The sequence below is a fragment of the Pantoea sp. X-Soil-MYKO-1289 genome, from assembly GCF_059730625.1.
The window spans coordinates 3,612,615-3,669,784 of sequence record NZ_AP036004.1; the positions used below are offsets into that span (position 1 = coordinate 3,612,615).

Annotated in this window: 51 protein-coding genes (2 of these 51 cut by a window edge); 23 read left to right on the top strand and 28 right to left on the bottom strand. The window is 58.3% G+C overall.

What is annotated here, in order from left to right; translation table 11 throughout:
* The 10 genes from flgK to flgB form a co-directional block, all read right to left on the bottom strand.
* Nucleotides 1-904: the 5' portion of a flagellar hook-associated protein FlgK gene (flgK, locus tag AC6I7Z_RS17255; protein ID WP_497815091.1), read on the bottom strand. Its footprint begins 740 nt before the window's first position; 904 of the gene's 1,644 nt are visible here — the first part of the coding sequence; the start codon lies at nt 902-904; the stop codon falls past the left edge of the window.
* Between the two features lie 90 nt (nt 905-994).
* On the bottom strand, nt 995-1,960 hold the full coding sequence (gene flgJ, locus AC6I7Z_RS17260) for a flagellar assembly peptidoglycan hydrolase FlgJ (protein WP_497815092.1): 966 nt from the start codon (nt 1,958-1,960) through the stop codon (nt 995-997).
* Nucleotides 1,960-3,081, bottom strand: coding sequence for a flagellar basal body P-ring protein FlgI (locus AC6I7Z_RS17265; RefSeq protein ID WP_497815093.1), 1,122 nt, complete (start codon nt 3,079-3,081; stop codon nt 1,960-1,962). The genes flgJ and AC6I7Z_RS17265 overlap by 1 nt, the downstream gene beginning before the upstream one ends.
* 10 nt (nt 3,082-3,091) lie before the next feature.
* A complete protein-coding gene (locus AC6I7Z_RS17270) occupies nt 3,092-3,823 on the bottom strand; it encodes a flagellar basal body L-ring protein FlgH (protein WP_497815094.1) in 732 nt (243 codons plus the stop codon).
* A 55-nt stretch (nt 3,824-3,878) separates the two neighbouring features.
* On the bottom strand, nt 3,879-4,661 hold the full coding sequence (gene flgG / locus AC6I7Z_RS17275) for a flagellar basal-body rod protein FlgG (protein ID WP_497815095.1): 783 nt from the start codon (nt 4,659-4,661) through the stop codon (nt 3,879-3,881).
* 22 nt (nt 4,662-4,683) lie between these two features.
* Nucleotides 4,684-5,439 (bottom strand): flagellar basal body rod protein FlgF, encoded by a 756-nt coding sequence (locus AC6I7Z_RS17280; RefSeq protein WP_497815096.1) that lies wholly within the window; start codon nt 5,437-5,439, stop codon nt 4,684-4,686.
* 12 nt (nt 5,440-5,451) lie between these two features.
* Nucleotides 5,452-6,654, bottom strand: a complete 1,203-nt coding sequence (flgE, locus tag AC6I7Z_RS17285; RefSeq protein ID WP_497815097.1) for a flagellar hook protein FlgE — start codon at nt 6,652-6,654, stop codon at nt 5,452-5,454.
* Nucleotides 6,655-6,678: 24 nt separating this feature from the next.
* Nucleotides 6,679-7,377, bottom strand: a complete 699-nt coding sequence (locus AC6I7Z_RS17290) for a flagellar hook assembly protein FlgD (protein ID WP_497815098.1) — start codon at nt 7,375-7,377, stop codon at nt 6,679-6,681.
* A 12-nt stretch (nt 7,378-7,389) separates the two neighbouring features.
* A complete protein-coding gene (flgC, locus tag AC6I7Z_RS17295; protein WP_497815099.1) occupies nt 7,390-7,794 on the bottom strand; it encodes a flagellar basal body rod protein FlgC in 405 nt (134 codons plus the stop codon).
* 8 nt (nt 7,795-7,802) lie between these two features.
* Nucleotides 7,803-8,213: a flagellar basal body rod protein FlgB gene (gene flgB / locus AC6I7Z_RS17300; RefSeq protein ID WP_497815100.1), complete on the bottom strand. Its 411-nt coding sequence runs from the start codon at nt 8,211-8,213 to the stop codon at nt 7,803-7,805.
* A gap of 440 nt (nt 8,214-8,653) precedes the next feature.
* Between flgB and flgA the strand changes: the two genes are divergently transcribed.
* The 7 genes from flgA (at nt 8,654) to AC6I7Z_RS17335 (ending at nt 17,758) form a co-directional block, all read left to right on the top strand.
* Complete coding sequence (flgA, locus tag AC6I7Z_RS17305) at nt 8,654-9,199, top strand: flagellar basal body P-ring formation chaperone FlgA (RefSeq protein WP_497815101.1); 546 nt, start codon at nt 8,654-8,656, stop codon at nt 9,197-9,199.
* Between the two features lie 107 nt (nt 9,200-9,306).
* Nucleotides 9,307-9,603: a flagellar biosynthesis anti-sigma factor FlgM gene (gene flgM, locus AC6I7Z_RS17310; protein WP_497815102.1), complete on the top strand. Its 297-nt coding sequence runs from the start codon at nt 9,307-9,309 to the stop codon at nt 9,601-9,603.
* Between the two features lie 18 nt (nt 9,604-9,621).
* Nucleotides 9,622-10,065: a flagella synthesis protein FlgN gene (locus tag AC6I7Z_RS17315; RefSeq protein ID WP_497815103.1), complete on the top strand. Its 444-nt coding sequence runs from the start codon at nt 9,622-9,624 to the stop codon at nt 10,063-10,065.
* 248 nt (nt 10,066-10,313) lie between these two features.
* On the top strand, nt 10,314-11,582 hold the full coding sequence (locus AC6I7Z_RS17320) for an SrfA family protein (protein ID WP_497815104.1): 1,269 nt from the start codon (nt 10,314-10,316) through the stop codon (nt 11,580-11,582).
* Between the two features lie 4 nt (nt 11,583-11,586).
* Nucleotides 11,587-14,553, top strand: coding sequence for a virulence factor SrfB (locus tag AC6I7Z_RS17325; protein ID WP_497815105.1), 2,967 nt, complete (start codon nt 11,587-11,589; stop codon nt 14,551-14,553).
* Nucleotides 14,550-16,685: a virulence factor SrfC family protein gene (locus AC6I7Z_RS17330; protein WP_497815106.1), complete on the top strand. Its 2,136-nt coding sequence runs from the start codon at nt 14,550-14,552 to the stop codon at nt 16,683-16,685. The genes AC6I7Z_RS17325 and AC6I7Z_RS17330 overlap by 4 nt, the downstream gene beginning before the upstream one ends.
* Nucleotides 16,686-16,702: 17 nt before the next feature.
* Nucleotides 16,703-17,758: a methyl-accepting chemotaxis protein gene (locus AC6I7Z_RS17335; protein ID WP_497815107.1), complete on the top strand. Its 1,056-nt coding sequence runs from the start codon at nt 16,703-16,705 to the stop codon at nt 17,756-17,758.
* Nucleotides 17,759-17,798: 40 nt separating this feature from the next.
* On the opposite strand, the gene AC6I7Z_RS17340 is transcribed toward AC6I7Z_RS17335, so the two are convergent.
* The gene (locus tag AC6I7Z_RS17340) at nt 17,799-19,289 is read right to left on the bottom strand and encodes a methyl-accepting chemotaxis protein (protein WP_497815108.1); all 1,491 of its coding nucleotides are present in this window, start codon (nt 19,287-19,289) and stop codon (nt 17,799-17,801) included.
* Between the two features lie 470 nt (nt 19,290-19,759).
* Here AC6I7Z_RS17340 and flhD point away from each other — a divergent pair, with 470 nt between their 5' ends.
* From flhD to AC6I7Z_RS17365, 5 genes are all read left to right on the top strand, one after another.
* On the top strand, nt 19,760-20,107 hold the full coding sequence (gene flhD, locus AC6I7Z_RS17345; RefSeq protein ID WP_497815109.1) for a flagellar transcriptional regulator FlhD: 348 nt from the start codon (nt 19,760-19,762) through the stop codon (nt 20,105-20,107).
* A 10-nt stretch (nt 20,108-20,117) separates the two neighbouring features.
* Nucleotides 20,118-20,657 (top strand): flagellar transcriptional regulator FlhC, encoded by a 540-nt coding sequence (gene flhC / locus AC6I7Z_RS17350; protein ID WP_497815110.1) that lies wholly within the window; start codon nt 20,118-20,120, stop codon nt 20,655-20,657.
* A 174-nt stretch (nt 20,658-20,831) separates the two neighbouring features.
* Nucleotides 20,832-21,149, top strand: a complete 318-nt coding sequence (locus AC6I7Z_RS17355) for a hypothetical protein (protein WP_497815111.1) — start codon at nt 20,832-20,834, stop codon at nt 21,147-21,149.
* Nucleotides 21,121-23,253 carry a hypothetical protein gene (locus AC6I7Z_RS17360; RefSeq protein ID WP_497815112.1) on the top strand — a complete coding sequence of 711 codons (2,133 nt, stop codon included), beginning with the start codon at nt 21,121-21,123 and terminating at the stop codon, nt 23,251-23,253. Before AC6I7Z_RS17355 ends, AC6I7Z_RS17360 begins: the two co-directional genes overlap by 29 nt.
* The gene (locus AC6I7Z_RS17365) at nt 23,250-26,762 is read left to right on the top strand and encodes a glycosyltransferase (RefSeq protein ID WP_497815113.1); all 3,513 of its coding nucleotides are present in this window, start codon (nt 23,250-23,252) and stop codon (nt 26,760-26,762) included. Before AC6I7Z_RS17360 ends, AC6I7Z_RS17365 begins: the two co-directional genes overlap by 4 nt.
* A gap of 110 nt (nt 26,763-26,872) precedes the next feature.
* On the opposite strand, the gene AC6I7Z_RS17370 is transcribed toward AC6I7Z_RS17365, so the two are convergent.
* From AC6I7Z_RS17370 to AC6I7Z_RS17395, 6 genes are all read right to left on the bottom strand, one after another.
* Entirely contained in the window at nt 26,873-27,592 is a 720-nt protein-coding gene (locus AC6I7Z_RS17370) for a class I SAM-dependent methyltransferase (RefSeq protein ID WP_497815114.1), read from the bottom strand.
* Nucleotides 27,585-28,550, bottom strand: a complete 966-nt coding sequence (locus AC6I7Z_RS17375) for an ATP-grasp domain-containing protein (protein WP_497815115.1) — start codon at nt 28,548-28,550, stop codon at nt 27,585-27,587. The genes AC6I7Z_RS17370 and AC6I7Z_RS17375 overlap by 8 nt, the downstream gene beginning before the upstream one ends.
* Nucleotides 28,551-28,598: 48 nt before the next feature.
* A complete protein-coding gene (locus AC6I7Z_RS17380) occupies nt 28,599-29,711 on the bottom strand; it encodes a DegT/DnrJ/EryC1/StrS family aminotransferase (RefSeq protein ID WP_497815116.1) in 1,113 nt (370 codons plus the stop codon).
* A 293-nt stretch (nt 29,712-30,004) separates the two neighbouring features.
* Nucleotides 30,005-31,174 carry a Gfo/Idh/MocA family protein gene (locus AC6I7Z_RS17385; protein WP_497815117.1) on the bottom strand — a complete coding sequence of 390 codons (1,170 nt, stop codon included), beginning with the start codon at nt 31,172-31,174 and terminating at the stop codon, nt 30,005-30,007.
* Nucleotides 31,175-31,184: 10 nt separating this feature from the next.
* Nucleotides 31,185-32,108 (bottom strand): TIM barrel protein, encoded by a 924-nt coding sequence (locus tag AC6I7Z_RS17390; RefSeq protein ID WP_497815118.1) that lies wholly within the window; start codon nt 32,106-32,108, stop codon nt 31,185-31,187.
* Between the two features lie 151 nt (nt 32,109-32,259).
* A complete protein-coding gene (locus AC6I7Z_RS17395; RefSeq protein WP_497815119.1) occupies nt 32,260-33,285 on the bottom strand; it encodes a LacI family DNA-binding transcriptional regulator in 1,026 nt (341 codons plus the stop codon).
* 341 nt (nt 33,286-33,626) lie between these two features.
* On the opposite strand from AC6I7Z_RS17395, the gene AC6I7Z_RS17400 reads away from it, so the two are divergent.
* Nucleotides 33,627-34,658, top strand: a complete 1,032-nt coding sequence (locus AC6I7Z_RS17400) for a Gfo/Idh/MocA family protein (protein ID WP_497815120.1) — start codon at nt 33,627-33,629, stop codon at nt 34,656-34,658.
* A gap of 21 nt (nt 34,659-34,679) precedes the next feature.
* Nucleotides 34,680-35,564, top strand: coding sequence for a sugar phosphate isomerase/epimerase family protein (locus AC6I7Z_RS17405; RefSeq protein WP_497815121.1), 885 nt, complete (start codon nt 34,680-34,682; stop codon nt 35,562-35,564).
* 4 nt (nt 35,565-35,568) lie between these two features.
* Here AC6I7Z_RS17405 and AC6I7Z_RS17410 read toward each other — a convergent pair whose 3' ends face one another.
* Nucleotides 35,569-36,582 (bottom strand): Gfo/Idh/MocA family oxidoreductase, encoded by a 1,014-nt coding sequence (locus AC6I7Z_RS17410; protein ID WP_497815122.1) that lies wholly within the window; start codon nt 36,580-36,582, stop codon nt 35,569-35,571.
* A gap of 98 nt (nt 36,583-36,680) precedes the next feature.
* On the opposite strand from AC6I7Z_RS17410, the gene AC6I7Z_RS17415 reads away from it, so the two are divergent.
* The 3 genes from AC6I7Z_RS17415 (at nt 36,681) to AC6I7Z_RS17425 (ending at nt 38,961) form a co-directional block, all read left to right on the top strand.
* A complete protein-coding gene (locus AC6I7Z_RS17415; RefSeq protein WP_497815123.1) occupies nt 36,681-37,700 on the top strand; it encodes a LacI family DNA-binding transcriptional regulator in 1,020 nt (339 codons plus the stop codon).
* Nucleotides 37,701-37,789: 89 nt separating this feature from the next.
* Nucleotides 37,790-38,656 (top strand): glutathione-dependent disulfide-bond oxidoreductase, encoded by an 867-nt coding sequence (yghU, locus tag AC6I7Z_RS17420; protein ID WP_497815124.1) that lies wholly within the window; start codon nt 37,790-37,792, stop codon nt 38,654-38,656.
* Between the two features lie 11 nt (nt 38,657-38,667).
* The gene (locus tag AC6I7Z_RS17425) at nt 38,668-38,961 is read left to right on the top strand and encodes a DUF1330 domain-containing protein (protein ID WP_497815125.1); all 294 of its coding nucleotides are present in this window, start codon (nt 38,668-38,670) and stop codon (nt 38,959-38,961) included.
* A gap of 192 nt (nt 38,962-39,153) precedes the next feature.
* Here the strand turns inward: AC6I7Z_RS17425 and AC6I7Z_RS17430 are convergent, their stop codons facing one another.
* Both AC6I7Z_RS17430 and AC6I7Z_RS17435 read right to left on the bottom strand, forming a co-directional pair.
* Nucleotides 39,154-40,245 carry a YncE family protein gene (locus AC6I7Z_RS17430; RefSeq protein ID WP_497815126.1) on the bottom strand — a complete coding sequence of 364 codons (1,092 nt, stop codon included), beginning with the start codon at nt 40,243-40,245 and terminating at the stop codon, nt 39,154-39,156.
* Between the two features lie 126 nt (nt 40,246-40,371).
* A complete protein-coding gene (locus tag AC6I7Z_RS17435) occupies nt 40,372-41,289 on the bottom strand; it encodes a LysR family transcriptional regulator (RefSeq protein ID WP_497815127.1) in 918 nt (305 codons plus the stop codon).
* Nucleotides 41,290-41,375: 86 nt separating this feature from the next.
* Between AC6I7Z_RS17435 and AC6I7Z_RS17440 the strand changes: the two genes are divergently transcribed.
* Nucleotides 41,376-42,452: a tartrate dehydrogenase gene (locus tag AC6I7Z_RS17440; RefSeq protein WP_497815128.1), complete on the top strand. Its 1,077-nt coding sequence runs from the start codon at nt 41,376-41,378 to the stop codon at nt 42,450-42,452.
* On the opposite strand, the gene AC6I7Z_RS17445 is transcribed toward AC6I7Z_RS17440, so the two are convergent.
* The 3 genes from AC6I7Z_RS17445 to AC6I7Z_RS17455 all read right to left on the bottom strand — a co-directional run bounded on the left by AC6I7Z_RS17445 (nt 42,449) and on the right by AC6I7Z_RS17455 (nt 45,991).
* The gene (locus AC6I7Z_RS17445; protein WP_497815129.1) at nt 42,449-43,777 is read right to left on the bottom strand and encodes a glycoside hydrolase family 28 protein; all 1,329 of its coding nucleotides are present in this window, start codon (nt 43,775-43,777) and stop codon (nt 42,449-42,451) included. The two genes, AC6I7Z_RS17440 and AC6I7Z_RS17445, sit on opposite strands and share 4 nt — an antisense overlap.
* Before the next feature lie 103 nt (nt 43,778-43,880).
* The gene (locus AC6I7Z_RS17450; RefSeq protein WP_497815130.1) at nt 43,881-44,735 is read right to left on the bottom strand and encodes a glucosamine kinase nucleotide-binding domain-containing protein; all 855 of its coding nucleotides are present in this window, start codon (nt 44,733-44,735) and stop codon (nt 43,881-43,883) included.
* Entirely contained in the window at nt 44,732-45,991 is a 1,260-nt protein-coding gene (locus AC6I7Z_RS17455) for an MFS transporter (RefSeq protein WP_497815131.1), read from the bottom strand. Before AC6I7Z_RS17455 ends, AC6I7Z_RS17450 begins: the two co-directional genes overlap by 4 nt.
* 401 nt (nt 45,992-46,392) lie before the next feature.
* Here AC6I7Z_RS17455 and AC6I7Z_RS17460 point away from each other — a divergent pair, with 401 nt between their 5' ends.
* Nucleotides 46,393-46,971, top strand: coding sequence for a hypothetical protein (locus AC6I7Z_RS17460; RefSeq protein ID WP_497815132.1), 579 nt, complete (start codon nt 46,393-46,395; stop codon nt 46,969-46,971).
* 283 nt (nt 46,972-47,254) lie between these two features.
* Nucleotides 47,255-49,645, top strand: a complete 2,391-nt coding sequence (locus tag AC6I7Z_RS17465) for a glucose/quinate/shikimate family membrane-bound PQQ-dependent dehydrogenase (protein WP_497815133.1) — start codon at nt 47,255-47,257, stop codon at nt 49,643-49,645.
* 68 nt (nt 49,646-49,713) lie between these two features.
* On the opposite strand, the gene AC6I7Z_RS17470 is transcribed toward AC6I7Z_RS17465, so the two are convergent.
* The 5 genes from AC6I7Z_RS17470 to AC6I7Z_RS17490 form a co-directional block, all read right to left on the bottom strand.
* Nucleotides 49,714-50,232, bottom strand: a complete 519-nt coding sequence (locus tag AC6I7Z_RS17470; RefSeq protein ID WP_497815134.1) for a PIN domain-containing protein — start codon at nt 50,230-50,232, stop codon at nt 49,714-49,716.
* Nucleotides 50,201-51,364, bottom strand: a complete 1,164-nt coding sequence (locus AC6I7Z_RS17475) for an ImmA/IrrE family metallo-endopeptidase (RefSeq protein WP_497815135.1) — start codon at nt 51,362-51,364, stop codon at nt 50,201-50,203. Before AC6I7Z_RS17475 ends, AC6I7Z_RS17470 begins: the two co-directional genes overlap by 32 nt.
* 98 nt (nt 51,365-51,462) lie before the next feature.
* Entirely contained in the window at nt 51,463-52,659 is a 1,197-nt protein-coding gene (locus tag AC6I7Z_RS17480) for an MFS transporter (protein ID WP_497815136.1), read from the bottom strand.
* 107 nt (nt 52,660-52,766) lie between these two features.
* On the bottom strand, nt 52,767-53,657 hold the full coding sequence (locus tag AC6I7Z_RS17485) for a LysR family transcriptional regulator (protein ID WP_497815137.1): 891 nt from the start codon (nt 53,655-53,657) through the stop codon (nt 52,767-52,769).
* A gap of 68 nt (nt 53,658-53,725) precedes the next feature.
* Entirely contained in the window at nt 53,726-54,094 is a 369-nt protein-coding gene (locus tag AC6I7Z_RS17490; protein ID WP_033749207.1) for a helix-turn-helix domain-containing protein, read from the bottom strand.
* A gap of 186 nt (nt 54,095-54,280) precedes the next feature.
* Here AC6I7Z_RS17490 and AC6I7Z_RS17495 point away from each other — a divergent pair, with 186 nt between their 5' ends.
* The 3 genes from AC6I7Z_RS17495 to AC6I7Z_RS17505 form a co-directional block, all read left to right on the top strand.
* Nucleotides 54,281-54,940: a response regulator gene (locus AC6I7Z_RS17495; protein ID WP_033749206.1), complete on the top strand. Its 660-nt coding sequence runs from the start codon at nt 54,281-54,283 to the stop codon at nt 54,938-54,940.
* Nucleotides 54,937-56,292, top strand: coding sequence for a sensor histidine kinase (locus AC6I7Z_RS17500; RefSeq protein ID WP_497815138.1), 1,356 nt, complete (start codon nt 54,937-54,939; stop codon nt 56,290-56,292). Before AC6I7Z_RS17495 ends, AC6I7Z_RS17500 begins: the two co-directional genes overlap by 4 nt.
* A gap of 275 nt (nt 56,293-56,567) precedes the next feature.
* Nucleotides 56,568-57,170, top strand: partial view of a nucleoside-specific channel-forming protein Tsx gene (locus AC6I7Z_RS17505; RefSeq protein WP_033793233.1) — the 5' portion only. It continues 264 nt past the right edge of the window; only the first 603 of its 867 coding nucleotides appear in the window; it begins with the start codon at nt 56,568-56,570; the stop codon falls past the right edge of the window.

Genomic DNA, 57,170 nt, shown 5'->3' on the forward strand with positions numbered 1-57,170 from the left:
GAGCGAGCTGGTTGAGCTGGTTGCGCGCGTCGGTGAGATCGCTGTTACGGAATTTAAACAGGCCGCCCAGCGTCCCGCCGCTCATCTTGTCTTCGTCGAGCAGCATGTCGTTGCCAGCGGCATCGATGTAAGAGACCACGGTTTTATTGGGATTATCTGCCGCGGCATGCGCTTTGAGTTCGCAGACGCTGTCGCCGTTGACCAGCGACAGGCCGTTAGCCAGGGTGACATCCACGCGTCCGGTGCTGCTGTTTTCATTCACCTTGATGCTGGTCAGGCCGCTAAGCTGGCTCAGGAGCTGATCGCGCTGATCGAGCAGGTCCGCAGGCAGGTTGCCGCTTCCTGCATTCACTTTAGCAATCTGATCGTTCAGCGAGGCGAGCTGTTTGGCGTAGGCGTTAATGTCGTCAACGGTCTGGCTAATTTTGGTGTTGGTGCTTTTTTCCAGCCCGTTCAGGGTGCTGCTGTTGCTCTGATACTGGTTCGCAATCGCCTTGAACTGCGACAACACTTCCTGTCGCGCGGCCGGGCTGACGGGATCGCTGCTCATTTTCTCCATGGCGCCGAAAATATTGCCCATCGTAACGGAAAGATTATTGGTATCGTCGCCGAGCATATCGTCAACCTGGCTAAGCTGCTCGTAGCGGCCGTCCAGCGCCTGAAACTGCGACGTCGCGCTACGGACCTGATTATTTAAAAAGCTGTCATAGCAGCGTTTAACATCGTCGGTCTGTACGCCGTAACCAAAAAAACCGTATTGCGTTGTTCTACCGCCTGCTTCACCTAGCATAATTTCCTGACGGCTATAGCCGGTCGTCATCGCGTTGCTTAAGTTATTACCCACGACATTGAGAGCCGACTGAGCGGCGCTCAAACCGCTTTGGGCGATATTAAATAAATTCATTGTCCTACCAACCTCGTTAATATTCGGCAAGGCGCACGCTGGCCGGAAAGTTTCATCTCCTTTTCATCTATCGTGAGTTTAGAGAAAAACTCAAATGCCAGAGGCTAAAAATAGCGAGTCGAATGACTTTTTATATTTCCCCGCGCCTTTGGCGATATTATTCTCAACATGCCTTACAATATTTATTAACTTGTTAGCATAATCAGGATCGGATGCATAACCGCTGGCCTGTAAAGCCTGTGCGGCTTTTTCCACTGATTCACTTTTTATAACATGCTGGTATCGCGGATTACGGCTAATAAAGCGGGCGTAATCGGTCAGGGCCTCTGCATAACTTTTATAAACTCTGAATGCAGCTTTAACTTTTGTTGCCACGCCGTTGATATATTCTGTAGTAAGAATCGATGTCGTTTCCCCCTTCCAGTCGGGCGTAGCCTTAATCCCAAATAAGTTGTGACTCGGTTTACCCTGTTGGTTGAGAATTTCGCGGTTGCCCCAGCCCGATTCCAGCGCCGCCTGAGCAATAATCAGCTGATGCGGTATTCCGCTCTGCTGTGCCGCCTCTCTGGCGGGTAGCATCAGGCGAGAGATAAAGGCTTCGCTCTCTGGCGACGCCGCATCATGCGCCGCCGCCACGCCCGACTGCGCGTCACGCTGCCCTTGCGAAAGCCGCCCCGCCGCCGCGTGCTGCATCGCACTGGCGATAAGCGGCGAAATCAGCGGCTCCGCCTGATGCTGCGCGCTGGCCGGTTTCTCTGCGCCCTGCGCCTGCCGGGTGATCAGGTCAGCGAATCCCAGCTTGCCCTGCGCGGCAATATCCTGTGATATCTGCTGATCGTAAAGCGAGGTGAACATCTGCGACTGCTGATTATCAAACAGTCCGCCTTTAAACGAGGCGTCGCGCATACTTTTCAGCATCATCTGCACGAACAGCCCTTCCATCTGCTGCGCCGCCGCTTTTAGCCCCTGCTGCTGCGAGCGTTTCGCCGCCAGCTTCAGGGCGTCAAGGTTATGCAGGTCAAACGCCGCGCCGCCGGGTAGAACAGGCGCGCTCATTAATTGGTCTCCAGACGAGCGTGCAGGCAACCCGCGCTTTTCATCGACTCAAGGATCGACATGAGATCGTTAGGGGTCGCCCCCAGATTGTTGAGCGCGCGCACCACATTATTCAGATCGGCGCTGGTATTCACCCGCTGTAGCGAACCGCCTCCTGCGCGCACGGCAACCTGGGTACTGGACGTCACCACCGTTTGCCCGCCCGCCAGCGGCGTGTCTGGCTGACTCACCTGATTATTACGTGACACCTCCACCGTCAGGTCGCCCTGGGCTACCGCGCAGGCGTCGAGCTTAACGTGGCGGTTCATCACCACGGAGCCGGTGCGCGAGTTAATGATCACTCTGGCATCCCCTGCGCCCGCATTGACCTGAAGATTCTGCACCGTCGCCAGGAAGCGTACCCGCGCAGCACTATCCTGCGGCGCATAGAGACGGATAACGCGCGCATCTTCCGCAACGGCGGTGGTAGCCCCAAAGCGGCGATTGATCTCATCGCTGATCTGCTGCGCGACCGAGAAATCTTCATCGTTCAGCTGCAGTCTCAGCACATTTTCGCCCGCAAAGTTCATCGCCACTTCCCGCTCGACCGTCGCGCCGCCGCTGATGCGCGCGCCGTTGAGCTGATTGACCTGCACGCGGCTGCCGCCCGCCTGCGCGCCTGCGCCGGTAACCAGCAGATTGCCCTGCGCCAGCGCGTAAATCTGGTTGTCGACGCCTTTCAGCGGCGTCATAAGCAGCGTGCCGCCGCGCAGACTCTTCGCATTGCCCATTGACGAGACCACCACGTCAATTCTGTCGCCGACGCGGGAAAAGGCGGGCAGATCGGCCGTCACCATGACCGCCGCCACGTTCTTCAGCTGCATATTGGTGCCGCTCGGCACCGTAATGCCAAGCTGTGACAGCATATTGCTCAGACTTTGCGTGGTAAAAGGCGTCTGCATGGTCTGGTCGCCGGTGCCATCCAGCCCGACCACCAGACCGTAGCCAATCAGCGAGTTGCTGCGCACGCCCTGTACCGAGGTTAAATCGCGAATGCGCTCGGCGTGCGCCAGGAGCGGTGTGGTGAGCGTCAGGCCAAGGCAAAACAGACGCAAGAAACGTAACAAAAGTGCGGTTTTCATGATCGCCGTATTAAAAGGGAGAAAGATTAAGGAAAAGGCGCTGCAGCCAGCCCATCTGCTGCGCCTCGTTGATATATCCGTTGCCGACATACTCGATGCGCGCATCAGCCACCTGCGTTGACATAACGGTGTTGCTGCCGCTGATGGTGCGCGGGTTCACTACCCCGGAGAAGCGGATAAACTCGGTCCCTTGATTTATTTCGATCTGCTTCTCGCCGACGACCAGCAAGTTGCCGTTGACCAGGACTTTTTTCACCGTGACGGTGAGCGTGCCGCTAAAGGTATTTTTCGCGGCGGCGCCGCCTTTGCCGGAAAAATCATTTTTTCCAGAGATCGCGGTATTGGCGCGGTCGCCGCCAAAGAGTCCGGCCAGAAACCGCGGCGTGGCATCAAAGGCAAGAGAGCCTGATGCGCCGCGCGTGGCGTTTGCCGAAGAACTTTTGCTGGCGCTGACATTTTCCTGCAGCACGATGGTTAAAATATCGCCGACATTGCGCGGTCGCCGATCTTCAAACATCGGCTGATAGCCATAGTTCATCGCCTGGCCCGCCTGAAATATCGACCCGTTAAGCTCCGCCGGCATAACCGGCGTCGGCTCGGCCGTGGTTTCGCCGCTTACCAGCGGCTTATGCGGGATATACGCACAGCCGCCCAGCAGCAGCGCCAGCGTCAGCGTGCGGAGTGAATAGAGAATATGAACAGGCGCGAACGGAGTCTTCGCGCAGCCAGGCTTGTTGATCATGTGATAACCGATATGGAGAAAGCCGCGGCTGACGTCAGGCGCGCCGCGGTCAGGCTTAAAGATTCGATAACCGCTGTAGCATCTGATCGGATGTGGAAACGGCCTTACTGTTGATCTCATAGGCGCGCTGCGTCTGGATCATGCTCACCAGCTCTTCCGCTACGTTGACGTTGGAGGTCTCTACGTAGCCTTGCCTGAGCGTGCCGCCGCCGTTCAGGCCAGGCGTGGTCTCATTCGGCGCGCCGGAGGACTGGGTTTCGCGATAGAGGTTCTCACCAATGCTCTCCAGTCCCGACTCATTGATAAAGGTGGTGACCGTTAGCTGCCCTACCTGCTGCGGCGCCGTCTGGCCCGGCAGCGTGACGCTGACAATCCCGTCGTTGCCGATGGTGAGAGCCTGAGCATCCTGGGGAATAGTGATCGCCGGCTGAACCGGATAGCCGCTGGAGGTCACCAGCTGACCATTCTGATCGAACTGAAATGAGCCATCGCGCGTATAGGCGGTGGTGCCATCCGGCAGCTGGATCTGGAAAAAGCCGCCTCCCTGGATCGCAACGTCTTTACTATTGTTGGTTTGCGTCAGGCTGCCCTGGCTATGGATACGCTCGGTGGCAATAGGGCGCACGCCGGTACCAATCTGTAAACCAGAGGGAATGGTGGTCTGCTCGGATGACTGCGCGCCAGGCTGGCGTAGCGTTTGATAAAGCAGGTCTTCAAACACCGCCCGCTGGCGTTTATAGCCGTTGGTGCTGACGTTGGCCAGGTTGTTGGATATCACATCCATATTGGTCTGCTGCGCCTCCAGACCGGTTTTAGCAATCCATAAAGAGCGGATCATAGTAAGTTCTCCTCGCCGGGCCTTAGCCCAGCGTTAGCAGCTGGTTAGCACTTTTCTCGTTGTCATCAACGGTAGTGATGATCTTCATGTTCATGTCGAAGCTGCGTGCGGTCGCGATCATATCGACCATGGTTTTGACCGGGCTGACGTTGCTGCTCTCCAGCATGCCGGGCATCAGCCGCAGATTGGGGTCCAGCGGCAGCGGCGCGCCACCGCCCGCCTGACCGTTGTCATTGGCATGAAACAGCCCGTCATCCCCCATACGCAGCGTCTCTGCCGAAGCGTTAACCATTTTGACGCGGCCGACCTGCGCCAGCGATTTGGGCTCGTCGCCTGCGCCAAGCGCGGTCAGGGTGCCATCCGGGCCGATGGTGACTTTTGACTGGGGCGGCACGCTCAGCGGGCCGCCGTCGCCCAGCAGCGGCATTCCGCGCACGCGCAGCATTCCTTCGCTGTCGACTTCGATATTGCCGTCGCGCGTATAGCCTTCGCTGCCGTCAGGCAGCTGCACGGCTAGCCAGCCGTTTTTCGGCAGAGCGACGTCAAGATCGCGGTCGGTCTGATGCACCGCGCCCATGGTCGTATCGTTGTAGGGCGTAGACTCGGTGACCAGCGTGCGAGTGGCGACCGTGGGGCCGTTAACCGGCACCGCGCGGTAGGCCATCAGCTGGGCGCGGAAGCCATTGGTAGAGGCATTCGCCAGGTTGTTCGCCGTGATAGCCTGGCGATTGAGGGCGGCATTCGCCGCCCCCATCGCGGTATAAATCGCGCGATCCATAATGAGCCGCCGTTATCCCAGGTTAACCAGCGTCTGCAACAGCTCAGACTGGGTTTTGATGGTTTGTGAGCTGGACTGATAGTTACGCTGGTAAACGATCATGTTGACCATCTCTTTACTCAGATCGACGTTGGACGCTTCCAGCTTGTTACCGTAGAGCGTGCCCAGGTTGCCCGACCCGGAGATGCCGGTTACAGGCTGGCCTGACTCAGGCGTCTCGATCCAGCAGTTGTTGCCTTGCGAAGAGAGACCGCCGGGGTTGGTGAAGTTGCTCAGCACGACCTGGCCCAGCAGCTGTTTCTGCCCGTTGCTGTAAGAGGCGATCACCTGGCCGCTGTCGCCGACGGTGTAATTATTCATCAGCCCCGGCGCGTAGCCGGTCGTGGTTGGACTGTTCATCGCCGTGTCAGACGCCTGCTGCGTCATGCCGGTCAAATCGAAGTCGAAATTCAAGGGTTCGCCGCCGTTATAGGCCGCGCCCTGGACGTTGAGCTTCGCCGGATTGGTCGTCAGCTGGCCAGAGGTATCAAACTGCAGTGTGGTTTGCTGATAGCTGCCACCCGGCGCGGTGGTATCGCGCGAGTAAGCCGTCCACTGGTTATCCGCAGTTTTAGCAAAGTAGATGTTGATCGTGTGCTTATTGCCCAGGCTGTCGTAGGCATCTGCCTGCGTCACCGAGCTGTAGCTGGTGTTGTCGCTGGGGTCGAAAGTAGTATTGGTGACGACATCCGTGCCTGAATCGAGGTTGCCGTTTAGCGTGCCGCTGTCTGATGCGCGCGCGCCCATCTGCCCGGTTGGGATCTGAATCGGCCCTACCGCTGCGCCTGGCTGAATCGTCGGCGGCGTGCCGGTAGCCTGATAGCCGGTCAGAAACATGCCCTGGTTATTGACGATGTAGCCGTTAGCGTCGCTTTTAAACTGGCCGTTACGGCTATAGAACACGCGTCCCGCCTCGTTAACCATGCGGAAAAAACCATTGCCCTGAATACCCATATCCAGGCTGCTGGTGCCCGCACCTAACACGCCGTCGGTAAAGCTCTGATTAACGCCTGCTACCTGAACGCCCATACCGATCTGCGATCCGGCGAAGACATCGGCAAAAGCGATCGAGCCCGTTTTAAAACCCACCGTTTGAGAGTTAGCGATGTTGTTGCCAACCACATCCAGCGCCTGAGAGGCCGCATTCAGGCCGCTAAGACCTTGTGAAAAACTCATTGCTGTAATTCCTGAAAGATAAAGTTATTCGATTTCATAAACCTGACCGAGGGTGGCGGTGCCATCGATTCCCAGCTGTAGCACCGATCCCGACGGCGAGAAGGAGACGCTGTCGACCTTCGCCTGCTTCAGCGCCACGATATTGGGCGCGTCGCCGCTGCCGTTTGCCGCAGAAAAAGAGACGGTGCAGGAGGTATCTGCTGGCGGCTCAGAGGGCTGGAAATTGCTCATATCATCAAGGTTGTAGTGATGGATGCCGGCCTTAACGTTATGCAGCTCCGCGCGGTAAACATTGCCCTCTTTGTCGGTCAGGTTGACCTCCACCGTGTCAGCGTCGTTGTCCAGCGAGAAAGCGAAGGCTTTACTGGCGCCGTCTGCATCGCTGTTGTTCACCACCGGATTGCCCTCAACCAGCACGCTGCGTCCGACCCACTCTGCCGCATTCATCTGCTGCATGCTGGAGACCAGAGTGCCGACGCTGTTAAGCGTGGTGTTAAGCTGCTCAACGCCGGAAGCGGTATTGAACTGCGCCAGCTGCGACGTCATCTGGTTGTTATCCATCGGGTTGGTGGGGTCCTGGTTTTGCATCTGCGCCACCAGCAGCGTCATAAAGTTATTTAACAGCTCCGCTGCGCTGGTCCCGCTGCTGGCACCGCTATCGGACGCATTGGCCTTGAGCGCGGCACCGCTGTGCGCGCTACCCATTACTGGCGTGACTGCCATGATTTTTTTCCTTTATTGACCGAGCGTAAGGGTTTTGAGCATCAGGTTTTTCGCGGTGTTCATCACATCCACGTTGGCCTGATAGCTGCGCGATGCCGAGATGGTGTTGACCATTTCGCCCGCGACGTCGACGTTGGGCATATGCAGATAGCCTTTGCTGTCCGCCAGCGGATTACCGGGTGAGTAGACCAGCCTGTCGGGCGCGCTGCTCTCCACCACGTCGCTGACGCGCACGCCGCCGATCGCCTGATCTGGCGCGCCCTTGACCTGAAAGATCACCTCTTTCGCGCGATAGGGTTTACCGTCTGGCCCGGCGACGCTGTCGGCGTTAGCCATATTGCTGGCGCTGACGTTCAGCCTTTTTGACTGCGCCGTCATTGCCGATCCTGAAATATCGAAAACAGAAAACAGTGACATACTGATAATTAGCCCTGGTTAATGACACTCATCATATTTTTTATTTGCGTGCCGAGGATGGTCAGCCCTGACTGATAACGAACGCTATTATCGGCGAAATTAACGCGCTCCCGGTCCATATCGACCGTATTACCATCCGCAGCAGGCTGATCGGGCACGCGATATAATAGCGCCGCGTCATCCAGCACGGATGCGCTTGCGGCAATATGACGACCTGAGGTCAGCGTTAACGCCAGCGGGCCGCTGTTATTTTCACGCTCAATCGCCGACTTTAACTGCGCTGAGAAATCTATATCTCTGGCGAGATAACCCGGCGTATCCGCATTGGCGACGTTTGATGCCAGAATATCCTGGCGTTTATTAAGAAGAGTCAGCGCCTCCTGCTGAAAGCGTAACTCTCTGTCGAGTTTATCGAGCATAGAATGCGTTATTCTCATCTGTCGGGAAGGATAATTTCGTGCATCTTAGATGAGAGCAAATGAATGTTATAATTTAAAAAGTAGACAAAATCAGCTCTACTTGACTGCTTTACCTTAAATCAACAAAAAAGCAATAAATAATCACGTTAAAAGCGCGCAGGAATGCCGTTATTTCCCAGCCTGTAAAAACAATAAAGTCGCGTACAATTCTTCCGCATTTTTATAAACACATGAGAACACGGTTTATGCGCTTTACGGCTTTATTTGCTTTGCGCCGCTTTTGCCGGTACGGGCCAGCTCCTCTTTCCCCTTTCTCTTTATTTATTCTGCTCTGCGCGACGATTTTCGCGTTACCGGCGCAGGCAGATAATGCTGCACTGAAGGCGCGCATCGTCGCGCTCTTTACGCAGAGCGCTATCGTTCCGCCCGCGGCCAGTCCTGTGCTGAATCTCAGGCTGCTGACGCCGCCCGCTCAGCTGGCGACGCTGTGTGCCGCGCCCGCGCTCTCACTGAGCGGCGGTCTGAATCACGCGGCGGGGATGCACAGCGTGATTGCGCAGTGCGGCGCTCAGCGCCGGTTTATTCAGGTCTCGCTGGAGGTCACGGCAACCTGGTGGCAGGCCGCGCGCGCCATCTCGCCTGGGCAACTGGTCACGCGCGACGATATTCATGCGCAGCGCGGCTCCCTGACGCACGCGCCAGCCGGCCTGATTTTCGATCCCCTGCGTATTACCGGCCGCATCGCTCAGCGCAGGATTAATCCCGGCGAGCCGCTGGTGGAGAACCAGCTGCGCCAGAAGTGGACGATCCAGGTCGGCCAGAAAGTGGACATGATCTATGTCGGCAATGGGTTTAGCATTCGCGCCACGGGGAAAGCGCTGGATAATGCCGTTCTGAATGCGCGTTTCCGCCTTCAGTCCGCGTCCGGGCAGATTATCACCGCGACCGCTATCGCCCCAGGCGAGGCGAGAGTTGCGGCGGATTAACCCTCTGCCGAAAGATAATTCGATTCTGGCTTTAGTAATATCTTCCGTGCCCGATAAATTTATTACAAGGGAGAAAATCGCCACATACACTATTGTCGAGGAACATGATGAGCATAGACCGCACGCAGAAGATTTCGCCCGCGTCCCTGCCAGAAATTCATCAGGAAATGGCAAAACGCGCGAGTAAAAGCCCCGCCCAGCACAGCTCCCGCGCCAGCAGCGCGCATTCGGGTACCCGCGTCAGTCTGAGCAATCAGGTCGACGATTTAAAAGCGGACGATACCCAGGATATCAACTATGCGCGTCTGGAGAAGATAAAATCGGCACTGGCGGCGGGCACGCTGCCCATCGATACCGATAAAATTGCGCAGTCCCTGCTTCAGGATATGATTCAACCTTTTTAAGAAAAGCGTAACAGGCAGATGAATAACTTACGTAATACGCTGGGTAAAATGCAGCAGATGCTTGAGGAGCTTGAAACCGTTCTGGCCGAAGAGCTCAATCAGTTAAAACGCCCGCAGGTAAATCCCGTCTCACTGCAAATGCTGTCAGACAATAAAAGCCGACTGCTGGCGGCTATTAATTATTTCGATGAACAGCGCAAAGCGGAAGAGAAAGAGGCCAATATCGCGGCGCCCTATAAGCGCGACGCCGGCTTAAAACGCCAGTGGGATAAGATTACGGCGACGGTGCGCCTGACCAAACAGATGAATTCAGACGCCTACCCGTTGATTGAGCTACAGATGAAAAAGGCCGCGATGCTAAAGAGCATGGTGAGTAAAGTGGGATCGGCCGCTTCATTATATAGCGCGGATGGCAAAACTCAGGGTAACCCGAAAGGCAAAGCCTACAATATCAACATTTAATAAACGAAAACCTGTTGCCGCGCCTTTTCTCCAGCAAAGAGACGCACTGTTATTATAAAGTTAACGAGAGTTCTGACGCGCGGGAAAGTCATCATTTTTATTCACAGCATCCTGGCAATATCTACACAACCAGAAGAGAAGCCGTAATATACCCGCAATGATTCACGCTTATTGCGCGAATCATTCCAGCTCATCTGGATAAAAAGTCATTTAAAATAGTCGTTCTTTTTTATAGCGGAACAAAATAAGTGGCTAAACCTTTACTGCGCAGCGGCAGAATCGATGAGTTCTATGCGCTGGGTGAAAACGGTCAGAGCATATTTGAATTAGCGCAGCAAATACGCGAAACCTTACGCCTGCGTAAACAGCAGGATCTGTTTCTTTCTCTGGCTATTCCTCAAATTAATGAGACGAATAATCGCGTCAACTGGGTCGCGCCGGTAGAGGGAAAAGCGATCGCCTGGGCGGCGGCCGATGCAGAGCAGCAGCAGGCCGCGATGGCGCGTCTGGAGAGATGTGAAGCCGCGATAGCGGTACTGGTAGAGCAGTGCCGCCAGTCGCAGGATGCCGCCGCACAGCTGTTTGCGGCTCTGCTGCCCCATGTTCTCTGCTTCCCCGGCAGCCAGTTTGTCTATCTGGTGGGAGAGGTGCCGGTCATTACCTTCTGGGGATTCGCCAGCTGTGATCCTCTCTCCCGGCAAGAGCCGCTCGCCCCGCTGCGCGCCGCGTTACAAACAGCGCGCGCGCCCCTGCCCGAAACGCGCGCGCCAGTGCCTCAGCAGAAAGAGGAAGAGGAAGCCGTTGTGGTGTCGCTGAGCCATCAGCCGGCGGTAACCGAAGCGCAGCCGGTAAATACCTCGCCATCGCGCCGTTCCGCCTTCCGACCGGGGCGCTGGGCGTTAACCGCAGCGCTGCTTGCCGCCTGCGGCGCGCTTTTTTTCTGGCCGACCCTGCGCGCCTGGCATCAGCCGGGACTGCCCTTGCCGACGCGCCACGCGCCTGAGACGCCGCTGCCGGCATCGCTTCCCGACCGTCCGCTGCCCGATGTCAACAGCATCCACTTGCCGCTGGCAGCCGCCAGGCTCACGGCGCCGGCGATCGTCACTGCGCTCCATCCTGACGCGGCGTTATCCCCCAATGCTTTGCAGCTGCCTGCCAACGATTTGCGAACAGGATCGACCCGCTTTCTGGACGGCAAATGGCGTCTCTCCGCGCGCCAGCATGCCAGCGATCTGCGCGGCATTTCCGCTTTCCGCCTGACCCTCGCGCACGCTCAAGGCGTAGCGAGCCTGGTGGCCGCGCCCCACGTCAGCTGCAAGGCCAGCGTGAAGTATGGCCTGATGCAGTCGGGCAATTTGATTGTGAAAAGCGTCGGCAAGGCGAAATGCGCCGACGGCTCGCGACTGCCGGTGCCGGACATTATCTGTAACCGCAACGCGGAAGGCGCCACGCTCTGCAATGCCGATTATGGCGATAGCGCGCCGGTAGCGGTCATGCTGCGCAAGGTGAAGGAATAACATCATGATGGTTGATCTTACGGACGCCCAGAGAGGCGTCACGCTGATCCAGAACAGCGGCATACAGCTGCTGGATGCGGGCGTTGCGCTGGCCGCGTTCAATCCACACAGCGGACGCTTCGCTCGCCAGACGGCAAACGGGCCGCTTTTACGTCTCGACTATCAGGCTGCCTCAGACAAATATCAGCTGATCCATCCGCAGAGCGGCGCAGCGGAGATCGTCAAGCCGGAAAGCACGTTCACGGCAGAGGCGTCGCTGGCGCTGCTGCAGCGCTGCTGGCTGCCGCTGCCGCTGGTGCGCGCTCAGGCGCAGCACGCCTCGCTGGCTGGCCCGTTCAACTGGGCGCGCGTGCAGTTCAACCGCTTGCCCACGCCCAATGCGGCTCAGCATGACGTGCAGGTCACGCTGGCGTTCGACACCCAGACCGATCCGGGCGGGCAGGAAATGCCGGGCCTGGCCCCCACCTGCGCGGATGTGTGCAACGGCACCCGTTTTCGCCTGGCGTGGCGCAGCCATGAGCTGGCGGAATTTCTTGACCAGACCTGGATTGACGGCTGGCTGCGTGAAACCTTTATCCATCGGGCCGGTCTGCTGGACTACAGCGACGAAGCGAAGGCGCACGCGCTGAAATATTTCGACTACCAGGCGCACTATCTAAACCTGCTGGAAATCATGGGCGAGCAGTTGCCGGGCCTGGAAGTGCAGCTGGTGAGCGAAACGCCCGCGACATCCGCCATCGGCGTCGATCTGGTGCTTGATGTCGGCAACAGCCACACCGCCGGCATCCTGATTGAAGATCACGGTTTGAATAATGACGGGCTGCGACAGTGCGCAGGGCTTCAGATACGCGCGCTCAACGATCCGACGCTTCTTAATGAGCCGCTCTTCTCCAGCCGCATAGCGTTTAGCGAAGCGCATTTCGGCAAGCCGTGCTATTCGGCGGAAAGCGGGCATGACGAGGCGTTTGTCTGGCCCTCAGTGGTGCGCATCGGCGCAGAGGCACACCAGCTGGCGATGCAGCGCAGCGACATGCCGGGGCCGAGCGGCCTCTCCAGCGCGCGACGCTATCTCTGGGACACCGCCCCTTCCGCCGCGCCCTGGTATTTCAGCCTGCCAGAGGAGGCGCAGCAGCGTGAGAAGCCCGCCACGGCGATGCCGTTGATGCGCCTGATTAACAGCGAAGGCACGCTGCTCGCCAGCCTGCCTGAAGAGGCGCGCCTGCCCGTATTCTCTCCCCGCTACAGCCGCAGCGCGCTTATGACGCTGATGCTGACCGAGCTGCTGGCGCAGGCGCTGATGCAGATGAACAGCGTCGCCTCGCGGCAGCAAATGGGACAGTGCACTACCGGCCGCCAGCTGCGCAATATTATTCTGACGCTGCCTTCTGCTATGCCCGTACAGGAGCAGACGCTGTTTCGCCAGCGAATGGAAGAGGCGATTGCCATCGTCTGGAAGGCCCGCGGCTGGCATCCGCTGGATGCCGCTTTCGTTTATGCCGAGGCGAGCAGAGAGAGCGCGGTGCCGCTGCCGGCGATCCATATCGAGTGGGATGAAGCGACCTGCGGCCAGCTGGTCTGGCTCTATAACGAAACGCAACACCGCTTCGGCGGCCGAGCCGATCTGCTGCTGCGCACGCTGGCGCGCCCCGATCGTTCGCCTGACGCTGGCGCCGGCGAGGAGCAGCGGCTGCGCGTCGCCTCGCTGGACATTGGCGGCGGCACGTCGGATATGGCCATTGTGGAGTATGTCGGCGGCGACGCCGTGGCGAATCAGCAGGAGATCAAACCGACGCTGCTGTTCCGCGAAGGGTTTAAAATCGCCGGCGACGAGATACTGTACGATGTGATCCAGCAGCTGATCCTGCCCGCCATCGACGCTCAGCTGCATCGATGCGGTATTGCCTCCAGCCGTGCGCTGATGACGCAGCTGTTTGGCGACGCCTCTGGCGTGGACCGGCACGGCGCGATGCAACAGTTGATCACGCTCCAGCTGCTGATCCCCCTGGGCCAGGCGGTGCTGGAGCGGTGGCAAAAAAGCGCGGCTGCCGGACGTGACGACGTGCTGGAAACCCGCTTCGCCGCGCTGCTGCCCACCGCGCCCAGCACCGGCGTAATGGCGTGGATTCAGCAGCGCGTTGCCCGAGCCGCTCCACTGATCGGTGAGGGGTTCGACCTGCTGGCCACGCCGCTGCACGTCGACTTTGCCGCGCTGAACGCGGCAATCATGGCAGGAGATTTCTCCATTACCGCTCCCCTGCGCGCCCTGTGCGAAGCGGTCGCTTACTATCAGTGCGATCTGTTGCTGGTCGCCGGACGTCCCGCTTCTCTGCCGGGCGTACAGGCGTTGTTGCGCGCATTGCAGCCCGTGCCGGCCAGCCGCATCCTCTGCCTCAACGGCTATCGCGTGGAAATCGACTGTCCGCTGAGCGCTCAGGGCGCGCTGACCAATGCCAAATCCACAGCGGCTATTGGCGCCATGCTGTACCGGCTCGCCATGCAACTTCGGCTGCCCGGCTTTCAGTTTAACGCGGTGGATATCAAGCCCTATTCCACCCTTCGCTATATCGGCCCGCCAGGCGATGACCATCTGCTGAGCGACGCGCATGTCTGGTATGGCCCGGACGATCTTGATGAGCCAGACGCGCCGCTCAATACGACGCGCGCCTTTCCGCTGCGCGGCTCTGTGCGTCTTGGCTTCCGCCAGCTGGCCAATCCGGAGTGGCCCGTCTCGCCGCTTTATCAGCTGAGCATTAACGATGCTGAGCTGGCCCAGAAAGTAGCTGCCGGCAGCACGCTGCGCGTCAGGCTGCAGCGCGATCCGCAGAGCGGCGCATTCTCTGTGGCCGCCGCGCAGATGGCGGATGACCGCGATGTTTCGCCACAGAAACTGCGGCTTACGCTGAATACGCTGGGCGACTGGGGCAGCGCGAACGGCCACTACTGGATCGATAGCGGGAAACTTTATCAATGAATGGGTTATCAAATAAGCTTGCCGCCCTGACGCACTGGCTGCTGCATACGCGCCAGCACGCGCCGCGACTGGAGCATGAGGCGCCAGCGATTCAGGCCGCGCTTGCGACGCTCTCTGGGCGCGTCCGCCGTCTTGAGGCGCTTGCCCGTGAGCCGCTCGCGGTGGGGCTGTATGGCCACACCCCCGCCAGCAAAAAAGCGCTGTTGAAATCGCTGATCGCCCCTGCGGAAGGCGCGCTCTGGCTGCGCAGCGGCGAGCGGAAAATCGACTATTTTAGCCACGTTCATCCTGCCTGGCATCAGTGCGGCCTCGCTGTTCGCTTTAGCGCTCGGCCGCTGCCCGTGATCCAGGCTGCGCCGCTGCTGCTGACGCTTTATCGCGAAGGGGAATTTGCGCGTCGCCTGGCTGAACAGGCGTCGGCGCCCATGCTGCCCGCAGATATCTGCAACAGGCTAAACGCGTTACGGCCGCAGGCGATGCCACAGCCGCAGCCCGGCATGGATGCCGCTGAGGCGATGGAGATGCTTGTCGCCTGTCAGCGCAACGCGCCAGCCGCCCATCATCTCTGCGCAGAGATGCTGCTGGAGATCGCCGAGCTGCTGCCGCTGCTGCGTCGTGAGGCGCGCGCGCAGCTTCTTGCGTCGCTGTGGGGCGAAGATGCCGCGCTGACGGCGGCCTGGCTACGTCACGCCGAGCTGTTACAGCAGTTAGGCGGCGCAACCCAGGCGTTAGCCCCGGACAGCCTGTTAATGAACGATGCCATGTGCCTGGCGAGCGGCGCGCGGACTGGCGCGCCGCCTGATACCGCTGCCGCGACGCACCTGCTGCCGCTGCACAATGGCCAGCCGCTGGCTGCGCAGCGGGTTTCGCTTGTGGATCTGGCTCCTGCCTGCGCCGAAGTGGCCGTGCAATATGAGTGCTCAGCCACCACGCCGGTCGATATTATCGATATTCCCAATGGCCGCCTCAGCGACTACGCCGAACGTCAGCTGCCCGACGCGCTGCTGACAGTCCAGCCGGCGCGCAATCCTGAAGAAGCGCAGGCGGCGGCAGCGCAGCTGGCTGGCTGGCTTAATCACACCGAGGCCGTCGCCTGCGCGGCGCCGCGCCTGATCTGGGCGATGACGCCGGACGAGGCAGCCAGCCCTGAACGCCGCCGCATCAGCGACAGCGTTCAGCGCGCGCTGATCCGCGCCGATGCCGCCTGGGGCGTGCTGCAGCTCTTTGAAAACGAGCAGGCGCAGCAGGCCCGCGTCTGGCTGCATAAAGCCGTTAATGACGCGCACCGCCTGCAGCGGCGCAACGCGCTGCTGCAGGCCTGCGATCGAGATGCTGACGCGCTTTTCGCCTCTTACGCGCCCTTAACGGCAGCGCAGCGAGCGGCGCGCGAACAGCAGGTAAAAGAGGTGATCCAGCATCTGCAGCGGCATATCGACAGGCATGGCGATCTGCTGACGGCGCTGGATTTACCCCCCGATCTGCTCCAGCAGGCCCATACGCTTTTCAGGCAAAAAAGAGGCGCAGCCTCTGTCGCCAGCGCGCCGCTAATCGACCTCTTTGCAGAGACTCCGCTGCCCGAGCACCGCTTCGAAACGGGCCTGCCTGACCTGGCCGATTTTATTTATCGGGTCTGGCTGCAACACCTTCGTCAGCTCACGCCCGCGCATCCGCGCCTGAAATCGCTCGCCATCTCACGCGCAGCGCTGCGGCTGACTGGCGATCTGCTCATCGACATCAGCGAGCGCGTCAATCTGCGCGCGCGCCTGCGTCAGCGGCTGGCGGAATGCGCAGGCTGTCGCGAAGCCGAGCTCGCCTGCGCGGCGGCGACTATCAGCGAGTTTGTGACCTGGCTGGGCTATGCCGATACCGCGGCGGAGAGGCGCCCACGCAGCAAAGTGGTTGCTTCAGCCGCCATTTTTGCCGCTGTACAGGCCGCGCCTGCTGGCCGGTTGACGCAGCTCACCCCTCAGCCGCTGGGCCAGGGCGTTCGCTGGGCTTACGACTGGCTGGTCGCCCTGTATAGCCGGGTTCAGGAAGCGAGCAACGAGGATGGCGCGCTCAATCCTGAACAGTATCGATCGCTACAGGCGGCGTTGTTGATGTCGCACGATAGCCACACTCCCACCCAATAACGTTATAAGGCACCCACATGGAAGCACTGATAAAGAGAGTAAAAGATCTGGTGAAACCCTCAACGCCGCGCCCTCGGCGCGACGAGGTGGTTGAAGCGGTTGAGGAAACCGATCGTGTCGCGCTTGTTACCCCGCAGCCCGCCTATGAACGTATTATCTGTACGCAGCTACTTAAGGGTGTGGCGACGTTAGAAGTCGTCAGGGATGCGCTGCTGCGATCAAGCCAGGATCTGCGTCAGGAACAGCAGACCATTGACGAACTCAATACCCGCAACAGCAGTGCAAAAAACTCGCTGGAAAATCTGGTCACTCTGATTAGCCAGATAGATACCAGCGTCACCCAGAGCACCGAATCACTGGATAACTTTCGCCTCTCTTTTAAAGAGATCAATAAATACGTTAATGAAATCAACCAGCTGTCACGCCAGACGAACCTTATCGCGATTAACTCCGCGATTGAAGCCGCGCATGTCGGCAGCCAGGGCGCTGGTTTTAGCGTGATTGCTAAAGAGATAAAGTTTCTTTCCGATCAGGTGAACAGCAGCGCCAACAGCATTTCGATGCTGACCCAGGCGATTGAAAAGAGCGCCAGCAATGTCTGCGACGTGGTATCCAGCCAGCGGCCGGTGACTGAACATATCAACCGGGATATTAGCCACATCGTCGAGTCGATAAAGTTTGTGATTTCGCGTTCGGCCAGAATGCAGGCGATTATCGCCTTTATCTCTACGCTGCAGTTTTTAAATACCGTTAAGCTCGACCATGTGATCTGGAAGCTGCAGGTTTATAAGCTGCTGCTGGATAAAACAGCCGATTACAGCGTTAACGCCCATACCGACTGCCGCCTGGGTAAATGGTACTACACCGGTGAAGGGCGCTATTTTTCGCAGCTTGACGCTTACCGCCAGCTGGAAAAACCGCACGCCAGAGTACACGCCGCGGGAAAAATGGCGCTGGAGGCATTTTTTAATCAGGACATGAACGGCATGTCGGCGGCGCTGGAGGAGATGGAGTCAGCGAGTAACTGCGTGGTACGGCTGGTGGACGAGCTGGCGGCGAGTATCCAGTATTAACCGGCCGCCGCGACAGGCGGACGGCCTGTCGCGGAGGATCTTAATTGAGCAGGATGGCCGAGTCGGCTTCTTCTGACGCGGGCGCGGCCGTGACGCCATCAAAGGTGAAGACATCGACCACGTTAGCCAGCTTTTTAGCCTGAACGTGCATTTCGTCGGTGACGGACGAGGAGGCTTCGACCAGCACGGCATTTTGCTGCGTGGCGGTATCCATTTCGTTGAGCGCCGTGGCGACCTGATGAATACCCGTACTCTGCTCTTCCGAGGCTTCAGTGATCTCCTTCATAATGCCGCTCACCTGACCGATAGCGGTAACGATCTCCTCCATCGCTCTACCCGCCTGCGAAACCTGAACCGTCCCCTCACTGACGTTCACCACCGCGCCCTGAATCAGCGAGCCAATTTCATTTGCGGCCTCAGCGCTGCGCCTGGCCAGATTACGGACCTCGGAGGCAACCACGGCAAATCCCCGGCCCTGAGCGCCAGCACGCGCCGCTTCGACGGCGGCGTTAAGCGCCAGGATATTGGTCTGGCTGGCAATGCCGTTAATAACGCTATTGATTTCGGCGATCTGCTTCGCGCTGCGCTCAATCTTCCTCATACTGTCGATAACGCTGCTCATCACCTCCGCGCCGCTCAGCGCCACTTCGTTCGCTTTCGCCGCCAGTATGTTGCCTTCTCGGGCGTTGTCGCTGTTATGCGCCACCGTGATTTTAATCTGCTCCATGCTGGCAGCCGTTTGTTGCAGCGCGCTAGCCTGCTCTTCGGTACGGGCAGAGAGATTCTGGTTTCCCTGGGCGACGTCGCCCGCAATATGACCGATATGCAGCGAGGATTCCTTTATCGCCGAGGCGATATGGATAAGCGCATGTCGCATACCGTCAAGCTCGGCGTGAATACCGTTAATATCCTGCCCGCTGCCGTGGGATTGCGCGCGCAGGTCGCCTTTCGCAACGGCGCGGATATTGCCTTTAATACGGTTGGTTACGGCGAAAAATTCGTTGCGCAGCATGCAGTAAAACAGCAGCGTTCCAGCAATAAAGGCGACAAAAATGGCGATAATAATGGCCGCGGACTGATGATAAGCGCGGTCTACACTACTTTGCGTACCTTTAACGTCGTACTCCAGAATCAGATTGCGAAAATCGGAGGCCAGCTTATCGAAAGCAGCAATGTTCTGCGCATTCGGGCTGCGCCTGATATTTTCCATTGCCGCTTTGAGCTCGTTGGTTTTCTTCACGCCGCTGGCGGTTTTCACCGGCGCAACCGTCAAAAAACCATCAAACGCCTGGAAAGCGCTTTTCAGCGACGCGGCAACCTCGTCCGACTCGCTACCGCCGCGATGTAAAAAACCGCTGGTTCTCGCCAGATAGTCATTTTGATAAAAACCCAGCGTAAAGCCCTGCACGCTTTCATCTATCAGGGAGATGGAATAGAGAGAACAGACGGAGATTAAGGAAAAACAGACAAACACCATACTAAAGGCGGCAATGAGCATTACCTTTAGCTTGTTATTTTTAAAAATTTTCATGACATTAGCTTATTGGTCTTTATTGTAATTAACAGCCATTATCAAATGGCAATATTTTTCTGAAAACGCATTAGCGATCGCTAGAAAAGACGTTACTGACCACAATATAAGCTTTATCCGCCTCATACTAATAGCCCAAATACAGGGATAAGTTGGCATTAATTCCCCACCCTACCACGCGAACTTAACACAATGATAATAAACAGAAAAAAGAACGCCCCGTCGGAAGAAAGAGAATTGTTTTCTTTGACGATTGCCGTCAACCGGAGTAATAAGGCAACATTTCTCCGGGTATTTGCTATTTACCCTCCTGCTCATTGAATGTTCATTAAGTTTTTAAGTGTTACTTTCTTTGCTTAATTTCCGGGAGCATTCTCCGCCTTTGTTGCTCGCCGCAGATTTCATGCCGTGACAAAGCGCGCAATGTCTCTCTAACAAAAAAAACAGAAGTTCTTAATCAGGACAAGCATATGCAATTTAATAGCGCACAGCTCGATCAGGTACAGAACATCAATGACCTTAATCTCTCCTATCTTTTGCTCGCGCAATCGCTGATTAAAGAGGATAAAGACGCTGCCAGCTTCCGCCTGGGATTGACCGATCCCTTAATGAATATTTTAAAAGGCCTTTCCGTATCGCAGCTGATTAAACTGGCTTCAACCAACCAGCTTATTTGCCAGCTGCGTATTAATAGCGAAGCGGTCATTGACTTTCTGACAAAGGATTCGCGTATTGATGCGCTACAGCGCGTGCATACCGGAATTATTCTGTCAACGGACTTGCTCCAGACCCTCTCAGGCTCCGACGCGGCTAAATGATGACAATGCCATGAACGATCAAAGCATTCTTGACGAAGTTAACGATATCCATATCGCTATGGCGCTGATTTCAGCAGGTGCGCGCATGCAGGTTTTAGAAAGCGAAACCTCGTTAAGCCGGAGAAAATTACTGCGCCTGTATAAAGAGATTAACGGCTGCTCGCCGGCTAAAGGCATGCTTCCGTTTTCTCCTGACTGGTTTATGTCGTGGGAGCAAAATATCCACTCTTCGCTGTTTTATAATATCTATCTTTATTTACAGAAAATAGAGAAGAAGCGCCCTGTCGAAACGTTGCTGAAAGCCTATCGTCTTTATAGCGAGCAGTGCCCGTGTGAACCGGGAGAAAAGCCGGTGCTCGAATTCACGCGCGCCTGGACGCTGCTGCGCTTCGTCGACTGTAATATGCTTGAACAGGTCGCCTGTTCCGTTTGTGGGGGAAGCTTTATATCTACGTCGCGTTATACCAGCGCCCAGTTTACCTGTAGCTTGTGTCATCCGCCCTCTCGCGCCAGTAAAAAAAGCGCCTCGACTGGCGAGTTGATGCAATAATTCCTTATTGAAATAATAGTGGCATCACAAGAAATAGAATGAGTGAACAGAGGTTAACAATAAAAATAGCGTCACTTATTTCATTTTTTTACGACATAGCCTCAATGCAATATCGGATAGACTAAAAGGGACTTCAACCTCTATAACCCCTGCAGTCAGTTCCGGTAATCATCAATGAATAAAAACTCATTCTCATTTGCTGAAATTGAACAACAATTTTTAGCAAGCAATGCAAAAATATTATCCCTGGACTGCTTTGATACGCTCTACTGGCGCAATGTCTCTCGTCCCCGTGACATTTTCACCCGCCTCCAGCATGGGTTATGCCCGTTTGCACGTATGCGAGCCGAAGCTAACGCCAGAGCAAAAAACCAGCTTACGACCGGCAAAGAAGAGGTCACTCTCGCTAACATTTATGCTGAATTAGCCAGTCACTTCACATCTGATGAACAGACTCAGCTGATTGAGCACGAAACTCGCGCTGGAAATTGAACACGGCTTTATTTTTTCTCCCGCGCTGTCGTTGCTCAGGCACGCTAAAGCGCGCGGTATCCGTACCATCATCGTCAGCGATACTTATTTAAATGCCGAACAGCTGCGCCGGCTCCTTTCTGCCCACTGTAGCGAGATCTCCCAGCTGATTGACCATATTTATTGTTCAGCGGAGTATGGCCATGGCAAAACAACCCAGCTTTGGCCCAGAATAATTCAGCAGGAAAGCGTCACACCTGAAGATATCTTTCATGTCGGGGATAACTATATCGCTGACTTTACTAAACCTGCGGCGCAGGGCATTAGTGCAGTACATTTCAAACAAAATGAGAAGATTATTACTGAGGTGCTGGAGCAGCGCATTATTGCTGCCAATATCCTTTTTCCTGAAACGCAATATACGGCCGTCATTCCCTCTCTTTTTCACGCCTGCTACTCCGTGGCGTTACGTAACGAGATAACCGCCGAAAAGCTAACAGGCTGGACACTGCTCGGCCCGCTACTCTACGCCTTTGCGCGCTTTATCAGACAGCAGCAAGAAAACACGCCTAATGCCAAACTGGGTTTTCTGATGCGCGACGGCTTTATGCCGTATAACGCCTATCAAGCGCTTTATCCTGACAGCCAGAGCGCAAAACTGCGTATTTCACGCTTCACATCCATACGAAGCTCTTTTCATGACAAGGCGAGTATTGAAAAGCATCTGATCGTCACGTTATCCAGCTCAACAGGCATACTTCCAGAAAAAGTGACATTACGCGGGTTTGAAATGCTTGCTAAACACCTGATGTTAAGCAAAGCAAATAAAGATAAAATTCAGACCGAGCTAGAAAAGCGTCATTATTCCTCTCAATATCTCTTTAAAGCCTTAACGGCGCCTCAGGTTATAAAAGAAACCCTCAGCCGCTCGGCTGCTATTCGCGCCCGTCTTATCGCCCATATCCAAAATGAACTGCAGCTTCAGCCTGGCGACACCTTGATTATGGTTGACGTGGGCTACTCAGGTACGGCGCAAAACATGCTGGGTTCGCTACTGGAAAAAGAGTTATCAATTACGGTATCAGGCTGTTATCTGATCGCGGCCTGGGTCGCTGGCTGGAATAAAAATCGCACTGGCATGATCAACCCCGGCACTTCCGATTTCCGTTTTATTCGCGCACTGACGCAATATATTATGCCTTTTGAAATATTTTGCTCATCAAACGATTTTTCCGTGACGGATTACACGGAGAACGGCACACCTGTTGCGGAAAAGGAATGCGCGCCGCTGCCTGGGCTCTCAAATATTCAGGCCGTACAAAATGAAGCGCTTAAATGCGTAAAAGCGGCGGCGGAAATGGGAATTCCCGCCTCGCAGACGCTCTGGGATGCGGCGGCTATTGACCTGGCACGCTATAACTTCTTTCCCCTGACGGAAGAGACGGCTTTTCTGGCCAACCTGAGAGGCGACGTCAATATGGGAACCGACGTCACAAAACGATTTGTAGATATTCCTGAAGCAATCAATTTTATGCGCCGTTACGGAACCTCTCGTGTTTCACTGGATGAAAGCGATAACATGCGCACCAATTCGCCTGCCGAACTCCGAGCCTGTGGCATTGAGCACGCCGTATCTCTGATGGCCAGTACCAGATTTGCGTTAAAGTGGTCATTGAACAACACAACCCAGCGCTCTCGAGCGATGGAAATCCTCTTTGTGCAAAACGCCCAGCAGGCTGAATCGAAAAGCATTAATGCTATCAGCACCTTTGATGGCTACTTCTCGCTCTATATTCCCTTCATTACGCCGGAGATAGCGGTGCTGACCGGTAAGATATTGAGCGATATGGAGATATATAGCATTAGCCTTATTCCGCAGTCTGCGCTCTATAAGGAGAATGAACCGCAGCTGGCGCAGCCGCTCGCCCTTAATCAGGACTTTTTTATTGATGGCGCAACGGTAATCAATAATCTGGCGCTGGAGATGCATGATGACGCGTTTATTTATTTGCGTCCTCGTCATAAGCCCGACACCGCCTCTCTGCTCCAGCTGGTTTATCGCCCGATTAAAGAAAAGCGCCTACAGGTGGATTGCGAAAGCGCAGTTAGCAAGGAAATCCTGTGAGCAAGCCCGATCTCGTCAGCATTATTATTCCCGCCTGGAAGGCGACCTGGTTTGACGCAGCCTTAGAAAGCGCGCTTCAGCAGGACTACCCCGCTTGTGAAATCATTATTGGCGATGACAGTCAGAGTGACGATATCGCGCAGATTGTAGAACGGCTCAGGCCCACTGCGCGCTGGCCGGTCTATTACCAGCGCAATACGCCTTCGCTGGGTGAGATGCGAAACTGCGCCGAAAGCCTGGCAAAAGCGCAAGGCGAATATATCAAGTTCTTGCATGATGATGACCTGTTAAAACCAGACTGCATCAGTCTGCTGGTTCAGGCCATTCAGCAGCACCCAGATATAGTGATGGCGACATCCCACCGGGAATTTATTGATGTCCAGGGCAACCCGCTGCCGGCAAATGAGTGCAATACGCCGCTGTTTAACGATGACAGCGTGCTGTACGGCCCGGATGTCATTAATTTTCAGGCAGAAACCCCGCTTAACTTTATTGGCGAGCCGAGCATGGTGCTTATTCGCGCCGATGCGCTTCGCGCCTCGCTCGATGCCGGAGAGCGGCTGGATACCCTGGCCGGGGAACCGATGCCTTTTCTGGCCGATTTGGCCATGTACCTTAAAGTGCTGCGCGCCGGCCACCTGGCTTTCGTTTGTCAGACGCTCTCTCAGTACCGCCTCTCTTGCAGCCAGACGCTCGCAGCGGCCAGACATCATCGGGAGACAGTGAGCAATACGCACAAAAGCGTTCCCCTGATGATAAAAAAACTCGGCTGGTATGACGCCGACAGGCCAAAGGGTTCTCTGCGCGTCGCGCCGCTCTCTGATCCAGAATCTTTTAGAGAACACAATCTTTACGGCGAAATTGCCGCCTCGCTATATCAAAGTCAGTGTCGCCTGTGGCTGAGTCACCGCCAGCCCCAGGCTCACCAGCAGCCGTTAGCTCAGCTATTTTTTGCCGGGCAAGGTCGCGAAACGGTATGTACTTTATACATCGATGTTCGCCAGCGTCCGCAGCAGGCCTGGGAACGCACCTGCAACAGTTTAGAGGTGACGACTCCCGGCCTGCGCTGGCAAATCGTGGCGCTGGTCGATCGCTCTGTGGATTTTCTTCCCGCAACAGTTGAACAGATACGGCTGGATAAGGGCGACGGCTTTGACGCGATCAATGGCCACTGCCGCAGAGCCAAAAGTGACTGGCTGCTTTTTCTCGATGCAGGATGCGAGTTACTGCCTTCTGGATTAAGCGCCCTTGCCTTTGCTCTGAACGACGCCGAGGGTTGCGAGGCCATCTATACCGATCTTATCTACCCCATCCGGAATAAAGCAGCTGGCTTACTGTTCCGTCCGGATTTCAATCTGGACTTCTATCTTAGCTCACCGAGTCAAATGGCCAGATACTGGCTCTATCGACGTGAATGGGTCGTGCTATCAGGAGGATTAGATGCCGACTGGCCAACATGCGTTGAGCTGGCGCTGGGACTACGTCTGATTGAATCGGCAGGTATCAATGCCATCGGGCATTTGCCTGAGCCGCTGGCGCAGAACGCGGCGCTGCTTCCGCCGCATCCTGATGAGCAGCGCTTACTGCTGTTGCATTTGCATTGGCGCGGATATGCCAACGCAGAGGTGGCGCCCGGCCAGCACGGCCTGTGGCGACTTCGCTATCATCATAACGCGCGGCCGTTAGTCACTATCGTTGTGCTCGCTAAAGGCTTTGATAGCCTGAGCCGCTGCGTTCTGGCGCTGCTGGAGAACACAGCCTATGCGCATTTTGAATTAATTATCGTGGCAGACAGGCGTGATGATACCGAAAGGGAGCGCTGGCTAGAGGAGATCGCGCGCCTGGCGCCAGATCAGATCCGGATTCTGCACTATCCCCACCGCTGGCATCGCGCCGCGATGGCAAATGCGGCGATCCTTCAGGCGCGTGGGGAATACCTGCTGTTTATGCACGGTGACATTCAGGTAAGCGAACGCGACTGGCTCGAAAACATGCTTAACCATGCCCAGCGGCCTGAAGTGGCCATCGTAGGCGGCAAACAGCTCTACGCCAACAGCGCCGTTCGTCACGCCGGTTATTTGCTGGGTATGCAAGGAGAGATAGCCGGCGAGCCTTTCTATGGCAAAGATGACAGCCGCGCCGGCTATATGAACCGGCTGCATGCCGATCAGAATTACAGTGCAGTCTCCGGTGACTTTATGCTGGTGAACAAAGAGGTTTGCATCGCCGCAAACGGCTTCGACGCGGATCTGCGGCGCTACGACGATGTTGACTTCTGTTTGCGCGTCGCTGAACTGGGAGGCCTGACGGTATGGACCCCTTATGCCCGCTGCTATCGCCATCCCGACAGCGAAGAGCCAGCCTTAACCGCCGCCTGCCGCGAAGCAGAGACCGACACCCTCTTCGTCCGCTGGCTCGCCTCTCTTGGCCAGGATCGCGCCTATAACCGCAATTTTTCTCTGGCAGCCTACTTTGCGCTACCCGCCGATGCGCAACAAAGCAGGCTGCCGCTCGCGTGGCGACCGCTGCCGGTCGTCATGCAGGTGATGAGTGAGCCAAGCCGAGAGAGCGACTGGCGCGCCGTTATGCCTTTCAACAGGCTGCGTCGCGAGGGGATGATTGACGGTATAAGGAGCTATGCTTTGCCCAGCTTGCCTGAGATTACCCGCTATCATCCTGACGTTATTGTTACTGAACCGCGCATAAGCGCTGACTACACCCGCTGGTTGCGTCAGCTGAAGCAGTTTAGCCCGGCCGTAACGATCGCGACGGTAGCCGCGCCTCTGATTGATGAGGCGCTCTCTTCCAGCGCCGCTCTGACCCGTTGTGACGATTTCGTCAATGGCATTCGGCAGCAGCTCGCGGCCTTCGACAGAGTCGTTGTTGCGGATCAACAGATGGCCGATTTATTTGCCGATGCGCATGCGGATATTGTCATCCTGCCGACCTGCCTGCCTGACCATTTATGGATTAGCCAAAACGGCCAGCGTATTTGCCATCCTAAACCGCGCATCGGCTTTGCTGCCGCCGCGCTCTGCCGCGGCGCGACGGCAAAACTCATCGAAGCGCTGGCTGGCGCCTTCTCAGACAGGGTTGAATGGGTGGTTTACGGCAAGTGCCCGTCTGCTCTTCTTCCTCACGTCAGTCAGATCTGTCAGGAAACAGATACGGGAATTTATCACCGGGAGCTGGCTTTGCAGCATCTGGATTTGGCGCTGGTGCCGCACGATGGTCATCCGCTGACACATTCTCTGGCCTGCATGCACCTGCTTGAGTACGGCGCGACGGGCATTCCGGTGATCCACAGCAGCACGCTCGGTTTTGAGCACCAGATGTCGGCGACCTCCGTGGCGAATCAGTTCTCTTTATGGCGCGACGCGATAGCGATGCATCTTGCCGATCCTGACGCCAGCGCGAAAGCCGGGCTTGCTCTTCAACGTGACGTTCGGCAGCACAGTGTGATGAGCCAGGAGAAACTTATGCGGGTAGCCGCAGCCTGGCTGAAATAAACCAGAGCGATTACGCTGACCTCGCCTGGCTGTCCTTTCATGCAAAATAAGCCAGGCGATTTGCTTTTTCAATCCGTTTGCAAGGCGTAGAGAGAAGCCAAATTCGGGGATTACAGCTCTCCAATACAGAGCAAGCGTTCACTTTTATCGAGCAGACGCTGACCGGAAAGGTTGAAACAAGCGCGCAGGAGCGCCGGATGGCCCAGCCCTTTTCGGATCAGCCAGTCTTCATGGCTTTTTTTGGCTTTGCCAACCGGTATAACGGTGACGCTGGAACAGACGCTTTCCATAAGCGCGCTAATTTCATCACGCTCAAAGAAGCGGATATTGAAAAGCGGATCCACCGCGGCCTGGCGCTCAAAATATTCCCTGAATGACTTATTGTGCGCATTATGGACCGTGGCAATCATTCGCCGCTGCGTCACGCGCGCCTGCTCTTTGGCGAGTGTGAGAATAGATTCATCATCAAACAACACCCAAAAGCCATTGTGATAGGTTAGATCAAAAAATTTATCTGGGTAGTCAAGGTTAAAGGCATCCATAGTTTTAAAATGTTCGGCTATACGGGGGTAATACTCTTTAGCCAGCGCGACCGCTTCAGCAGAAAAGTCTACTCCATATCCTTCCACGCCTGATTTATTCAGCCTGCTAATATCCCGGAAACTGCCGGCGGCGATTTCAAGAATACGTTTTTCTTTTCGGCAGCGTATGGCGTCGATGTAATAGGCATGGCGAGTATCTTTCTGGTAATGGTCGAATATTTGGCTCCATTTTTCGTCCCAGCTATCGGCCGTCGTCAGTTCCCTGACGGGCTTTTGCGTTTCATTCATACTTATCCTGAATATATTCTGATACTACATAATGTCGGGTGAAAATACGGTCGGAAACCTCGCGCATCGGCAACAATTTTTTATGACCAAAACAGCGCAAATGATTAAGAACCATGTCGTAGCCTGCCATCAGGGAAAATTCCACACCGGCAGAAAAGCGAGGATTAATATCCATAAGATGAAAGCCCTCGTCTGTTTTCAAAAATTCCAGATTAATGCATCCATTCAGATTAAGTCGCGCCGCCACCTTCAGCGCCTGTTTAATTAAGTCGGGTTCCTGGCAAAGCTGCACGGTAAGACCTGCCCCGTTAACGGTACGCAGCAGTTCCTTACGGGCAATACATACACTTTGACCAGATAAATGGTGCCGGACAATATCGACAACATAAACCTCACCGCTTAATAGCGGCTGAACAAGATACTCTTGTCCAGCAAGCATCTGCTGCAAGCAGGCTAACTCAGCTGTGGTATTAATTACCTGTATGCCCTGGCTGCTTCGTCCTTTACAGGGTTTTATAATCAGCGGGAATTTTTTGCTATTAGCGGCATACTCATCAAGGGCGAAGGTAGGTATCAGGCGAATGTCAGGTTCCGGCAAAAAATTCTGGTACCATAAAAGTTTATTACGTGCGAGAAGCACAGTATGGCTATCAGGGATAGCCAGCGTTACTCTGGACCTAAAGCGGTTACGCTGTGCTGATAACAGATCAACTTCAGGATCGGTCAGGGGAATAATCAGATCAAGCCGCTCTTCTTCACAGCATGTCGAAATAAAATCAATATAGGCTTCTTTATCATCTAACTGGGGCGCACGATAGCACCGGCTAACCAGCGCTGAATTCCAAATCCATGAGTGCGGATAAATATCACATCCAACCACGTTATGGCCCGCCTGCCTCAGACGATTAATCACGGCAGAAGCTGATAGCGAACCGATGGCTGTGACGAGTATATTCATACGGTTATTTTTTATATTAGCCTTATCACGGACAAAATGCGGGCTGCTTTATACCGACAAAATCACGTCAATTACCCGCTGCTGCTCCTGCTGCGTCAGGCCCGCATACATCGGCAAACAGAGCACCTTTTGCGCCATCGCTTGCGCGACCGGCAGATTTTCTGCTCTGGCGCTGTTAAACCCGGCATACACAGGGAAGTCGCTAATCAGCGGGTAAAAATAGCGGCGAACCATAATGCCCGCGTTCTTTAACCGCTGATAAAGCGCGTCCCGACTGCAAGGAAAATCAGCGCCGATAAACAACGGAAAGTAGGCATAATTCCAGCTGAGCTGCGGGTCCGGCGTCACCATCTCTAAACCGGCGACGGGTTGCAGCATCTGCCAATAGCGCTGATGAATTTCCCTGCGTTGCCCAAGCGCCCGATCGATATGCTGAAGCTGCAACAGGCCAAAAGCAGCCTGTATTTCACTCATTTTGCCGTTAATACCCACCGCATCTACGGTGACTTCATCGGAAAAACCAAAGTTTTTAATATGCTCAACGCGCCTTTTACTTTCCGCATCCGGGCAAACGATCGCGCCACCTTCAAAAGTATTAAATACTTTAGTGGCATGAAAGCTCAGGACAGAAAAATCCCCCTGATTCAAAACAGAAACACCCTTTTTTTGCACGCCGAAGGCGTGCGCTGCATCGTAAATTACCTTTAACCCGCGATTTTTCGCCAGCATATTAATACGATCAACGTCAGCGGGAATGCCGTAGCAGTGAACGGGCATGATTGCAGTGGTTTCAGTCGTAATGGCCTGTTCAATTTTGTCAGGATCGAGATTTCCCGTGCTGGGATCAATATCGACAAAAACAGGCGTCAATCCGTTCCACATCAGCGAGTGCGACGTAGCGACAAAAGAATAAGGAGTAGTAATAACTTCGCCGGTGAGTTCGAGTGCCCGAATAGCGCAGAGTAATGCCTGTGTTCCGCTGGAAAAAAGGGAAATATAGGGGCATCCTAAATAGTCTTGCAGCGCCTCTTCCAGCAGACGATGAAACGGGCCGTTATTGGTTAGCCATTTGTTCTGCCAGATGGCGTCAAGATAAGGAATGAAATCAGCTAATGGCGGTAGCAAAGGGCTGGTCACATAAACAGGATTTTTATTACTCATGCCTTTGCCATTATTAACGAAATAACTGTCAGCCAGTTTACTGCTTTAATTTTTCCTTTCGCTGCGGTTCAAACTATAACAAACAGTCGCGGCAATCAAAATGCCAAACAAATGACACTAATAAGCCTACTAAGATTAATAACCCACCGGGATAAGGTTTGCTGATTTAGGGTTAAAGCCCGTTCAGATCTGCCGCGCCTGGCGCCCCTTTCCTGTCTGCTCTCTCTCTACAGGCAGCGCAGCCTCGCCTGCGCTGCCTGTCGGGCGCGGTTGATAAATCTGTCAGGAGGTCGCTAACACTCGACCCAGACCGCGCCCGCCTCCGCCGATTTGACGCACTGTTCCACCCAGCGTACGCCCGCCAGCCCGGCATGGACGTCGGGATACCAGAAGCTTTGCAGGAAGTCGACGTCGCCGCGATCGCTGGCGGCGAACGCCTGCGCGAAGCGGCGATAGAGATTCGACCAGGCGTCGAACAGTCCTTCGGTATGGCCGCCGCCGATGCGGTCCTCTTCCAGCGCGCGCGGCGCCAGATAAGGCATGCCGCGCTCAAGAATGCGCACCGGTTCGCCCTGCACCTCGTAGCGCAGCTGGTTGGGCTGCTCATCCCACCACTCCAGGCTCGCCTTCGCGCCGACGATGCGGATTTTCTGGCCGTGCATCGACCCGCAGTTCACCGCCGAGGCCCAGAGCGTGCCGACCGCGCCGTTGTCATACTCCATCATCACAAACGCGTTATCCTCCAGCGGCGCGCGCGTGGCGACAAAACTCTGGCGGGCGCAGAGCAGCCGTTTGATCTTTAGCTGCGGCGCCATGGTCTCGGCAAGGAACAGCGGATGGGTCGCCAGATCGCCCAGCACATAGCTGGGGCCGACGAAGCGGGGATCGACGCGCCAGCGCGTGCTGGGATTTTGCAGCTCTACCGCCTCGTGGTGAAAGCCGTGGGCGAATTGCATGTTGACGATGCGGATCTCACCCAGCATTCCCTGCGCAATCATCTCCCGCGCCTGCTGGATCAGCTGATGGCCGGCATAGCCGTAGGTCACGCCGATCAGCCTGTTTTTCTCCGCGCAGAGCCGTTCCAGCTCGTCCGCCTGCTGGGTGGTAAAGCAGAGCGGCTTTTCACAGACCACGTGCAGCCCGGCGTTGAGCGCCGCGCGGCAGATGGCGAAGTGGGTATTATTGGGCGTGGCGACGGAAACCGCTTCGATGCCGTCCTCGCGCGCCGCTTCGGCGGCGAACAGCGTCTCATAGTCGGGATAGCAGCGTTCGGCCGCGACGCCCAGCGAGGTGCCGAAGGCGCGGGCGCGCTCGGCATCGATATCGAACGCGCCCGCCAGCAACTGAAAGTTGCCGTCGCGCAGCGCCGCCGAGCGGTGAATATAGCCGATCTGGCTGGTGCCGCCGCCGCCGACCATGCCCCAGCGCAGGGCGCGATCTACCGCTTTTGTACCGTTAATCATCGTCTTCTCCTTAAAAACCCACGGATTTGAGATAGCTCAGGCTGGCGCTGACGTCGCGCAGGCTGGTGTCGGCCTGGCGCGGATCGCGCTCCTGTTCCAGCGTGATCCAGCCCTGATAGCCCTGTTCGGCCAGAAAGGCGCGCACCGCCGGATAGTCGATCGCGCCCTGCCCGATAGGGCACATCACCCCTTCGGCGCAGGCGCTAAAGAAGTCGAGGCCGCGCGCCAGCACATCGCGCCAGACCGCATCGTTGACGTCTTTGAAGTGGAGATAGTCGATGCGGCGCCAGTAGTGGCGCAGCGCGGCGATGGGATCCATGCCCGCATAGTAAAGATGGCCCGTATCGAGGCAGAGCCCGGCGACCTCATGCGGAATATCCTGCGCCAGCTGCGCCAGTTCGTCGGCGAACTCGATGCAGCCGCCCGCGTGCGGATGGATCACCGGCCGTACGCCGTAGTCGCGCCAGGCGATCTCGCTGATTTGCGTGATATGCCGCATCAGGCGCTGCCAGTCAGCCGCACCGAGGCGCGGCGCGCGTTCGAACTGACCGGCCAGCCGGGCGCGCTCAGGGTTGCCGAAGTCGATGATCACCAGATAGGGCGCGGGCGCGTTGTCGCCATGAATTTTTTCAGCGGTGGGAATGCGGGACAGGGTACGGCACAGCTTGTGCGTCAGCTCGACCATCGATGGAAAATGGGCCTCGCTGACCAGATCGTCGAACAGCGTGGCGGCGACGATCGACAGGCCGTGCTGGTTCAGGGCGCGGCTGAGTTCGTCAGGGTCGCTGGGCAGATAGCGCCACGGGCCCAGCTCGATGCTGCGGTAGCCCGCCTGCGCCGCTTCGCGCAGCACGGTCTGCCACGGCGGCAGAAAGGGGTTGTCGGGATTATCGACGCCCCAGCTACAGGGCGCGTTGGCGATACGGATGGTCACGATAGCTCTCCAGGCGTGCATATTTGCCGCGAGTATCGAACATATTTTCCATACCAGACAACGGTGGAAGTTTTATTCTTTGATAGCGATCATGGTTATTTTTATCATGGAAATGATAGAAAATTATCATTTAAATCAGTAACTCACTGATTTACATATTTTCCCTGGTGATAATCTCGAAAGGCAGAATGACCTGCTCATAGCGCGCGTCGCGCTCGCTCTGGCGCTCGGTGCAAAGCCGCACCACGGCGGCGGCCATTGTCTCGATGTTATGACGCAGCATCAGGGTGATGCTGCCGTCGATAAGGGCCAGTTCGCCCTCCTGCACCGGCCCGTGACACACCAGCATGACCCTGCGCTGCGCCTGTTCGCGCAGCGCGCGCACCACGCCTTCAATGCCGCCGCACGGCGCATAGATCAGCTGCAAATCGGGGTGGCCGTCCAGCAGCGCCTGCGCGGCGCGATAGCCGCCTTCAACGCTTTCCCGGGTGTTGAGCGGCTCGAGCACGCGCTGCGTCGCCCCATATTCCCGCATCCCGGAGCGAAAGCTGATTTCGCAGCTCTCCTGGCAGGTAAAGCGGTGGTCGCCGAGCAGCACGCCGACGCTGCCGGGGCGACGCAGCAGATGCTGCGCCATCCAGGCGGCGGTGCGCCCCGCCTTCTGATTATCCACCCCGATATAGCCCGCCTGGCCGCAGGGCGAAAAGTCGGAGAAGAGCGCGTAGACCCGCACGCCCTGCTGCGATACCGCCTGAATGGCATGGCGGATCAGCGGATGGTCGAGCGCCACCACGCCAATCACATCGACGCGCGTCGCCAGCGCGCGCAGCGATTGCGCCGCCTGCTCAACCTCGTCGATGCCGTGGGTGACGAAAAGCGGCTCGACGCCGACGGGATGGTGCGGCATGGCTTGCTCACGCAGCGCCTCGCTCAGCTGCCGGTAGAGCGAATAGTCGGTGGAAAGCAGCAGAAATCCCATGCGCAGCGCCGCCGTCGGCGGCGCGCCGGGATGCAGCAGCCGGGATTGCGTATGGCGATAGCCTAACCGGCTGGCCGCCGCCAGCACCTTTTGTTCGGTTGCGCCGCGCACCGGGGCGCGCTGATTCAGCACGCGATCCACCGTCGCCACGCCGACCCCCGCTTCGCGCGCGATCGCGCTCATGGTCACTTTCGTCATTCTCTGTTGCCTCCTGTGGCGGTAACGCCTTTGCCCGACCGCGAGCGACCTCGCGCTGTCGCTATCCTAACCGCTCAAGCGCGCCTGCCAGAACTTTTTGATAAAACAGCGCGCGCATAAATTTGATCCTCTTCGCATAACGAAATATTTATTCCCAAATGATTTTCATTCGGAAAAAACATTTGCTAGAAATTTTCCTCAATCCGCCCGCGGAAAGGCTGATGGAATTCCATCAGCAAAAGGTTAGAGAGGGCAGCCTCAGGCTTTCTATAGTGAAAGCCTGACGGAGGCGGCGGCACGCCGCAGCTGGCCATTAACAAACTAATAAGCATGGAGTTGTTATGTTTATCTCTACCCTGCCTGCTCCGCGCCTGCCCGATGCGCGCCAGATCCCAGCGCTGCGCTGGGGCATTGTCGGCCCTGGCTGGATCGCCGATCGCTTCGCCAGCGCCTTATGTCATCACACCCATCAGCAGCTGACCGCGGTTTCATCGCGCAGCGTTGACAAGGCGCAGGCGTTCGCCGACAAATGGTCGATTCCCCATGCGTGCGGCGGCATTGACGCCCTGCTGGCGCGCGATGACGTCGACGCGATCTATATCGCTACGCCGCATAACCACCATTTCCCCGACGGCCTGCGCGCGCTGCAGGCGGGGAAACATGTGCTGATTGAAAAGCCGCTGGCGCTCAATGCGCAGCAGGGCGCGGCACTGCAGCAGGCGGCGCAGCAGGCGCAGCGGCTCTGCATGGAGGCGATGTGGTGCGACTTCGCGCCGAAGTATGACGTTATCCGCCAGCTGCTGGCGGACGGCGCGCTGGGCGAGGTGCACAGCCTGATCGCCGATCACGGCGAGTTTTTTACCCCGGATCACCGCATTTTCAATCCCGATCTTGCCGGCGGGCCGATGCTCGATCTCGGCAGCTATCTGGTCGCTTTCAGCATTCTGGTCGGCGGCGCGCCCGAGCGCATCCTTGCTCAGGGCGAGCCTGCGCCAGGCGGCGTCAACGGCCAGACCGCCATGCTTTTTACTCACAAAGGCGGCATGCAGTCGGTGCTGCACACCACGCTGTTCAGCAATACGCCGGGCGCGGCGGCGATCGCGGGACGCGACGCGACGCTCTACCTCGACGGCCAGTTCTATGCGCCGGGCAACTTTCGCCTGGTCTCCAGCGATAAGCGCCGCACGCTGCACTGGGAAGAGCCGGCGAATCGCTACCAGCAGCTCAGCCATGAGATTGACCACTTCGCCTGGTGCGTCGGCCAGAGTCTGACGGACTCGCCGATCCGCTCGCTGGCGACCTCGCTGCTGACGCTGCGCGCGATGGATGAAGTACGTCGGCAGATCGGCGTGGTATTCAACGAAGAACGCTAACTCAAGCCAGGAGTCGTAAAGATGAAAATCGCTTTTGACGTGGATGTAATCAGAGATATGGGCATTACCCGCATGGTGCATCAGGTGGCCGAATGGGGATACCACTATATCGAGCAGTCGCCCCATCCTCAGATCAACCCGTTCTACAAGCACCCCAAGGCCAGCCGCGAAATTATGCGCGAATATAAAAACGCGCTGAACGCCACCGGCGTAGAGATTTCGTCGTTTATAGTGGTCTATCGCTGGTCCGGCCCGGACGAGCTGCGTCGCCAGGCGGCGGTGAAAAACTGGAAGCGCATGATTGAGATTGCGGTAGAGATGGGCGTGCAGGTGATCAACACCGAACTCTCCGGCAACCCTAACGAGCCGGAGATCTGCGAAGAGATGTTCTACCGCTCAATGGAAGAGCTGCTGCCCCTGTTCGAACGCGAGAATATCCGCGTCGAAATTCAGTCGCATCCGTGGGATTTTTGCGAGAACAGCAACGAAACCGCCGATATGGTGAAGTCGTTTCGCAGCGACAACGTGAAATATGTTTACAGCGTGCCGCACACCTTTTTCTACGACAACGGCAAAGGCGACGTGCGGCCGATGCTGGAGTATGCCGGCGAAGATCTTTCCCACGTGCTGATCGCCGATACCATGAACCACACCAAACACTGCCGCTATATTGTTAACCCGCCGGGCGTGGACGCCACTATCCACCAGCACGTCGGCGTCGGCGAAGGCGAGGTCGATTTTGACACGCTGTTCCAGACGCTGCGCGAGATGGACTTCGCCAACCGCACCTATAAAGTGGGCGGCGAATCCATTATCGCCTCCGCCCTGTTCGGCTATCCGGAGAAGATGAAGACGCAGGCGGTCGAGACGCGCGAGCTGATCGAGCGTGAGCTGCTGAGCCGATAAGAGACTATGCCAGCCGCTCGACCTGAACGAAGCGTCCGCTGGTCAGCGACTCGCACGCCGCTTCGGCAATCGCCTGCGCCTGCAGGCCATCCATCAGGCCAGGCAGATCCGCCACCGCTTCGCCGCCGAGATGGCGCAGGAAGGCGTCCAGCTGAGCATAGTAAGTGTCGCGCACGCGGCTGAACCAGTCCGGGAACAGGCCGGGCTGAGTGATGCCGCTTTGCTGATAGAGCGTCGCGCCGCGCATCGCCTGCGGCTCCGACGCCAGCATGCCTTGCGATCCCACCACGCTGATGCGCTCGTCATAGCCGTATGCGGTACGGCGGGTGTTATCGAGCTGCGCCAGCGCGCCGCGCGTCAGCCGCATCATCAGCACCGAGGTGTCGACATCGCCGAAATCGCGCAGCGCAGGCTGCGCCAGCGCCGCACCCAGCGCGCCGACCGTTTCAACCTCGTCGCCGGTCAGAAAACGCAGCAGATCGAAAAAGTGGATCGCCTGATCGCGCATCTGTCCGCCCGACGCGCGCAGATAGTCGAGGGGCGGCATCTCAGAGGCGCGACACACCATCTGGATCAGCTCCGGCGCGCCGATGGCGCCCTGCTGAAGCTGCTGCTTCAGCTGCTGGTGGCTGCGGTCGAAGCGGCGGTTAAAGCCGACGGTGACCGGCACCTTCAGCGGCGCCAGGCTCTCTACCACCGCGCGCGCCTTCGCCAGCGACAGATCGATGGGCTTTTCGCAGTAGACCGCCTTGCCGGCGTTTGCCGCCTGCGCCAGAAAATCGGCGTGCGTCGGCGTCGAGCTGGCGATCAGCACCATATCGATATCGTCGCGATTCAGCGCCTCGCTGACGCGCCCTGCGCGCGCGCTATACCGCTGCGCCAGCGCCTCGGCGCGCGCCGCGTCGAGGTCGCACACCAGCGCCAGCTGAGCGCCTGGATGCGCCGCCAGATTTGCGGCGTGCACCTGGCCGATAAAACCGCTGCCGATCAGGGCAACGCGTTGAGTTACAGGGGGCATTTGCGATCTCCTCTTCACAGTTCGGGATAGCTGACCTTGTCAAAATAGCCCGTTCTGTCAGGCTGGCTGAACGCAGAAATTGATGGAATTCACTCAGCATGAAGCGAATAACGCTCAGTAAGCTGGCGCACGCCGCTGGCGTCGGCGTGGCGACCGTAGACCGGGTGCTTAACGATCGCGGCGGCGTGTCGCCAGCGATGACCAGAAAGGTGCTGGAGGCGGCGCGCGCGGCGGGGCTTAACCGCATTTTGCCGGAAGAGCATCGCCAGCCGTGGCAAATCGAAGTGATCCTCAGCAGCGCCGACGCCTTTTTCTTTCAGCAGCTGGCGCAGGATTTTCAGCAGCTGGCCGACGCGCTCGGCTATCGCCGTCTGCGCCTGCAGCGCACCTTTATCGCCGAGAACGCGCCCGAAAAGCTGGCGGCGCATATTCTCGCCAGCAGCCGCAGAATGGACGGGCTGATACTCTTCGCGCATGAACATCCCGCGATTTATCAGGCGCTGAGCGACTGCAAGGCGCGCGGCGTGCCGGTGATCACCCTGGTTTCCGATCTGCCCGACGCCGATCGTCTGCTGCACGTAGGCATCAATCAGCTGCAGGCCGGACGCACCGCCGGGCTGATGATGGGCAGCATGCTGGCGCGCGCGGGCGAGGTGCTGATGATCAGCGGCCGCGTCGACTATCGCGCGCACCGTCAGCGCATCGAGGGATTCCGCGACGTGCTGCAGCAGCGCTTTCCCCATCTGGCGCTGCGCGAAGCGCTGGCCGGCCTGGAGGATCGCAGGCGCATCAGCAAGCTGCTGGAAAAGGCGCTGGTGACCTCCTCGTCAATTGTCGGCATCTACAATACCGGCCTTGGCAACCGGGAGATCTCCGAGGCGCTGGCGCGCCACCGCCGCGAACGCGAGGTGGTTTACATTACGCATGAGCTTTACGCCACTACGCGCCGCCTGCTACAGCAGCGCACGCTGACCTTAACGCTCGATCAGAATACCCAGCGCCACGCCCAGCTGGCGCTGAACCTGCTGTTGCAGAAGCTGGAAAAAGGCGGCGATTTTTCCACTTATGAGGATGGGCGCGTCGACTTTATGCTCTACACCCAGGAGAACGTCGATTAGCAAACGCCAGCAGGGTTAAACCGCGATTATTCGCCCTGCTACACTCAGAGACGTCTGACACATTCTCATCAACAAGGCGAACCCACACTATGTCGGAAAACAGTTATCAGCCCGCAACAGTCTGGAAATGGGATCCGGAAGCCAAAGGCAACGGCGCAAAAACCAACCGTCCCATCGCAGGCGCGACCCATGAAAAAGCGCTGCCGGTCGGCAAACATCCGCTGCAGCTCTACTCGCTCGGCACGCCCAACGGCCAGAAAGTGACCATTCTGCTGGAGGAGCTGCTGGCGGTCGGCGTCAAAGAGGCGGAGTATGACGCCTGGCTGATCCGCATCGGCGACGGCGACCAGTTCGGCAGCGGCTTTGTTGATATCAACCCTAACTCCAAGATCCCGGCGCTCAGCGACCATTCGGTGAACCCGCCGCTGCGCGTGTTCGAATCCGGCAGTATTCTGCTCTATCTGGCGGACAAGTTCGGTCATTTCCTGCCGGACGATCCGGCGGGCCGTACCGAAGCCCTGAACTGGCTTTTCTGGCTGCAGGGCGCCGCGCCCTTCGTCGGCGGCGGTTTCGGCCACTTCTACCACTACGCGCCGGAGAAAATCGAATACGCCATTAACCGCTATACGCTGGAGACCAAGCGCCTGCTCGACGTGCTCGATCGCCGTCTGGCGGAGAGCCGCTTCCTGGGCGGCGACGCCTACACCATCGCCGATATCGCCACCTGGCCCTGGTTCGGCGGCCTGGTGCTGAGCAACCAGTATGGCGCGACCGAGTTCCTCGACGCGAAATCCTACAAAAATGTGGCGCGCTGGGCGCAGGAGATTGCGGAACGTCCGGCGGTGATCCGCGGGCGCAAAGTGAACCGCGTGATGGGCGATCCGGCCGATCAGCTGCACGAGCGCCACGACGCATCCGATTTTGACACCAACACCGAAGATAAACGCCAGGCGTAAAGGAGCCAACAATGAGCGCATATGTCATCTTTATTCGCGACAAAATTACTAACCCTGAAGAGTTCGCTGTTTATGGCGAAAAGGCGGGCAAAGCGCGCGGCGACCACCCGATGACGCCGCTGGCGTTTTATGGTGCGCTGGAGACGCTGGAAGGGCCGGAAGCGGACGGCGTTGTCGTGCTGGAGTTCCCGACGGTAGAAGCGGCGCACGGCTGGTATGACAGCCCGGAATATCAGGAAGCGAAACAGCACCGCCTGAAAGGCGCGGAGTACCGCGTGGTGCTGGTGCAGGGCGTCGAGCAGTAATAAAAGGGACGCCGTTCGGCGTCCTCAGACAGCGCCGGTGTCGAAGCGGCGGGTGGCATGGGCCGAAGAGCAAAGCGTCCCGCGACAAGGATGTCGCGGGCCGAGCGAGCAGGGATGCCTTGAGCGACTTTGCGATCGGACTATGCCACCCGCCGCCTGCTCCCAGGGACGCCGTTCGGCGTCCCTCTCTTTTTAATTCAGCTGAATGCGCGCCACGCTGTCTGGCCCTTTGCTGCTGTGGTCTTTATTGAAGCCCTGCTTAATAGTGACGTAGAGCGTCTGACCATCCGGCGTCACCAGCAGGCTGTTGGGATGCCCCTCGAACGACCAGCTGTTTTTCACCGCATAGGTGGTGGCGTCAAGCTGCAGCACCTTCTGCGACTCACGCTGGCTGATATAGATCTCGTTGCGCTTCGCGTTGAATTTAATGCCCAGCGCGTCGCCGTCGATGCGTTTGATCACCTTGCCGCTGCGCTCATCGAACACCAGCGTGGTTTTCGCTTTCGAATTGTCGGTGACAAACAGGCGGCCCGTCGCCGGATCTTCCGCCATATTCAGCAGCAGATAGGCTTTGCCGTCGCCTGGGGTCAGACGCTTCTCGATCTTATGGCTGCGCGGATTGATCACCAGGATCTCGCCGCCGCCGTTCGCGGCGTAAATGCGATCGGTGAGCGGCGAATAGATGATGCCGGTGACCCATTTGCCGGCGTTTTTGATGCGCGTCTTCAGCTTCATGGTCTGCGCGTCTACCACCCAGATCACGCCCGGATCGCCCACGCCGCCGATATAGAGCTGGTCGTTATGCAGGAAAATCTCGCGCGCGCCGAACGGGAAGCCCTTCTCGTTGCGCTCGCTGAACAGGGTACGCGCCAGCACTTTGCCTTTCACCGGATCGATCTTCGAGACGCCGCCGTCGAGCGAGTTAGTGACGTAAAGCACGCTGCCGTCTTCGCTCATGGTCATGCCGAAGTTTTTCAGATCGGTGTAGCCCTTGCCGGTGGTCTCCAGCGTGGCGGGATCGAGGCGGTAGATCACGCCGCCGCTGACATCCTTAAAGGCGTCGGCGCTGGCGACGTAAAGCGCGTTGGCGCCCGGCACGTACGCCATCTCATACAGGCCGAAGCCGAGTTCGCGCTGTTTCACCGCAGAGGCGGCAGGCTGTGCGGCGGCAGCAGCGGCCGGCGCCTCGGCTTTTTTCGCCGGCGCCTGACAGGCCGTCAGGCCGAAAGCGGCGGCAACCGCCAGAGCAAGCGCGGCATTGCGCGGACTGAACAGAGATTTCATGCATGACTCCCTTGGGAAATGATGCGCCGCCGCCTGGCTCAGCTGCCGCAGCTGGCGCTCAAAAAGAATGAGAATCATACTCATTAACAATCAAGGTGTAAATGTTGCTCGCTGCGGCGGCGCCCTTTACGCCTCCTGCTTCAAGCGCGCCTGTAAAAAATCCACGAAGGCGGTAATGCGCGCGGGTAGCTGCCGCTGCGCCTGCCATACCGCGAAAATATCGCCGTCGGGCGCCTGCCATTCGGGGAGCACGTGCAGCAGATCGCCGCGCTCAACGGCGTGCCGCGCATCCCACCACGAGCGCAGCAGGATGCCGTGACCGTCCAGCGCCATGCGCATCGCCACCTCGCCGTCGTTGGTGAGCAGGCTGCCGCGCACCTTCTGGCTGACGCTCTCGCTGCCCTTCACAAAGCGCCACAGGGTGAAATCCCCTTCATGCTGGCGCAGCAAAATGCAGTTGTGCTGCGCCAGCGCATGGATATCGGCCGGCAGGCCGCAGCGCCCGGCATAGGCGGGCGAACAGCAGAGAATGCGTGGGTTGGCGCGCAGCCGACGCGCCACCAGCCGCGAATCGGGCGGCTCTCCGACGCGCACGTCAATATCGACGTTAGCATCGAGAAAATTGAGCGGCTGGCTGCTGAGCTGCAGCGACAGCGCCAGCTCGGGATGCAGCGCCGCAAACGCCGACACGCAGGGCGCGACGTGGCGGCGGCCAAAGCCGAATGAGGCGTTGATATTCAGCGTGCCGCGCAGCACCTCGGTCTGGCCGCTCACCGCCTCTTCCAGCGCCGCCAGCTGGTCGAGCAGCGGACGCGCGCCGTCCAGATAGCGCCGTCCTTCCGCCGTCAGCTCCAGACGACGCGTGGTGCGCTTCAGCAGCTGCACGCCGAGCCGCCGCTCAAGCTGGCTGAGACGCTTGCTGACCGCCGCCAGCGACAGGCCGAGATCGCGCGCCGCCGCCGTCAGGCTGCCGAGGGTGGCGATGCGCACAAAGAAGGCGAGATCGTCGGTGGAGGTGCGGGATTCTTTACTTTGATTCAACATTGGCTTGCGTTTCAGGCTAATTATTTCCCGGTGATGCAAAGTTATACTGCGCGGACAATTCGAACATCAACCCTGTGAGGTGCCCTGTGTCTGAAAAAATCCATCGTATTGCCGTTATCCCCGGCGACGGTATCGGTAAAGAGGTGATGCCGGAAGGCATTCGCGTAATGAACGCGGCGGCAGAGAAGTTCAACATCGCGCTGCGCTGGGAGTGGTTTGACTTCGCCAGCGCCGAATACTGGCAGCAGCACGGCAAAATGCTGCCCGACGACTGGTTCGCGCAGCTAAAAACCTTCGATGCGATCTATTTTGGCGCGGTGGGCTGGCCGGCGATCGTGCCGGATCACGTCTCGCTGTGGGGATCCCTGCTGCAGTTCCGTCGCGAGTTCGATCAGTACGTCAACCTGCGGCCGGTGCGTTTAATGCCTGGCGTTAAGGCGCCGCTGGCGAACCGCAAGCCGGGCGACATCGACTTTTACGTCGTGCGTGAAAATACCGAGGGAGAATACTCCAGCGTCGGCGGCACTATGTTCCCCGGCACCGAGCGCGAAGTGGTGATTCAGGAGACCGTGATGACGCGCATCGGCGTCGACCGTATTCTGAAGTTCGCCTACGAGCTGGCCAACAGCCGCCCGAAAAAGCATCTCACCTCCGCCACTAAATCTAACGGCATCGCTATCACCATGCCCTACTGGGACCAGCGCGTCGAGGCGATGGGCGAGCACTACCCGCAGGTCAGCGTCGACAAGTACCATATCGATATTCTGACCGCCAACTTCGTGCTGCATCCCGACTGGTTCGACGTGGTGGTCGCCAGCAATCTGTTCGGCGACATTCTCTCCGATCTCGGCCCGGCCTGCACCGGCACCATCGGTATCGCGCCCTCGGCCAACATCAATCCCGATCGCACCTTCCCCAGCCTGTTCGAGCCGGTGCACGGCTCCGCGCCCGACATCGCCGGTAAAGGCGTCGCAAACCCCATCGGCCAGATCTGGTGCGGCGCGATGATGCTGGAGCATCTGGGCTATAAAGCGGCGGGCGACGCGGTGCTCGACGCGATCGAACGCACGCTGGCGCAGGGCGAATGCCTGACGCGCGATCTTGGCGGCGAAGCCAGCACCGACGCGCTCGGCGCGGCGATCGCGGCGGCGCTCGGCGCCTAGTCGATGGCGAAAAGCTCTGGATTCCAGCCTGGCGGCAGCGGTTCCGGCCGCTCAACCGCCAGGTGATGCCAGCGCAGATTCTCGACGCCGCGCGCGAAAAGCGCGGGCAGGCCGCCGGGATAGCGCTCCACGCCGAACGCCTCCCCGGTCGCAGGATCGAGCTTATAGGCGTTATCCAGCCCCATGCCGGTCGGCGCGTCGGGATTGCACGGCGGCCGAATATCAAACTGCCCTTGCGCGCTATCGCGGCTGACCACCTGGCGCAGCTGCACATCGGCGATCAGCACGTCGCGAATATCGCCAGGCCGTGCGGCGTGCAGGTTGATCGCCCCTTCCGCTTCGCCGCTCGCCTGAGTGAACTGCAGCTGCTCGACTCGCCCTGGCCGCACCGCCGGGTCGCGCGGACGCACCGACACAAACAGCGGATCGGCCTTGCCCCAGTGGCACGGCGGCGCGTAGTGGCAGACAAAAGTCAGATGGCTGAAGAGCAGCCGCCGCATCGCGCCGCCGTCGCGCGACAGAATGCCGATGCCGCGGTTGGAGTCAAACAGGGTGCAGTTGGTCACGGTAACGTCCTCGATATCGTCGAAGGTTTCGGTGCCGATCTTAAAGGCGCAGCTGTAAGAGCGCAGCAGGCAGTTGCTGATGGTGATATGACGTGCGGGGCGGCGTAGCGCGTCGGGCTTCAGGGTGGTTTTGATGCAGATGGCGTCATCCGCCGCGCTGAGGTAGCTGTTGCTGACGAACACCGCCTCGCAGCTGTCGATATCGAGCGCGTCGGTGTTCGGCATCGTCATCGCGTTGTCGATGGTGAGGCGATCGATATGCACATGGCGGCAGCTCACCAGATGCACTGTCCACATCGGCGCCTGTACGATGGTAAACCCCTCCAGCGTCACCTGCTCGCACGCTTCGAACACGATGATGCGCGGCCGATCGGGACGCGGCAGCCGGTAGCCCTGCGCGTCGCGCTCGGCGGCAAACCAGATTTCGCCATCGCCGTCGATGCAGCCCTTGCCGCTGATGGTCAGATTGCGCTGGCCGAGAGCGTAGAGCAGCACGTTATGCGACTTCTCGGCGCTGCTCAGCGTCTGAAATCGCTGATAATCGGCTCGCCGCTGACTGGCGAGCAGCACCGCGCCCGCCTCAAGGTGCAGCTCAAAATGGGAAGGCAGATTCAGGCAGCCGCTGCGGTAACGCCCGGCGGGCAGCGTCAGGCGGCCGCCGCCCGCGGCGGCGATCTGATCGATAGCGCGCTGCAACACCGCCGTATCCAGGGTTTCGCCATCGGCGGCGGGATGAAAATCAGCAAGGGAAAGGTGCATCGTGCGGCTCCTGATAAGAGAGAAGCCGCTATTTCAGCGCGTACGCCGCGGAGAAACCTTTATCTGGCCGCCACCTTGCCGATTTGTGAGACGCCTCGCAAAATCAGCCGAGGCGGGCCAGCGTCAGCGCGCCGCTGAGCGCATCGCCCTGCGGCGCCGTCAGCACGCGCCGCAGCGATTCCGGCAGATAAGGTTCGATGGGCTGCGCCAGGCCGCCCATCAGCGCCAGCTTGCCGCTCTGACGCGCCAGCAGCGGCTGCGCCATCAGAGCGATCTCCTCCGCGCTCTGCCGCACCAGCGTCAGGCCGTGCGCGTCGCCCTGCTGCGCGGCGGCGAACACCTCCGGCACCACGCTGCCCCAGTCGGCGGTGGTCGCCCGCTGCGACCAGAGCAGCAGCGTTTCCGCATCCTGCGCGAAACGGGCCATCAGCCGCTGCGTCAGCGGTGAGGCGGGCACAACCGCTTCATGCGCCAGCAGCGCCAGCCGCAGCGCACGCTGCCCCAGCACGGCGCCAGAACCCAGATCGGAAAGCGCGAAACCCCAGCCGCCGAGCAGCGTAAAGCTGTCGCCGTCCCAGCAGGCGCCCTGGCTGCCCGTGCCGACAATAAACACCGCGCCTGGCGCACCGCCGTGCGCGCCGATACAGGCGATCTCCACGTCGGTGACAACGCGCAGCGCGGCGCAGCGCGGCCGCCAGTCGGCGAGACGCCGCTGAACCGAAGGCACATTCGCTCCCGCCAGGCCGGCGACAATGCGCATCTGTGCGGCGGACAGCTGCGCCTGGTCGGCAATCTGCGCGATCAGCGCGTCAAGCGTGCCGATCGCGGCGTCCCAGGCGGAAAAAACGTTGGCCGGGCCGCCTTCGGCCTGCGCCAGCACCTTGCCCTGCGCATCGATAAGTCGAGCGCGGCAGCGGGTGCCGCCGCCGTCAATGCCAAGATAGTAGAGAGAACTCATGCTTTATTCCGCGTCGCTTCATGTTGGGGATCATTTTCCAGCTTCTGCCGCTTACGTAAATGCGGAAATAGCGCCATCCACAGCCCGACCACCACCAGCGTGCCGATGCCGCCAATCGCCGCGGCGGGCACCGCGCCGAACCAGGCAGCCAGCATCCCCGATTCGAACTCGCCGAGCTGGTTCGAAGTATTGATAAAAATGGCATTAACCGCGTTGACGCGGCCGCGCATATCGTCCGGCGTATCGAGCTGCACCAGCGCGCCGCGGATCACCATGCTGACCATATCGAATCCGCCGAGCGCGGCCAGCGCCAGCAGGGAGAGCCAGAGCTGGGTAGAGAGCGCGAACACCAGCGTCGCGATGCCGAATCCCGCCACCGAGCCGAACATGATCATGCCGACATGCTTTTCCAGCTTGTTGCGGCTCAGCCACAGCCCCACCAGCAGCGCGCCTACCGACGGCGCGCCGCGCAGCAGGCCGAGTCCCCAGGGACCGGTATGCAGAATATCCTGGGCGAAAATCGGCAGCAGCGCCGTCGCGCCGCCGAGCAGTACGGCGAAAAGATCGAGCGAGATAACGCCGAGCACATCTTTGCGATCGCGGATAAAACGCACGCCGGCGAACAGATTGGGCAGATTCATCGGCAGACGCGGCTGCGGCGGACGCTCATAGCGCAAGCGGGCCACCAGCAAAAGCGACAGCAGATAAAAGGCGGCGGAGACGCCATAAACCACGTCCGGACCGGCGACATAGAGCAGGCCGCCCAGCGTAGGGCCGACGATAACCGCCGCCTGGCTGCCGACCGAGGTCGAGGCCATGGCGCGCGCGAGGATGGCGGGCGGCACCAGCGAAGGCAGCATTGAGGTAATGGCGGGCCACTCCAGCGCTTTCGCCACGGAAATGAGAAACACCAGTCCCCAGATTTCTATCTTGCCAGCCCAGTTGAACAGGGTTAAAAACAGCAGCGCCACCAGCGCGGCGCATTCGATCAGCTGGCCCAGCAACACGATGCGACGACGGTCGAGCTGATCGGCCAGATGGCCGGCAGGCAGCGCCAGCAGCACCGACGGCAAAAACTGCATCAGGCCGATAATGCCCAGCGCCATCGCGCTGTTAGTAATGGCGTAAATCTGCCAGCTGATGGCAACGGAGAACATCTGAAAACCAAACGATGAGCAGGTGCGTGCCAGCCAGAACGCGACAAACGCCCGATGCTTTAACAGCGATTCATCCGCTGTCTGTTCCATAGAATCCATAATTTATCCCGTTAATTATTCTGCCGGTTCACGTCATAGCGCGAACCTCTCTTTTTTAATCTGCGCAGGCGAACGCGCAGCACAGCGTGCTTGATTTCTCGTCGGCTGGCAATGCTGGGATGTGCTTTAGCGCGTCGCTAAAATGCGGCGGACATAGGCACGGTTATTATTGACTATTATCAGACTATTTATTTCCAGAAATGGCAGAATTAGGGCCATTTAATTATTAAAGTATACTTTATGATGCACCTTAATAGCCGCGCAACAAGGCGCATAAAAAGGATGACGTCTTTATTAATTCCGTTTTATATTGAGTCCAGCAGTAACCTGAGCGTTACCTTGAGAAACACTTATAATTTTGTCCGACTTTTTCTTTTAACCAGAGATGCATGGAAAATAGCTTGTACAATCCATATGTTACTGAAAATATTCTCAGCCCCGCAGGCACCTTGCTGGGTTTTTGTTATTCGAAACCTTACTTACTGGATGATGCAGAGGAAACCAATAATAATGACGATATAGTTTCATGGAAAAATCATTGTGCAAATGAAGCAGCATTAATGATTATTCCCGTCGACATGAAGCAGCTTAAACAAATCATCGCGGCGCCGGATCAATATCTTTGCTGGCAACATTCACGCGTTCGCCTGGCCATTAACTACGACGCGCTGAAAGAGTGCCGCCTCGCTTTACCTGAAATAACAAATGTTTTTCAGTTCTGGATGCTCGATTTCGCTCCACCTGGCGCTGACTGGCGGCTGATTGAATCTTTCCCCTTTTCAGGCATCGTGTTAAGCGAAGATTTCTTTAACGCTAATTATCAAAAATTTACCTTCCCCTTTTTATTATCCTCATTTGCTGAAAGAGAAATTAAGGTTATTGTCCGCAGCGCCCAGCCGGCGCCGCCCGCCGAGGTGATGAAGGCGCTCAATATATCGGGCTGGCAGCAGCAATGCCGCGCAGGCAGCCTTATCAGCTGAAATTCCGAGGAAAAAACCAAACGCTGGCGTTGTGTTCGCAGCCTGAGCGCCATAACGCAGCGTAACCCCCATAAAATGTCGTACTAATTGCGCGCTCAAGCGCAAAGCGCTAAAAAAATCAAACCTCTTAACGTTTTTACTATAAAATTTAACTCACACGGATTGCGATGCTCACGGGAAGAGCAGCATTGAACACCTGCTTTCTTACGTACTTTATATAACGTGAAAACAGCCTAATGCGTTGTTTTCTGTGTTTTTATGGCAAAAAAACGAGGTCGACATTATGGGGAAAAGTTCCTCATCTTTTGGCGTAATTCGTTTCCTGACGGTGCTGTTCGCATTCCTGACGGGCGCGTTTATGCTGATTGGCGGTGGTTGGTTAGCCGCTATCGGAGGTTCCTGGTATTACGTTATCGGCGGTGTGGTTATGCTTATCACCGCCTGGCTGCTGTCTCGTCGCAAAAGCACCGCGCTGGTTCTCTATGCGCTGCTGCTGATCGGCACCCTGATCTGGGGCGTGTGGGAAGTCGGCACCGACTTCTGGGCCCTGGCGCCGCGCACCGACGTGCTGGTGATTTTCGGCGTCTGGCTGATCCTGCCTTTTGTTTACCGTAGCGTAAACGCCGGCAGCAAAGCCGCGCTGGGCAGCATGGCCATCGCGCTGATCGCCAGCGCCCTGGTACTGGCCTATGCGGTATTCAACGATCCGCAGACGGTGAACGGCAAGCTGCCGGAAACCGCGCAGAACGCCGCGCCGGCGCAGCCGCTGAGCAATATCGCCGACGCAGACTGGCCCGCCTATGCGCGCGATCAGCAGGGTACGCGTTTCTCGCCGCTGAAGCAGATCAACGAAGATAACGTGAAAAACCTGCAGGTTGCCTGGCAGTTCCAGACTGGCGATCTCAAGACCGCGAACGATCCGGGCGAAATTACCGACGAAGTGACGCCGATTAAGGTCCGCGACACGGTCTACCTCTGCTCGCCGCACCAGATTTTGTTCGCGCTCGACGCGACTACCGGCAAGCAGAAGTGGAAATTCGATCCGGGCATGAAGCCGAATCCGACCTTCCAGCATGTCACCTGCCGTGGCGTCTCTTACCACGAAGTGCCTGCGGCGGCCGATGCCGCTAACAGCCAGCCTGCGCTCTGCTCGCGCCGTATTTACCTGCCGGTAAACGACGGTCGTCTGTTCGCGCTGGATGCGGAAACCGGCGCGCGCTGCCCTGCTTTCGGCAACAACGGCGAGCTGGATCTGCAGCACAAGCAGCCGGTCACCACGCCGGGCCAGTATGAGCCGACGTCGCCGCCGGTGATTACCGATACCACCATCGTTATGGCGGGCGCGGTCACCGATAACTACTCGACGCGCGAGCCGTCTGGCGTGATCCGCGGCTTCGACGTCAACACCGGCAAACTGCTGTGGGTCTTCGATCCGGGCGCGAAAGATCCTAACGCGATTCCGGCTGATGAACACACCTTCACCATGAACTCGCCTAACTCCTGGGCGCCGGCGGTTTACGATCCGAAACTGGATACCGTTTACCTGCCGATGGGCGTTTCTACCCCGGATATCTGGGGCGGCAACCGCACGCCGGAGCAGGAGCGCTACGCGAGCAGCGTGCTGGCGCTGAACGCCACCACCGGTAAACTGGTGTGGTCGTATCAGACCGTGCATCACGACCTGTGGGATATGGATCTGCCGTCGCAGCCGACGCTGGCCGACATCACCGATAAAGACGGCAATACCGTTCCGGTGATCTACGCCCCGGCGAAAACCGGCAACATCTTTGTGCTGGATCGTCGTACCGGCAAGCCGGTCGTGCCTGCGCCGGAGACCCCGGTTCCGCAGGGCGCCGCGAAAGGCGATCACGTTTCGCCGACGCAGCCTTACTCCGAGCTGACCTACCGTCCGAAGCAGAATCTCACGGACAAGGATATGTGGGGCGCAACCCTGTATGACCAGCTGGTGTGCCGCGTGATCTTCAAGCGTCTGCGCTACGAAGGTCCGTTCACGCCGCCGTCTGAGCAGGGCACGCTGGTGTTCCCGGGCAACCTGGGCATGTTCGAATGGGGCGGCATCGCGGTCGATCCGCATCGTCAGATCGCTATCGCCAACCCGATGGCCCTGCCGTTCGTCTCTAAACTGGTGCCGCGCGGCCCGGGCAATCCGATCGAGCCGCCTGAAGGCGCGAGCGGCGGTTCAGGCACCGAGACCGGCATCCAGCCGCAGTACGGCGTGCCGTACGGCGTTGAGCTGAACCCGTTCCTGTCGCCGTTCGGCCTGCCGTGTAAGCAGCCGGCCTGGGGCTACGTTTCCGCCGTCGACCTGAAAACCAATGAAGTCGTCTGGAAGAAACGTATCGGCACCACGCGCGACAGCGCGCCGGTTCCGCTGCCGTTCAAGATGGGTATGCCGATGCTCGGCGGCCCGATCGCGACGGCGGGCAAGGTGTTCTTTATCGGCGCGACCGCAGACAACTATCTGCGCGCGTTCAGCACCGAAACCGGCGAGCAGCTGTGGCAGGCGCGTCTGCCGGCTGGCGGCCAGGCGACACCGATGACCTATGAAGCGAACGGCAAGCAGTACATTGTCATCGCGGCAGGCGGTCACGGCTCTTTTGGCACCAAGCTGGGCGACTATGTCATTGCCTACGCGCTCCCAGACGAGAAATAAACGCTCGTTAAGCTAAGACGCAACGCTGATGCCGGTCACCTGAGGTGACCGGCATTTTTTTTGCCGCTTCAGGAAAATTTTGCCAGCAGCGCGTCGCGGATAGAGGGTTTCATGGTTAGACCGCGATCGAGGAAGGCCTGAAAAAAGTGGCGCGCCTGCGCTTTGCTCAGCATATGACGATTAATTGCCTCTTCCAGAATGCCGCCATGTCTGGCGACTCTGATCCCCCTCTCCTGACAGGTTTTAAACACCGCATTATCGGCAGAGAGGCAGGTTGCATCCTGTAAACGCGCCTGAAGAACACAGCTGATATCCGCGTGTTTAAGCGCGCGTCGGCGCACTTTGATCTCCTGCATTTCCGCGTAATGTTCGGGTTCGTAATCGTTGGTGAAGACGTAAGGCAGCTGCAAACGCGCTAGCGTCTGCTGAACGTCCAGCTGGTATTTCACCTTTAGCTCTTCGCATACATACGGGTCGATCCAGACGCCGCCGGGAAACAACTGCCAGATCAGCGCTAAACAGTCGCACCCATAGAAATCGGACAGGACATTGGTATCAATGACGCATCTGGGGCATTGAAAAGGCATCCTCGCCAGCCTCCTGATCGGCGTACCATTTTTCCAGCAGTACGCTTAGCTCCTTTCTGTTGAGTTCCAGCAGATCCGCCAGGAAAGATTCCGATGCCGTTCCTGCTTCCCACGCCTTGCGAGAGAGCACCAGCAGGCGCTCTTTATAGCTGAGCGGCTCCCTTATCGGCTTGGGTTCCTGCCTGTTCCAGCCTTTTTGCTGCGTAATGCCCCAGAGCCAGGCTGCGTTTTTGGGCGATATCAGCCGACATTTGCTCAGGCGGTCGACCATGCAGGCAAAGGAGACGCTGTAGATGCTTTTTAGCCGCATCACCGTCTCCTCATAGGCCCATCCGCCGCCCTGCATCAGGAACTGCTTACGCAGCGCATGTTCAGGGATCAAAAAACAGGCGGCGAAATGATTGGCGACCTTCTCTTCTGGCGAAACCGATTTGCCGCGCGTTTTATAGGTTTTTGCGGGACCGGTATAGTCGTCGCGATGAAAAATGATATGCGCATACTCGTGGCAGATGCTGAATATCTGTCTCTCAACCGAAACGGAAGGGTGATTATTGACGTAGATCGCCGTGCCGTATTTATCGCTAAAGGCTGAAAAACCGGACACCAGTCCCTCTTCAGCCTGATGGCTAAAGGGGATGACGCGGATATCGAATGACTCCAGCAGCGCCACGATATCGCCGACGCAGGTGGCATCGCCGATGCCGAGACGCCGCCGCTCTTCTGCGGCTTTATCCTCGACCCTTAACAGATCCTCTTCCTTCGCCGTAAATATCGGCAGCGAATTGGGAAGATCTTCTGGCTGTCTGGCGTCTGCGGCTTCCTCAATGGCATGGATATGCTGGAGTTTGCTGATAAGCGCATTGCGCAGCTTGCTGTCCAGCATATCGGGATGGTCCGCCCGCATGGCGAAGCGAAACGTGCCTTCATCGCTGTCGTAAAAATAGCCGATCGGTTTGTTATAAAGCTTACAGAGCGCAATAAGCTGGGTCACGCTCGGTACGCCCTGCGCCTGCTCGAACTTACTGTAAGTTTGCCGCACGACGCCAATCGCATCGGCAACGGCGACAGCGCTTAAACCCGCTTCAGCGCGCGCAGCAAACAAGCGTTCAGCGATATATTCCTGGATATTCATAGGTTACTCCCGGTTAACGTTCACGGGAACTTCTCAAGCTTCCATGTTAACTATGGCATACAGTATCAGCTCCCCTCCTGACAGGATAATGATTTAAATTAATGATGTCGGCTTTTCCGCCAGTTCACCGCGCCACACAACAACATCACCGCCGCCGTCAGCAAAAACACCGGCCGCATGCCGAACGCGCCGCCGATAAAGCCGCCGAACAGCGGGCCGCTCACCTGGCCGATATACTGCGCGGAAGTCGAGTAGCCCAGCATGCGCCCGACCTGCCCTTCCGGCACGCTATGGCGGATAATCGCCGTGATGCACGGCAACAGTCCGCCGAGCGCCATGCCCATCAGAAAGCGTAGCGCCACCAGCTGCCATGCAGCGGTGATAAACGCCTGCGGGATCAGCAGCGCCGCGCACATCAGCAGACCGCCGCTCAGCACACGCCAGTGGCCGATGCGGTCCGCCAGCTTGCCCAGCCGCGGCGCGGACAGAATGCTGCCCAGCGCGGCAGCGGCCATCACCAGTCCGGCGGTGACGGTAATGGCGTGATCTCCCGCGACGAACTGCCCGATATAAAGCGTGATAATCGGCTCAATCGACATATTGGCGAAAATCAGCAGCATGCCCGACAGCCACATCAGCTTCACCACGCCGTGATTGATGGCGCCGGACGCGTCGCCAGCGGCGCGCGGTGCCGCTGGCGGGCGCGGCAGCTCTTTAAGCAGAAAGGTGGTCGCCAGAAAGGCGAGGAAAATAACGGCGCCGGTCAACCAGAAGGTGTGGCGGATGCCGATCAGCGGCGGCAGCACGCCGCCCAGCAGCGGGCCGACAACGTTTCCCGCCATGATGCCGGAAGAGAGCACGCCGAGCGCCCAGCCGGTCTGCGCCTTCGGCGTCTGTGCCGCCACCAGAATGGTCGAGCCGGAGGCGTAGCCGCCGAGCAGTCCCGCCAGCAGCCGCAGCGCCACCAGCTGCCAGGGCGCGGTGGCCATGCCGATCAGCGCCATTGCCACCGCCATGCCGAGGCTGGCGCGGATCAGCATTAGCTTGCGGCCATAGCGATCCGCCAGCCTGCCCCAGAGCGGCGCGGTCAGCGCGGCGCTGAAGAAGGTCGCGCCGTAGGCCAGCCCGGACCAGCGCGCAATCGCCGCCGGTTCCGTTACGCCGAGCTGCCGCACATAGAGCGGCAGAAAGGGCAGCAGCAGCGTCATCGCCACAATTGTGCTGAACGAGCCCAGCACGCATACCCATAAGTTACGTTTCCAGATTTGCGCGTCTGGCGCGGCAATCGCTTCCATCAAGCCCTCCTTTTTGTCTGGCTTTCAGGCTAGCGTCGTTGATGCAGGAACAACAGTAGCGGCGCGATAATTACTCAGCGCCGCCCGTTGTTGCCAGATGGCAACAATCAGCCGCTCAGCGCGGCGACCAGCGCATCGCACAGCAGGCTAACCGGCGCGGCGGGCTGCGCCTCTTTCAGCAGCAGATAGCTTTGCAGGCGATCCATCTGCCACTCCGCCAGCAGCTGGACAATCTCGCCGCGCGCCAGCGCCGCCTGCGCCATATAGGACGGCAGATAGGCGATGCCGCTGCCCGCCTGCGCGGCGTTGAGCAACGCCATGCTGTTATTGGCGCGAAAGCGGCTGCGCACGTCGATCGCCAGCCGCTGCTTGTCGCGGCGAAACGGCAGCGCGGCGGTGTGCGCCGGCCCGTGAAACATCAGCAGATCGTGACGCGGCAGCATATCGGGATGGGTTACCGGCGGGCGCTGCGCCAGGTAGCCCGGCGCGGCGTAGAGTCCCCATTCGATATCGCCCAACAGCCGAACGTGCTCGCCCTGCGGCGCGCGAGCGCGGATCGCTACGACGATATCGGCCTGGTTTTCCAGCTCATCGCCGCCGCGATCGGTCAGGTCGAGGTCGACGTTGATATGGATATGGCGACGCAGAAAGGCGTTGAGCGCGGGGGAGACGCACTGGCAGCCGTAGGTCACCGGCGCCTGCAGCCGCACGTTGCCCGCGACGTTCTGATGCAGCTGCTGCACAAAGGCGTCGGCGCGATGCATCTCCGCCAGCATGCGGGTGCAGAAAGGATAGTAGGCCTGTCCCAGCTCGGTCAGCGCCATATTGCGCGTGGTGCGGTGCAGCAGCTTAAAGCCGAGCCGTACCTCAAGCCGGGCGATCTCCCGGCTGACGTGGGATTTCGACAGGCCGAGCGCGCGCGCGGCCTCGCTGAAGCTTCTGCACTCCACCACGCGGGCGAACATCATCATCGCCGTTAAGTTTTCGCTGTTATCCATAATTGTCTGGTCCGCCGCAAAAAAGCAGACTAAACAATTTCGCTACCGGTTACATCTGTTTGCTGGCGTCAGCTCGCCATCGCCAGCGGAAAAAGCAGCCTGTCCGGCTCGACGCGGCGCTGACGGCGCAGCTGCCCCGGCGTGACGCGGAAATAGTTTTTAAAGGTGCGCGTGTAGGCCTGCTGGGTGTCGAAACCGTAGTTCATCGCCACCTGCAGAATCGCCTCGTTGCTGTTCAGCAGCAGCAGCGCCGACTCCGTCAGGCGGCGCTGACGAATATACTCCGCCAGCGAAAAACCGGTATGCTGACGAAATAAACGCTGCAGATGCCAGCGGGAATAGCCCGAGCGACGCGACACCTCATCCAGATGCAGGTCCTGGCCCAGGTTGCTTTCAATCCACTGCAGCAGACTACGAATAAATTCGCGCTGATTCATGAGTTCCTCCCGATACGACATGATGTTCAGTGAACCCACTTTAGCGCGGAAAATTTATCCCTTAATTAGCGGAAAATTAGCGCAGAATTAGCATCGCGTCTGGCAGGCATCGCCGTGCGGCGGCTTTAATTCTGTGCTAATAATCCCGGCGTAAACTGCGGCCAATCACTGACGAGGCGATTTTCCATGCGCGTACTTTTGGTTGAAGATGATGAAATGATCGGCGCCAATCTGCAGCAGGCGCTGGAAGCCGCAGGCTGGTCGGTTGACTGGGCGCGCGACGGCGTCTTCGCCCATCACGCCTGGAATGAAGGCGACTACACCTGCGTGCTGCTCGATCTCGGCCTGCCGCGCGACGACGGGCTGCAGGTGCTGAAGCGCGCGCGCGGACGCGGCGACACCACGCCGGTGCTGATTTTAACGGCGCGCGACACGGTAGCGCAGCGCGTACAGGGGCTCGACAGCGGCGCCGACGACTATCTTCTGAAACCTTTCGACCTGCAAGAGGTGCTGGCGCGCATGCGTGCAATAACCCGACGTCGCCACGGCGCGGCGGACTCGCTGCTCGGCAGCGGCGACGTTCAGCTGGACATGATGACGCGCGAAGTGCTCTATAAGGGCCAGCGCGAGCAGCTTACCGCGCGCGAATATGCGCTGCTTTACGCCCTGCTGGAGCGTCCCGGCGCCATCCTGTCGCGCGAACAGCTGGAGAACCGCATCTACGGCTGGGGCGAAGAGGTCACCAGCAACGCGGTGGACGTGCTGATCCACGGCATGCGCCGCAAGCTCGACAATGACGCCATCCGCAACGTGCGCGGCCTCGGCTGGCGCGTGCCCGCGCTATGAAACCTTTCACCTTTATGCGCTCCCTGCGCAATAAACTGCTCAGCACGCTGCTGATTATCCATCTGCTGATGATCGGCGGCGTCACCTGGTATTTCTTCAGCTGCTACGGCGACATGATCGGCACCATGAAGGATGACCAGCTGTCGAAAATCGCCGACGCCTGGGCGACCAACAAAGAGATCCCGGCGCTGATGCCGCTGATGCTGCACGCCGACAAAATGAAAAGCGCCTACGTCGTACAGCTGTGGGACAAAGACGGCAGGCTGCGCGCCAGCTCCTGGCCGGAGCTGCACGCGCCGCTGCAGGCGCAAAAAGGGTGGCACGATATCGACGTCGGCGACTGCGACGAGTGCGCCTGGCGTATCTACACGCGTCCCGGCGAGCCGGGCAGCGACATTAAAACCATTCAGGTGATGCATAACCTCAGCCATATGCGAGCCGAGATGGTGAGACGCGCGCTGGCGGCGATTATTCCCCTGATTTTGATGATGCCGCTCTCGCTGCTGGTGATCTGGCTGGTGGTGCGCAAGATCACCCGCGATCTGCGCGTCGCCTCGCGCGAAATCGCCGCGCAGGAGACGCTGCATCCCCATCTGGTGTCGCCTGAAGGGCTGCCGGATGAGATCCTGCCGCTGGTCGAAGCCTACAACTCGCTGCTCAACAAGCTGCGCGCCGCCTGGTCGTCGCAGCGCCAGTTCCTGGAGGACGCGGCGCACGAGCTGCGCACGCCGGTCACGGCGGTGACGCTGCAGCTGGAGAATCTGCGCCAGCATATTCAGCCGGGCGAAGCGAGCCGCCAGTTCGATCAGCTGGAAGCGGGCGTGACGCGCACGCGCCATCTGGTGACGCAGCTGCTCAATATTTCGCGCCAGGAAGATAAAACCGTGGTCGCTTCGGTAGAAAACATTGAGCTGGAGGATCTGCTGAAAGAGAGCATCGAGCAGCTGATGGTGGTGGCCGACAAGCGCGGCATCGATATCGGCTTTAACGGCTCGACGCGCTATCGCCTGCAGGCGAGCCGCTCCGAGCTGCGCAGCCTGTTCGATAATCTGATCGGCAACGCCATGCTGCATACCCCGGAAGGCAGCCTGGTGGACGTTTTGCTGCATCGCGTCGGCGATCGCACGGTGGTCGATATCGTCGATAACGGGCCGGGCATGCCGGAGGCGTTTATCGATCGCGCCTTTGACCGCTTTACCCGTTCGCCGACCGTGAAGGCGCAGGGCAGCGGCTTAGGCCTGTCGATCGTGCGCAGCGTGGCGCAGAAGCATCATATCCAGGTTTCCCTCTCCAACTGCCTCAATCCGCAGGGCGCCATCTGCGGTCTGCAGGTTCGCGTCACCCTTCCCTGATTTTCACGTTCGCGCGCGATGCCGACAACGTAAACGGTTGCGGCGTTCCGTTCGCTACGGCTTATTTTCGTGATGAACTTCACACTTTCACGTAAATGCAATGCAACACATTTTGACAAACGTGAGCAAAATCTATTTTCTATCGCCCTGTAACGGTCAGGCTACGCAGGTCAAAAACCGGCTGTAAAAAACGGTTACATCTTCGCCGCCCCACTCTGGGATCGATTTCACTCTGACTGCGTTCCTGCGCGGTCAAAAGCATGTGGTTAACGATAATGAAATTCAAAACCTTGATAGCAGGCGCCTTGCTGGCAACGTCTCTGAGCAGCGGCGCGCAGGCCGCCGAAAGCGATCCGCAATATCTCTCTGACTGGTGGCACCAGAGCGTCAACGTGGTGGGCAGCTATCACACCCGCTTCGGACCGCAGTTCAATAACGATGTCTATCTGGAATATGAAGCCTTCGCGAAAAAAGACTGGTTCGATTTTTACGGCTACCTCGATCTGACCAACTTCTTCGGCATGGGCAACAGCAACGCCAACGGCATTTTCGACCACGGTTCGCCGATGTTCATGGAAATTGAGCCGCGTTTCTCTATCGATAAGCTGACCGGCACCAGCCTGGCCTTCGGTCCGTTCAAAGAGTGGTACTTCGCCAACAACTATATCTACGATATGGGCCGCAACAGCGATAACCGTCAGAACACCTGGTATATGGGTCTCGGCACCGACATCGACACGCACAGCGACGTCGGCCTGTCGCTGAACGTCTATGCCAAATATCAGTGGGAAAACTACGGCGCGGCGAACGAGAACAGCTGGGATGGCTATCGCTTCAAGGTGAAATATATGGTGCCGATTACCACCCTGTGGGGCGGC

What these genes read in the sequence shown, in the direction of transcription:
- AC6I7Z_RS17450 (WP_497815130.1), bottom strand. Translation starts at nt 44,735, where the DNA reads ATGAGTTCTCTCTACTATCTTGGCATTGACGGCGGCGGCACCCGCTGC.
- AC6I7Z_RS17490 (WP_033749207.1), bottom strand. Translation starts at nt 54,094, where the DNA reads ATGAATCAGCGCGAATTTATTCGTAGTCTGCTGCAGTGGATTGAAAGC.
- AC6I7Z_RS17465 (WP_497815133.1), top strand. Translation starts at nt 47,255, where the DNA reads ATGGGGAAAAGTTCCTCATCTTTTGGCGTAATTCGTTTCCTGACGGTG.
- AC6I7Z_RS17385 (WP_497815117.1), bottom strand. Translation starts at nt 31,174, where the DNA reads ATGATTAACGGTACAAAAGCGGTAGATCGCGCCCTGCGCTGGGGCATG.
- AC6I7Z_RS17325 (WP_497815105.1), top strand. Translation starts at nt 11,587, where the DNA reads ATGATGGTTGATCTTACGGACGCCCAGAGAGGCGTCACGCTGATCCAG.
- AC6I7Z_RS17435 (WP_497815127.1), bottom strand. Translation starts at nt 41,289, where the DNA reads ATGTTGAATCAAAGTAAAGAATCCCGCACCTCCACCGACGATCTCGCC.
- flgG (WP_497815095.1), bottom strand. Translation starts at nt 4,661, where the DNA reads ATGATCCGCTCTTTATGGATTGCTAAAACCGGTCTGGAGGCGCAGCAG.
- AC6I7Z_RS17405 (WP_497815121.1), top strand. Translation starts at nt 34,680, where the DNA reads ATGAAAATCGCTTTTGACGTGGATGTAATCAGAGATATGGGCATTACC.
- AC6I7Z_RS17370 (WP_497815114.1), bottom strand. Translation starts at nt 27,592, where the DNA reads ATGAATGAAACGCAAAAGCCCGTCAGGGAACTGACGACGGCCGATAGC.
- AC6I7Z_RS17315 (WP_497815103.1), top strand. Translation starts at nt 9,622, where the DNA reads ATGAATAACTTACGTAATACGCTGGGTAAAATGCAGCAGATGCTTGAG.
- AC6I7Z_RS17270 (WP_497815094.1), bottom strand. Translation starts at nt 3,823, where the DNA reads ATGATCAACAAGCCTGGCTGCGCGAAGACTCCGTTCGCGCCTGTTCAT.
- AC6I7Z_RS17355 (WP_497815111.1), top strand. Translation starts at nt 20,832, where the DNA reads ATGAATAAAAACTCATTCTCATTTGCTGAAATTGAACAACAATTTTTA.
- AC6I7Z_RS17410 (WP_497815122.1), bottom strand. Translation starts at nt 36,582, where the DNA reads ATGCCCCCTGTAACTCAACGCGTTGCCCTGATCGGCAGCGGTTTTATC.
- AC6I7Z_RS17375 (WP_497815115.1), bottom strand. Translation starts at nt 28,550, where the DNA reads ATGAATATACTCGTCACAGCCATCGGTTCGCTATCAGCTTCTGCCGTG.
- flhC (WP_497815110.1), top strand. Translation starts at nt 20,118, where the DNA reads ATGAACGATCAAAGCATTCTTGACGAAGTTAACGATATCCATATCGCT.
- AC6I7Z_RS17470 (WP_497815134.1), bottom strand. Translation starts at nt 50,232, where the DNA reads ATGCCTTTTCAATGCCCCAGATGCGTCATTGATACCAATGTCCTGTCC.
- AC6I7Z_RS17425 (WP_497815125.1), top strand. Translation starts at nt 38,668, where the DNA reads ATGAGCGCATATGTCATCTTTATTCGCGACAAAATTACTAACCCTGAA.
- AC6I7Z_RS17380 (WP_497815116.1), bottom strand. Translation starts at nt 29,711, where the DNA reads ATGAGTAATAAAAATCCTGTTTATGTGACCAGCCCTTTGCTACCGCCA.
- AC6I7Z_RS17415 (WP_497815123.1), top strand. Translation starts at nt 36,681, where the DNA reads ATGAAGCGAATAACGCTCAGTAAGCTGGCGCACGCCGCTGGCGTCGGC.
- flgM (WP_497815102.1), top strand. Translation starts at nt 9,307, where the DNA reads ATGAGCATAGACCGCACGCAGAAGATTTCGCCCGCGTCCCTGCCAGAA.
- flgC (WP_497815099.1), bottom strand. Translation starts at nt 7,794, where the DNA reads ATGTCACTGTTTTCTGTTTTCGATATTTCAGGATCGGCAATGACGGCG.
- AC6I7Z_RS17495 (WP_033749206.1), top strand. Translation starts at nt 54,281, where the DNA reads ATGCGCGTACTTTTGGTTGAAGATGATGAAATGATCGGCGCCAATCTG.
- AC6I7Z_RS17265 (WP_497815093.1), bottom strand. Translation starts at nt 3,081, where the DNA reads ATGAAAACCGCACTTTTGTTACGTTTCTTGCGTCTGTTTTGCCTTGGC.
- AC6I7Z_RS17290 (WP_497815098.1), bottom strand. Translation starts at nt 7,377, where the DNA reads ATGGCAGTCACGCCAGTAATGGGTAGCGCGCACAGCGGTGCCGCGCTC.
- AC6I7Z_RS17335 (WP_497815107.1), top strand. Translation starts at nt 16,703, where the DNA reads ATGGAAGCACTGATAAAGAGAGTAAAAGATCTGGTGAAACCCTCAACG.
- flhD (WP_497815109.1), top strand. Translation starts at nt 19,760, where the DNA reads ATGCAATTTAATAGCGCACAGCTCGATCAGGTACAGAACATCAATGAC.
- AC6I7Z_RS17455 (WP_497815131.1), bottom strand. Translation starts at nt 45,991, where the DNA reads ATGGATTCTATGGAACAGACAGCGGATGAATCGCTGTTAAAGCATCGG.
- AC6I7Z_RS17500 (WP_497815138.1), top strand. Translation starts at nt 54,937, where the DNA reads ATGAAACCTTTCACCTTTATGCGCTCCCTGCGCAATAAACTGCTCAGC.
- flgJ (WP_497815092.1), bottom strand. Translation starts at nt 1,960, where the DNA reads ATGAGCGCGCCTGTTCTACCCGGCGGCGCGGCGTTTGACCTGCATAAC.
- flgB (WP_497815100.1), bottom strand. Translation starts at nt 8,213, where the DNA reads ATGCTCGATAAACTCGACAGAGAGTTACGCTTTCAGCAGGAGGCGCTG.
- AC6I7Z_RS17340 (WP_497815108.1), bottom strand. Translation starts at nt 19,289, where the DNA reads ATGAAAATTTTTAAAAATAACAAGCTAAAGGTAATGCTCATTGCCGCC.
- AC6I7Z_RS17330 (WP_497815106.1), top strand. Translation starts at nt 14,550, where the DNA reads ATGAATGGGTTATCAAATAAGCTTGCCGCCCTGACGCACTGGCTGCTG.
- AC6I7Z_RS17445 (WP_497815129.1), bottom strand. Translation starts at nt 43,777, where the DNA reads ATGCACCTTTCCCTTGCTGATTTTCATCCCGCCGCCGATGGCGAAACC.
- AC6I7Z_RS17480 (WP_497815136.1), bottom strand. Translation starts at nt 52,659, where the DNA reads ATGGAAGCGATTGCCGCGCCAGACGCGCAAATCTGGAAACGTAACTTA.
- AC6I7Z_RS17280 (WP_497815096.1), bottom strand. Translation starts at nt 5,439, where the DNA reads ATGGATCGCGCGATTTATACCGCGATGGGGGCGGCGAATGCCGCCCTC.
- flgE (WP_497815097.1), bottom strand. Translation starts at nt 6,654, where the DNA reads ATGAGTTTTTCACAAGGTCTTAGCGGCCTGAATGCGGCCTCTCAGGCG.
- AC6I7Z_RS17475 (WP_497815135.1), bottom strand. Translation starts at nt 51,364, where the DNA reads ATGAATATCCAGGAATATATCGCTGAACGCTTGTTTGCTGCGCGCGCT.
- AC6I7Z_RS17395 (WP_497815119.1), bottom strand. Translation starts at nt 33,285, where the DNA reads ATGACGAAAGTGACCATGAGCGCGATCGCGCGCGAAGCGGGGGTCGGC.
- AC6I7Z_RS17400 (WP_497815120.1), top strand. Translation starts at nt 33,627, where the DNA reads ATGTTTATCTCTACCCTGCCTGCTCCGCGCCTGCCCGATGCGCGCCAG.
- AC6I7Z_RS17485 (WP_497815137.1), bottom strand. Translation starts at nt 53,657, where the DNA reads ATGGATAACAGCGAAAACTTAACGGCGATGATGATGTTCGCCCGCGTG.
- AC6I7Z_RS17430 (WP_497815126.1), bottom strand. Translation starts at nt 40,245, where the DNA reads ATGAAATCTCTGTTCAGTCCGCGCAATGCCGCGCTTGCTCTGGCGGTT.
- yghU (WP_497815124.1), top strand. Translation starts at nt 37,790, where the DNA reads ATGTCGGAAAACAGTTATCAGCCCGCAACAGTCTGGAAATGGGATCCG.